Source organism: Muricoccus roseus (assembly GCF_900141905.1).
In the GTDB taxonomy this organism is placed as follows: Bacteria; Pseudomonadota; Alphaproteobacteria; order Acetobacterales; family Acetobacteraceae; genus Roseomonas; species Roseomonas rosea.
The window spans coordinates 1-56,936 of sequence record NZ_FQZF01000005.1 but is presented as its reverse complement, the minus strand read 5'-3'; the positions used below and the strand labels follow the sequence as shown (position 1 = coordinate 56,936).

Here is a 56,936-nt window from a genome sequence, read left to right as displayed (position 1 = left end):
CCAGGCATGGCGGTTGGGGGCATCGTTCACCCGCATCTCCGTCCAACTCGCGCCGAAATCGGCCGAGACATGGACGGCGCGCACGGTCAGGTCCCCGGCCCAGGCATGGCCGCGCAGGTCGAGCCGCCGGGTTCCGGCGGGCAGGCGGCTGCCATGGGCGAGGTTGGTCAGCAGCCCGCGCACGGGCATGGAGGCGATGTCCACGAAATCGGCGCCGTTGTTGCTGCTACCCGGGACGATCGGCTTCACCGGGACGCGGTAGGAGGTGCCGCCCATGCCCGGCCCGTCATGCGGCGTGGCGCGCAGCACGATCCGGGTGAGCCATTTCTGCGAAAGGCTGCCCGGCCAGCCCGGGGTGATCAGCCGCACGGGATAGCCGTGGAGGAGGGGAATGGGCTCGCCGTTCAGGCGCAGCGCGACGAGGGTGGTATCCTCCATCGCCTTGGCGATGGGCATGCCCCGGCTGATCGAGGGGCGGGACGGGTCGCCGGAGAGATGCGGGTCGGCGCCGTAATGCCCGGTGAAGCGGGCGCTGTCCTTCGGGGAGGCGGCGCGGATCACGTCCCGCAGGCGCACGCCCGTCCATTCGCCGTTGGAGATGGCGCCGTTGCCCCACTGGTTGCCGCGGGTCTCCGGCGTGAAGGCGGCGCGGCCATTGCCGCCGCACTCCATCTGTAGGCGCAGGGTGACGGTCTCGAAGCGGCTCTCCAGCTCGCCGAGGGTGAGGTCGAGCGGGGTGTTCACCTCGCCCTCGATCTTCACGCGCCAGGTCTTCGGGTCCCCGGCGAAGCGCTCGGGGATGCCGCCGTTGTTGCGGATGAAGAACTTGTCCGTGGGGGTCACATCGTCGTCCAGCATCGATTCCGGCGTCTCGGCCACCAGGGGGCGCTCGCCCAGGAGGATGAGCGGCGCCTTGCCGTCCATGCGGAGCGTGGGGGTGCCGCCGGCGGGCTGGGCCAGGGCGGCGGGAAGCAGGCCCTCGGGCATTCGGCCAGCGAAGGGAATCGTCGCGCCGAGCGCGGCGCCCATGGCGGCCAGCGCCGGGCCCTTCAGCGCGCCGCGCCGCCCGAAGGCGAGGGCGTCCGCACGCTCCGGGTCCTGGGCATAGAGTTCCTGCAAGGAGCGTTCGCGCGACATGGCCTGGTTTCCTCGATGCGGTCTTCGCCGCGGATTGGGGAGGGCGGGAGAAGGTTTGCTCCCAAATCCCGCAGGATGGGATCATATCCTTCTCTCATGCAGTGGAACCAGCCTCCTTCCAATTGGCCAGTCGAATTGCTGACCCCCGCGGCCATGGCCCGCGCCGATGCCGCTTCCTCCGTGCCCGTGGAGGTCCTGATGGCGGCGGCGGGGCGGGCGGTGGCCCGGGCGGCCATGGCGCGCTTCCGGCCCTGCCGCACCGTGGTTTTGGTGGGGCCAGGGAACAATGGCGGGGACGGCTATGTGGCGGCGCGGCTGCTGCATGAGGCCGGATGGCCCGTGGCGGTGGCCCCGCTGGCGCCGCCCCGGCCGGGCGGGCCAGCGGCCACGGCGGCGGCGCGGTGGTCCGGCCCCGTGGTGCCCTTCCGGCCGGAGGAGGCGGCCCGCGCCGGGCTGGTGGTCGATGCCCTGCTGGGCGCCGCGCCCACGCGCGCCTTGCCGGAGGAGGCGGTGGCGGTGCTGCGGGCAGCGGGCGGGCCGATCCTGGCCGTGGACGTGCCGAGCGGGCTGGATGGCGCGACGGGGCAGCCGCTGGGTGAGGTGACAGCCGCCGCCGTGACCGTGACCTTCGCCCGGCTGAAGCCGGGGCACCTGCTCCTGCCAGGTCGGGAGCTCTGCGGCGCGCTGCACCTGGCCGATATCGGTCTTCCCCAAGCCGCACTTGCCGCCGGGCTGGAGGGCGAGGCGGCGCGGAGCTTCCGGAATGCGCCGGGGCTCTGGCAGCTGCCCCAGGGCGACCCGGCCGGGCACAAATACGGGCGCGGGCATGTGGTGGTGGCCGGCGGGCCCATGCCGGGCGCCGCGCGGCTGGCGGCGGCCGCCGCCCGCCGGGCCGGGGCGGGGCTGGTGACGCTGGCGGCGCTTTCCGAGGATGCGGCTGCCGCGTTCCGGACCGGCGAGCCGGGCGCGATCGTGGCCGGGCCGCCGGCGGCGCCCCTGCTGGAGGATGCGCGGCGCGGCATCTGGGTCATCGGGCCGGGCCTGGCGCCGGATGAGGCGGCGAGGGCACTGCTGGCCGGGGCGGTCGGCGCCGGCCGGGCCGTGGTGGCCGATGCCGGGGCCCTGGGCGCCTTCGCCGGGCAGCCCGAGGGTTTGCGCGGCGTCGCGATCCTGACCCCCCATGCCGGTGAATTCGCCCGCCTGTTCGGTCCACCGGGGCCGGGCCGGCTCTCTGCCGCCCGCCAGGCGGCGGCGCGGGTGGGGGCGGTGGTGGTGCTCAAGGGCCCGGACACCGTGGTGGCGGCGCCGGACGGACGGGCCGCGATCAACCACAATGCGCCGCCGAGCCTTGCCACGGCCGGGACGGGGGACGTGCTGGCCGGCATCGCCGGAGCCCTGCTGGCCCAGGGATCGAAGCCTTTCGAGGCCGCCTGCGCGGCGGTCTGGCTGCAGGGAGAGGCCGCGCCGGAAGGGCCCGGCGTGGTGGCCGAGGATGTGGTGGCGGGCCTTCCGGCGGCCCTGGCGAGGGGCCTTCGCCTGGGCCATGGGGGCGGATCGGGCCGCCTCTGATTCGTCCGGCGCTTGGAAAGCCCGCGCCATTGCGCTAAGGCCGCCCCCTTCGGCGCCGCTGCGAGGCGGGCGTGGTGGAACTGGCAGACACGCTGGATTTAGGTTCCAGTGGCGCAAGCCGTGGGGGTTCAAATCCCTCCGCCCGCACCAAGAAGCCTGGCGCCGCCCTAGATTTGTCCTGGATGTGGAACTGAGCGAATGCAGGTGACGGAGCTCTCGGCCGAGGGGCTGAAGCGGTCCTTCTCGGTGGTGGTGCCGGCGGCGGAGATCGAGGCGACGCGCGACAAGCGGCTTGCCGCCCTGGGCCGCGACCTGCGGATCCCGGGCTTCCGGCCCGGCAAGGTGCCGGCGTCGGTGGTGAAGAAGCGCTACGGCACGGCCGTGACGGGCGAGGTGCTGGAGGAGCAGGTTCAGACCGCGACCCGCACCCTGCTGAACGACCGCGGCTTGCGCCCGGCGCTGCAGCCGAAGGTGGAGCTGGTCGGCGACTTCGCCGATGGCCAGGACCTGGCCTTCAACATCGAGATGGAGGTCCTGCCCGAGGTCCCGATGCCGGATTTCTCCGGGATCGAGGTCGAGCGCCCCCGCGCCGAGCCCTCCGAGGAGGAGGTGCAGAAGGCGCTGGACGGGCTCGCCACGCGCCAGGCCAAGCTGGAGGACGTGACCGAGGAGCGCCCGGCCGCCAAGGGTGACATCGTGATGGCCGATTTCATCGGCCGGCTGGTGACCGAGGGCGTCTCGGGCAACCTGATGGGCGCCCCCGGCAAGGACTGGGCGGTGGTCACCAACCCCCGCGGCGCCGCGAAGGTCGCCGGTTCGGGCGAGGAGGACGGTGCCCTCTACGCCGATATCGAGGCGCCGCCGGGTGAGGGCGACAAGGCTCTCAGCCGGATTAGCGTGACCCTGGGCAAGGTGGGCTTCCAGGCGCAGGCGGGCGAGACCTTCGCGCTGTCCCTGCGCTGGAAGGTGGCCGCGGGCGCGGCGCCCGCGATCGCCTCCGCCCGGCTCTCCCTCTCGGCGCTGGACGCCGAGGGCAAGTCGCTGGCCGATGAGGTGGCGAATGTGGCCGGCCCCACCGGTGAGGCGCAGGAGGTCTCCATCCGCTGGACCGTGCCGGCGCTGGAGGGGCTGTCCGCCGTGCAGGCCGCCCTTCGCATCACCCTGCAGGAGCCGGCGGCCGAGGGCTTCACCCTTCGCGTCGGCGCCGTGAGCCTGACCCGTGAGAGCGGTGAGGGCGCGGTGAGCGCGCCTTTCCCGGGCGGCACGGCGAATGACATGCCGATCGAGGTGGGCGGCGAGGGCTTCATCCCCGGCTTCACCGAGGGGCTGGAGGGCATCCGCCCGGGCGAGACGCGCAAGATCCGCGTGAGCTTCCCCGAGGGCTACGGCTCGGCCGAGCTGGCGGGCAAGCCGGCGGAGTTCGAGATCACCGCCAAGGCGCTGAAGACCCGCGCGGCGGCCCCGGCCAATGACGAGTTCGCCAAGTCGCTGGGCCTCGAGAGCGTCGAGAAGCTCCGCGAGGAGCTGAAGAAGTCGATCCAGAGCGAGTATGACGGGCTGACCCGCCTGCGGGTGAAGCGCGCCCTGCTCGACCAGCTGTCCGACCGGGCCGACTTCCCGGTGCCGGAGGGCATGGTGGAGGCCGAGTTCGGCCAGATCTGGTCGCGCGTGGAGCAGGACCGCCAGGCGGGCCGGCTCGATGCCGAGGATGCCGGCAAGGACGAGGAGACGCTGCGCGCCGAGTACCGGAAGATCGCCGAACGGCGCATCCGGCTGGGCCTGCTGCTCTCCGAGATCGGCCGGACGAACAACATCCAGGTGACGCAGGACGAGCTGTTCCAGTCCATGCGGAACGAGGCGTCCCGCTATCCCGGCCAGGAGAAGCAGGTTTTCGAGTTCTTCCAGAAGAACCCGCAGGCCCTGGAGAACCTCCGCGCCCCGATCTTCGAGGAGAAGGTCGTGGACTTCATGCTGGAACTGGCGAAGGTGACCGACACCACGGTGACCCCGGCGGACCTGCAGGCGGCCTGAGGCCTCTACAATCCGGCCCCGCCCCCCTTTCGCGGGGGGGCGGGTTGCCCCATCTTGGGGTGGAATATTGCCGGCGAAGGAGGCCGGACGGGCGCCGCGGCCTAGCCGGGCGGCCATCCGGGCGGTGCCATCGGGGACGCACTTCTCCGCCGGCGGGGAAGGATAAACGATGACCCGCTCCGTTTTCGTCGATCGCGATCCGGTTGATGTCTACAACAACTCCCTCGTCCCCATGGTGGTGGAGCAGACCGCCCGGGGCGAGCGCGCCTTCGACATCTATTCGCGCCTTCTGAAGGAGCGGATTATTTTCCTGACGGGCCAGGTCTATGATCAGGTCTCGTCCCTGATCTGCGCCCAGCTGCTGTTCCTCGAGAGCGAGAATCCCAACAAGGATATCGCCTTCTACATCAACAGCCCGGGCGGCGTGGTTTCGGCCGGGCTCGCGATGTACGACACCATGCAGTACATCCGCAGCCCGGTTTCGACCGTCTGCCTCGGCATGGCGGCCTCCATGGGCTCGCTGCTGCTCACGGCCGGGGAGAAGGGTAAGCGCTTCGCCCTTCCGAACAGTCGGATCATGGTGCACCAGCCCTCCGGCGGGGCCCAGGGCCAGGCGACCGATATCGAGATCCAGGCCCGCGAGATTCTCGACCTGCGCAAGCGGCTGAACCAGATCTATGTCCACCACACCGGCCAGCCGGTGGAGGAGATCGAGCGCAAGCTGGAGCGCGACACCTATATGTCGGCCGAGGAGGCGCAGGCCTTTGGGCTGATCGACCAGGTGGTGGCGAAGCTTCCCGCCGGCGCTGGGGTGGCTACCCCGGCCGTCGAAGGCCCGCGCAGCTGATGGGTGGGCGCCGCCCCGGCCTGTTCGTGCTATGTTCACGCAGGCCGGGGCATGTGCCCGTCACAATTTCGTCCCACGCTTCCCCCAAGGGGGGAGGGGGGTTATTCTGGCCATCTGACGCCCCCGACGCGCCGCCATCCGGCCCGGCCAGGGGCGAGGAGCGCGCATGAGCAAGTCCGGCGATTCCAAGAACACCCTCTACTGCTCGTTCTGCGGGAAATCGCAGCACGAGGTGCGCAAGCTCATCGCGGGCCCGACCGTGTTCATCTGCGACGAATGCGTCGAGCTGTGCATGGACATCATCCGCGAGGAGCACAAGACGCACCTCGTGAAGTCCCGCGATGGCGTGCCGACGCCGAAGGAGATCTGCAAGGTCCTCGATGACTATGTCATCGGGCAGGAGCACGCGAAGAAGGTGCTCTCGGTGGCCGTGCACAACCACTACAAGCGGCTGGCCCATGGCGCCAAGACCGGCGAGGTGGAGATCGCCAAGAGCAACATCATGCTCGTGGGCCCGACCGGCTCGGGCAAGACGCTGCTCGCGCAGACCCTGGCGCGCATCCTCGACGTGCCCTTCACCATGGCGGACGCGACGACGCTGACCGAGGCCGGCTATGTGGGCGAGGATGTGGAGAACATCATCCTCAAGCTGCTTCAGGCCGCGGACTACAACGTGGAGCGGGCGCAGCGCGGCATCGTCTATATCGACGAGGTCGATAAGATCTCCCGCAAGTCGGACAATCCCTCGATCACGCGCGACGTGTCGGGCGAGGGTGTCCAGCAGGCGCTGCTGAAGATCATGGAGGGCACCGTGGCCTCCGTTCCGCCTCAGGGCGGCCGGAAGCATCCCCAGCAGGAGTTCCTGCAGGTGGATACGTCCAACATCCTCTTCATCGTGGGCGGCGCCTTCGCTGGCCTCGAGAAGATCATCGCCGCCAAGGGCAAGGGTTCGGGGATCGGCTTCGGCGCCGATGTCCGCGGCCCGGATGAGCGCCGCCAGGGCGCGATCCTGCGCGAGGTGGAGCCCGAGGACCTGCTGAAGTTCGGCCTCATCCCCGAGTTCATCGGCCGCCTGCCGGTGATCGCGACGCTGGAGGACCTGGACGAGAAGGCGCTGATCGAGATCCTCACCAAGCCGAAGAATGCGCTGCTGAAGCAGTATCAGCGCCTCTTCGAGATGGAGGGGACGAAGCTCACCTTCACGGAGGATGCGCTGAAGTCGGTCGCCACCCGCGCCATTCAGCGCAAGACCGGCGCGCGCGGCCTGCGTTCGATCATGGAGGGCATCCTCCTCTCGACCATGTTCGACCTGCCCGGCCTCGATGAGGTCGAGGAGGTGGTGGTGAACAAGGAGGTGGCCGAGAACCGGGCGCAGCCGCTGTTCATCTACGGTGAACGCCCGGCGGAGCAGACTAGCGCCTGAGCCGGGCAAGCCCCCCCGTGGCGACATGGGTGGGCCTCTTTATTGCATGGCCTTGAGAGCCGGGGCGGCCTTCCCGCCGTTGTGGGAGGGGCGCCCCGGCACCACATTAGGGCCCTACCCGTGGTGACGGGGACGTGCCCGATCGGGGCGTTCCCGCGCCGACTGTCCAAGCGAGGTCCCCATGGCGGATTCCGAAGCGGCACTGGTTCGGGGCGAGGCTCTGCCCGTCCTTCCCCTCCGCGATATCGTCGTTTTTCCACATATGATCGTCCCGCTCTTCGTCGGGCGAGAGAAGTCCGTGCGCGCGCTGGAATCGGTGATGCGCGAGGACAAGCAGATCCTCCTCCTGGCGCAGCACAACGCCGCCCAGGATGATCCCGGCGCCGAGGACCTGTTCGAGGTCGGCACCGTCTCCACCGTGCTCCAGCTCCTGAAGCTGCCGGACGGCACCGTGAAGGTGCTGGTCGAGGGCGGCCGCCGCGCGCGCGTGGTGGGCTGGAAGGAGACCGGCAGCCATTTCGAGGCCTTCGCCGAGACCATCGAGGAGACCAACCCCGACCCGCGTGAGGTTGAGGCGCTGAGCCGCTCGGTCGTCGGCCAGTTCGAGGGCTACATCAAGCTCAACAAGAAGATCGCGCCGGAGGTGCTGGTCTCGATCAACCAGATCGAGGAGCCGGCCAAGCTTGCCGACACGGTGGCGGCGCATCTGAACCTCAAGATCGCCGAGAAACAGGAGCTGCTGGAGACGGTGGGCGTGCCCGCGCGGCTCGAGCGTGTCTTCGCGCATATGGAAAGCGAGATCGGGGTTCTTCAGGTCGAGAAGCGCATCCGGAACCGCGTGAAGCGGCAGATGGAGAAGACCCAGCGCGAGTACTACCTGAATGAGCAGATGAAGGCCATTCAGAAGGAGCTTGGCGAGGGCGAGGAAGGCAAGGACGAGATTGCCGAGCTCGAGGCCAAGATCAAGAAGGCTGGGCTTTCCGCCGAGGCGCGTGAGAAGGCGCAGGGCGAGCTGAAGAAGCTGCGCGGCATGTCGCCCATGTCCGCCGAGGCGACCGTGGTCCGGAACTACCTGGACTGGATGGTGAGCATCCCCTGGAAGAAGCGCACCAAGGTGCGGATCGACCTTGAGGAGGCGCAGCGCGTCCTGGATGCCGATCATTATGGCCTGGACAAGGTGAAGGAGCGGATCATTGAGTATCTGGCGGTCCAGAGCCGCTCGAAGAAGATCCGTGGCCCGATCCTCTGCCTTGTCGGCCCTCCGGGCGTCGGCAAGACCTCGCTCGGCAAGTCCATCGCCAAGGCGGTGAACCGCAACTTCGTGCGCATGTCGCTGGGCGGCGTGCGGGACGAGGCGGAGGTGCGCGGCCACCGGCGGACCTATATCGGCTCCATGCCCGGCAAGGTCATCCAGGGCATGAAGAAGGCGAAAACGTCCAACCCGCTCTTCCTGCTGGACGAGATCGACAAGCTCGGCGCCGATTGGCGCGGGGACCCGTCCTCGGCCCTGCTGGAGGTGCTGGACCCCGAGCAGAACGCCACCTTCAACGACCACTATCTCGAGGTGGATTACGACCTTTCGGACGTGATGTTCATCACGACCGCCAACTCGCTGAAGATGCCGCAGCCGCTGCTGGATCGCATGGAGATCATCCGCATCCCCGGCTACACCGAGGATGAGAAGATCGGCATTTCCCGCCGCCACCTGATCCGCAAGGTGACCGAGGCGAACGGGCTGAAGCCGGACGAGTGGAGCGTGTCGGACGACGCGATCCGCGATCTCGTGCGCTACTACACGCGCGAGGCCGGCGTGCGGAACCTGGAGCGCGAGATCGGCGGCCTGGCCCGCAAGGCGGTCCGGGAGATCGTCTCGGGCAAGGCGACGAAGGTCGAGATCACCGCCGAGAACCTGGGCAAGTATGCCGGCGTGCGGAAGTTCCGCTACGGCGAGGCCGAGGCCGAGGACATGGTGGGTGCCGTCACCGGCCTCGCCTGGACCGAGGTGGGTGGCGAGATCCTGACGATCGAATCCGTGCTGCTGCCCGGCAAGGGCGCCGTGAAGCACACGGGCAAGCTCGGCGACGTGATGCAGGAGAGCGTCTCCGCCGCGGTCTCCTATGTCCGCAGTCGCTCCACGGCCTTCGGCATCAAGCCGACCATCTTCGAGAAGCGGGACATCCATGTCCACGTGCCCGAGGGTGCGACGCCGAAGGACGGGCCCTCCGCAGGCATCGCCATGGCGACGAGCATCGTCTCCATCCTGACGGGCATTCCCGTGCGGAAGGACGTGGCGATGACGGGCGAGATCACGCTGCGCGGCCGCGTGCTTCCGATCGGCGGGCTGAAGGAGAAGCTCCTCGCGGCGCTGCGCGCCGGGGTGGGCACGGTCTTCATCCCGAAGGAGAACGAGAAGGACCTGGCCGACATCCCGGAGAGCGTGACCCAGGCGCTCAAGGTCATCCCCGTCTCGCATGTGGACGAGGTGATCTCCCAGGCTCTGGTGCGCCGTCCGGAGCCGATCGACTGGATCGAGCCGGAGGAGGTCACGCCGGCCAAGCCGGCGGTGGGTGATCCGGCCGCGGCCAGCCTGCCGCACTGAGGGGCAGGGCTTTCTGATCCGAGGCGGGGCGTCGGCGGTGAGCCGGCGCCCCGTTTCCGTTTGGGCCGGGCACCGTTGACGCGGTGGAGGAGGGCTGAATACTGTCCGGCCGGCCGGCGCCCGTTCGCGGCCGTGCCTTTGGGCGCTTAGCTCAGCGGTAGAGCGCCTCGTTTACACCGAGGATGCCGGGGGTTCGAATCCCTCAGCGCCCATACGCAACATTCCCGCCCTTGTTACGCAATATTGCTTCGTTAAGCCGCGACCCGGTAAGGTTTTTACCTCGCCGGAGAATCAGCCCGGCGATCAGCGAGGCGAATCATTCATGTTGTTCCGCAATGGCCTTCTGGCGGCGGTGGCCGCTATCGCGCTCGGGGGCTGCCTTCAGCAGGGCACGGCGAGCGGCCCGGTGACTGGCGCGGCCGCGGGCGGGACGAGCGTGGGCGGCAGCATCATCCGCTGCCCGGAGACGCTGGGTACCATCGCCATCGACGACGGCCGCGAGCAGGCCTGGTTCGGCCCCTTCACCCAGCGCACGCAGATCACGACCATCGAGCCGATGGTGCGGCTGATCGTCCAGCAGTCGAACTGCTTCGTCATCACCGCCATGGGCAACAGCCGGCTCGAAGGCCGGATGCGCGGCATGATCGGCGACATGCGCAACAGCGGCGAGTTCCGCGCGGGCTCCAACATGCAGCGCGGGCAGCGGGTCGCGGCCGACTACTTCATGGAGCCGGCGATTCTCTTCTCCAACCAGGACCTGAGCGGGATGGGCGCCGGAATCGGCGGCTGGGGCGGGCTGGCCGCCGGGCTGGCTGGGTCGGCGATGTCCACCTCCGCCACCCAGGTCACGCTGTCGGTCTTCAGCATCCGGGCGGGGACGCAGATCGCGGCGTCCGAAGGCTCCTCCACCGCCACGAATTTCGGCGCGGTCATGGCCGGCTTCGGCGGCGGCGCGGCCGGTGCGCTGGGCGGCTACCAGCGGACGCCCGCGGGCCAGGCGACCGTCGCGGCCTTCGTGGACGCCTACAACAAGATGGTCGTTGCCCTGCAGAACTATCAGGCCCAGGACGTGCGCGGCGGGATGGGCACGGGCGGCCGGCTGCGGGTGAACTGAGGGCGCCATGAAGGCTCTTCGCCTGGCCGCGCTTGCGGCCGGAATCGGGCTGGCCGGCTGCGTGCAGCCCGGCGGCCCCCCGGGGGTGGTGGTCTGCCCGCCGGGGGCGCCTTGCCGGGTGCAGCCGGTTGGGATGGTCACCTCCGTGCTGGAGGAGGGCCCCGCCCGCCCCCGTGAGCCCGAGGTGGGCGATTCGCTGCGCGGCCTGGCCGCCGCGGCGGAGTCCGGCGTACCTGACGCGCAGTACCGACTCGCCACGCTGCTGTTCCGTGGCACGCCTGACACGCCCCGCCAGTCCTATGCCGCGCTGCAATGGATGCGGCGGGCCGGGGAGGGCGGCGACGTGCGCGCCCAGCGTGCCGTCGGGCGTCTCTACATGACGGGGCTGGAGGAGATGGGCCAGGACCTGCAGGAGGCGCGGCGTTGGCTGGGCATGGCGGCGGGGCAGGGGGACCGGCAGGCACGCCGGGACCTGGCCGAGATCGACCGGGCCGAGCGGCAGGAGCGTGACTTCCAGCGGGCGCTGGCGCTGAAGCAGGCCGAGACCCGTTCGCTGTGGATCGTCGTCGTTCCGGTTGCGGTCTATCGGTGACGGGCGGTTGACAGGGGGGGCGCCAAGCCATAAACGGCCCCCACGCAGCACGCGGGTGTAGCTCAGTTGGTTAGAGCGCCGGCCTGTCACGCCGGAGGTCGCGGGTTCGAGCCCCGTCACTCGCGCCACGCGATGCGTTCAAACGCCGCCCCTCGGGGCGGCGTTTTGCGTTCCGGCCTGCTGCTTCCGTGCTTGCAGGATGGATTTGCGAATGGCTCGCAGGTGTTGATTAAGCTGCATCCATTGTGCGAGGCTGGGGCGGCGCCCCTATGGCGGAAGCTTCGTCCTGCCTATATGTATCCCGCATTGCGCTGCGGCATCGCCGCGGCGCCAATGGGTGCATCCGGGAGTCTTCCGTGGCCTCGGCTGTTCCGAAGCTCTGAGGGGCATGATGACCCAGCCGCTGCTGGCCAATTACTTTCCGATCCTGGTGTTCCTGGGCATCGCCGCGGTGATCAGCATCGCCATGGTGGGCGGCTCCGTGCTCGTCGCCCGGCAAAAGCCGGATGCGGAGAAGCTCTCGACCTACGAGTGCGGCTTCGAGCCTTTCGAGGATACGCGCCATCGGTTCGACGTGCGGTTCTACCTCGTTGCGATCCTCTTCATCATCTTCGACCTAGAGGTGGCCTTCCTCTTTCCCTGGGCGGTTTCGCTCGGTGGGATCGGCTGGGTGGGCTTCCTCTCGATGATGGGCTTCCTGGGGCTGCTGACGGTCGGCTTCGTGTATGAGTGGCGCAAGGGCGCGCTGGACTGGGAATGAGCCGCGCCATGGGCTGCGGCATGAGCCGCGCCGGGTGGTGTGGCGAGACGGGCCCCGGGGCCCGCAGGATGATGACGCGCGGTGACGCGCGGAGGACGATGCGATGAGCGGCGTCAGCACGGAACAGGTGGCCTGGAACGGCCAGGCTCTTCCCCCGGGGCCTGAGCAGGATGCGGTCCTGAAGGGCGTGACGGGTGAGATGGAGGAGAAGGGCTTCGTCGTCGCCAACCTGGACAAGGTGGTGAACTGGGCCCGCACGGGCAGCCTCTGGCCGATGACCTTCGGCTTGGCCTGCTGCGCCGTGCCGATGATCCACGCCTATATGGCGCGCTACGACCTGGACCGCTTCGGCGTGATCCCCCGTGGGTCGCCGCGCCAGTCGGACGTGATGATCGTGGCGGGCACGCTGACCAACAAGATGGCCCCCGCGCTGCGGCGCGTGTACGACCAGATGAGCGAGCCGCGCTGGGTCATCTCCATGGGCAGCTGCGCGAACGGCGGCGGCTACTATCACTGGAGCTACAGCGTGGTGCGCGGCTGCGACCGGATTGTGCCGGTGGACGTCTATGTCCCGGGGTGCCCGCCGACGGCGGAGGCGCTGGTCTATGGCATCCTCCAGCTGCAGAAGAAGATCCGCCGGACCGGGACGATTCTCCGTGGCTGACCTGACCCTTCTCGGCGAGCAGGTTGCCGCCACCCTGCCGCCTGGCTCCGTGCTGGAGGCCTTTGTGGCCCGCAGCGCCGAGCTGACCATCCGCATCCGCCGCGATTCGGTCCGGACCGTGATGGCGATCCTGCGCGCCGATCCGCGTTTCGCCTTCGAGCAATGCATGGACATTTGCGGCGTGGACTGGCCGGAGCGCGCGGAGCGCTTCGACGTGGTGTGGAATCTGCTCTCGCTGACGCACAACCACCGCATCCGGGTGGTGACCACGACGGATGCGGATAACCCGGTGCCGAGCGTAACCGCGATCTGGCCGACGGCCGGCTGGTTCGAGCGCGAGGCCTGGGACATGTACGGCATCGCCTTCGAGGGCAATGTGGACCTGCGCCGCATCCTCACGGATTACGGCTTCCAGGGTCATCCGCTCCGCAAGGACTTCCCGCTGACCGGGCATGTCGAGGTCCGCTACGACCCCGAGCGGCGCGAGGTGATCTACGAGCCGGTGAAGCTGCAGCAGGACTTCCGCAACTTCGACTTCCTCTCCCCCTGGGAGGGGATGACCACCCTTCCGGGCGACGAGAAGGTTCACCTGAACCGGATCGCCCCGCCGCCCGCATCGCTTCTGGAGAAGCCGGAAGCGGAGAAGCTGCCATGAGCCTGACCGCCGGCGCCCTGAACGCCGCTGACGCCCCCGCCACCGGCACCGAGGCTTCCGAGCCCGGGCTGCGGCGGATCGAGGTGGACAGCCATACCCTCAACTTCGGTCCCCAGCACCCCGCCGCCCATGGCGTGCTGCGCCTCATCCTGGAGATGAAGGGCGAGGTGATCGAGCGTGCCGATCCGCATATCGGGCTGCTGCACCGCGGCTCCGAGAAGCTGATCGAGTACAAGACCTACATCCAGTCGATGCCGTATTTCGACCGGCTCGACTATGTCTCGCCCATGTGCATGGAGCATGTGTATGCCCTGGCACAGGAGCGGCTGCTCGGCATCGAAGCGCCGATCCGCGCGCAGTACATCCGGGTGCTGTTCGCCGAGATCACGCGCATCCTGAACCACCTGCTCAATATTACAACCTATGCGCTGGACTGCGGCGCTATCACTCCGCCGCTCTGGGGCTTCGAGCAGCGCGAGATCCTGCTGGAATTCTACGAGCGGGTTTCGGGCAGCCATTACCATGCGAACTACTTCCGGCCGGGCGGCGTCAACCGCGACATGCCGGCGGGGCTGGCGGAGGATATCCGCCGCTGGGCCGAGGGCTTCCCGAAGTTCATCGACGACCTCGACGGGCTGCTGACGCACAACCGCATCTTCAAGCAGCGCACGGTGGATATCGGCGTGATGACGGCCGAGCAGGCGATGGAATGGGGATTTTCCGGCCCCTGCCTCCGCGCCTCGGGCATGGCCTGGGACCTCCGGCGCCAGCAGCCCTATGACGTCTATGACCGGATGGAGTTCGAGATCCCGGTCGGCCGCCATGGCGACTGCTACGACCGCTATCTCGTCCGCATGGCCGAGATGCGGGAGAGCCTGAAGATCATCCACCAGTGCCTGAACGAGATGCCGGAAGGCCCGGTGCGCGTGCAGGACAACAAGATCACACCGCCGAAGCGGGGCGAGATGAAGCGGTCCATGGAATCGCTCATCCACCACTTCAAGCTCTATACGGAAGGCTTTCACGTGCCCGCCGGCGAGACCTACACCGCGGTGGAGGCGCCGAAGGGCGAGTTCGGGGTTTATCTCGTGGCCGACGGAACCAACCGCCCCTATCGCTGCAAGATCCGGGCGCCCGGCTTCGCGCATCTCCAGGCGATGGAGGTACTCTCCAAGGGCCATATGCTGGCGGACGCCGTGGCGGTGATCGGCAGCCTGGACATCGTCTTCGGGGAGATCGACCGGTGACCGAAGCGGCCGTTGATCATCTCGACCCGAACTGGCGGAACAGCCGGGCGGAGCCGGAGAGCTTCGCGTTCGACGCGGAGAGCGAGGCGCAGATCACCAAGATCCTCGCGCGCTACCCGGAGGCGAAGAAGGCCTCCGCCGTCATCCCGCTGCTCTATGTCGCGCAGAAGCAGATGGGCCGGCAGACCGGCAGCGCCTGGGTGCCGCGCATCGCGATGGAGAAGGTGGGGGAGCGCCTGGACATGGCGCCGATCCGCGTCTTCGAGGTCGCATCCTTCTACTTCATGTTCAACACGAAGCCGATCGGGCGGTTCCACCTCCAGGTCTGCGGCACCACGCCCTGCATGCTGCGCGGCTCGGATGACGTGCTGCGCGCCTGCAAGGATGCCGGCCATCTCAAGGGCTATGGCGACACCAGCGAGGACGGGCTCTTCACGCTGACCGAGGTGGAATGCCTCGGCGCCTGCGTGAACGCGCCGATCCTGCAGGTGGACGACGATTATTACGAAGACTTGGATTACGACCGCACGGTCCAACTGATCGAAGCTCTCAAGCGTGGCGAGCGGCCGGCGCCGGGCAGCACCATCGGGCGCCAGACCAGCGCGCCGGAGGGTGGCCCGCTGACGCTGCTCGACGTGCCCATGCTCGAAGAGCGGGGAGGGAACTGACATGGCCCTTCAGGACAAGGACCGCATCTTCACCAACCTGTACGGCGTGCAGCACTGGGGGCTGCAGGCCGCGCAGAAGCGTGGGAACTGGGACGGCACGGCCGGGCTGATCGCCAAGGGCCGGGATTGGATCATCGAGGAGGTGAAGCAGTCGGGCCTTCGTGGCCGCGGCGGCGCCGGCTTCCCGACGGGGCTGAAGTGGTCCTTCATGCCCAAGTCCAATCCGGACGGGCGCCCCTCCTACCTCGTCGTCAATTCCGACGAATCGGAGCCGGGCACCTGCAAGGATCGCGACATCCTGCGCCACGATCCGCATACGCTGATCGAGGGCTGCCTGATCGCGGCCGTCGCGATGAACGCGAGCGCGGGCTACATCTATGTGCGCGGCGAGTACTACAACGAGCACCTGATTCTGCAGGCCGCGATCGACGAGGCCTATGCGGCGGGGCTGCTCGGCAAGAACGCGGCGGGCTCGGGCTATGACTTCGACCTCTACGTCCATCGCGGCGCGGGCGCCTATATCTGCGGCGAGGAGACGGCGCTCATCGAGTCCCTTGAGGGTAAGAAGGGAATGCCGCGGCTGAAGCCGCCTTTCCCCGCCGCGGTCGGCCTCTATGGCTGCCCGACGACGGTGAACAATGTCGAGACGATCGCCGTGGTTCCGACGATCCTGCGTCGTGGCGCGGGCTGGTTCGCGGGCTTCGGGCGGCCGAAGAACGCGGGCACCAAGATCTTCTGCATCCAGGGCCATGTGAACAAGCCCTGCAACGTCGAGGAGGAGATGAGCATCCCGCTGCGGGAGCTCATCGAGCGCCATGCCGGCGGCGTGCGCGGCGGCTGGGACAACCTGCTCTGCGTCATCCCCGGCGGCTCCTCCACGCCGCTGCTGCCCAAGCACATCTGCGACGACGTGCTGATGGACTTCGACGCGCTGCGCGAGCACAAGTCTGGCCTCGGCACGGCGGGGGTGATCGTGATGGACAAGTCCACGGACCTGATCCGCGCCATCGCCCGGCTGTCGAAGTTCTACAAGCATGAGAGCTGCGGCCAGTGCACGCCCTGCCGCGAAGGCATGGGCTGGGTCAGCCGCATGATGGACCGCATGGTCGAGGGCCGCGCCGAGATCGACGAGATCGACGTGCTGGAGGATGTCACCAGGCGCATCGAGGGGCACACGATCTGCGCGCTCGCCGATGGTGGCGTCTGGCCGGTGCAGGGCCTCATCCGCCACTTCCGCCCGATGATGGAAGAGCGGATCGCCGAATATAAGAGGAACCATGCCGCCCGGGTCTTCCCGATGGCGGCGGAGTGAAGCCATGAGCGATGTGAAGCTCATCAAGGTCACGGTGGATGACAAGGAGGTCGAGGTGCCGCTGGGCGCCACGGCCCTTCAGGCGGCGGAGCTGGCGGGGGCCGAAATCCCCCGCTTCTGCTATCATGAGCGCCTGTCCATCGCCGGCAACTGCCGTATGTGCCTCGTCGAGGTCGAGAAGGCGCCGAAGCCCGTCGCTTCCTGCGCCTTCCCGGTGATGGATGGCATGAAGATCATCACGGACAGCCCGGTGGTGCGGAACGCGCGCCGGGGCGTGATGGAGTTCCTGCTCATCAACCACCCGCTGGACTGCCCGATCTGCGACCAGGGCGGCGAGTGCGACCTGCAGGACCAGGCAGTGGCCTATGGCGGCGACATCAGCCGCTACCGCGAGCACAAGCGGTCGGTCACCGACAAGTATTTCGGCCCGCTGATCAAGCCGATCATGACCCGCTGCATCCAGTGCACGCGCTGCGTCCGGTTCGCCACCGAGGTGGCGGGCGTGCCGGAGCTGGGGGCGGTCGGCCGTGGCGAGGCGATGGAGATCACCAACTATGTGGAGAAGGCGATCTCCACCGAGTTGTCGGGCAACCTGATCGACATCTGCCCCGTGGGCGCGCTGACCAGCCGGCCCTACGCCTTCATGGCGCGGCCCTGGGAGCTCGCGAAGGTCGACAGCGTGGACGTGCTGGATGCCACTGGCACCAATATCCGCGTGGACAGCCGCGGGCCGGATATCCTGCGCATCCTTCCCCGGGTGCATGAGGACGTGAACGAGGAGTGGATGGCCGATCGTGGCCGCTTCTCCTTCGATGCGGTGAAGCACCGGCGCCTCGATCGCCCCTGGGTGAAGCGCGACGGCAAGCTGCGCCCTGCCACCTGGCCGGAGGCGCTGGAGGCGATCGCGGCGCGGCTCAAGGGGCTGCCGGGCGACCGGATCGGCGCCGTGGTCGGCGGCCTGGCCGATGCCGAGAGCATCGTCGCGCTGAAGGACCTGATGGCCGGGCTGGGTTCGCGGAACCTGGACTGCCGCGAGGATGGTGCGGCGCTGGATGGCTCCAACCGGGCCTTCTACCTGTTCAACAGTACCATCGCCGGGATCGACCAGGCGGATGCGGTGCTGGTCATCGGCAGCAATCCCCGCGTCGAGGCGCCGGTGATCAACGCCCGGATCCGCAAGCGGGCGATGAGCCGCGTGCCGGTGGGGCTGATCGGGCCGGAGGTGAACCTCACCTATCCGGCGAAGCATCTGGGGAATGGCCCGGACGCCCTGCGCGGTGTGCTCGACGGCGCCTTCGGCGAGATCCTGCGCAATGCGAAGCGGCCGCTGATCCTTCTGGGCCGCGGCGCGCTGGCGCGCCCGGACGGGGCGGCCGTGCTGGCCGCCGCCTGGGCGCTGGCGCAGTCGCTCAACGCCGTCACGGCGGAGTGGAACGGCTTCAACATGCTCCACACGGCCGGCGGCCAGGTGGCGGCGCTCGATCTCGGCTTCCTGCCGGCGCAGGGGGGCAAGGACATCGGCGCCATGCTGGGCGGCGGGGTGGACGCGCTGTGGCTGCTGGGGGCCGACGAGCTGGACCCCGCGCTGATCGCGCCGGAGACCTTCGTGATCTATCAGGGTCATCACGGCGACCGCGGCGCGGCCCGGGCCGACGTGATCCTTCCCGGCTCCTCCTACCTGGAGAAGGACGGCACCTATGTGAGCACGGAGGGGCGCGTTCAGCGCGGCCGCCGGGCGGTCTTCCCGCCGGGCGAGGCACGCGAGGACTGGCGCATCCTGCGGGCCGCGAGCGAGCTGCTCGGCGGGGCGTTGCCCTATGACGACCTCTTCGCGATCCGTGCGCGGCTGGCTGCCGTGAACCCGGTCTTCGCCCGTGCGGATGAGGCCGCGCAGCCGGCGGTCGTCTCGGCTTCCCCGGCTGGGGATGCGGGCGCGGTCGGCACCGCCCCCTTTGCCCAGGCGATCACCAACTACTATCAGACGGATGCCTTCAGCCGGGCGAGCGACGTGATGGCGGAATGCGCACGCACCTATGTGCACACCCCGGCGATGGCGGCTGAGTGATGGACAGTTTCCTCAACTCCCCCATCGGGGTCCTGTCGCTCACCGTCGCGCAGGCGCTGGCGCTGCTGGTGCCGCTGCTGATCGGCGTGGCCTACATGACCTGGGCCGAGCGCAAGATCATGGCGGCGATGCAGCTGCGGAAGGGGCCGAACGTGGTCGGGCCCTTCGGCCTGCTGCAGCCTTTCGCGGATGCGGGCAAGATGCTGATGAAGGAGACCATCGTGCCCACGGGCGCGAGCCGGGTCCTCTTCATCATGGCGCCGATGCTCACCTTCGTCCTGGCGATGATCGCCTGGGCGGTGATCCCGGTGAACGAGGGCTGGGCGATCGCCGACATCAATGTCGGCATCCTCTATCTCTTCGCCATCTCCTCGCTTGGCGTTTACGGCATCATCATCGCGGGCTGGGCGTCGAACTCGAAATACGCCTTCCTCGGCGCGCTCCGCTCGGCGGCGCAGATGGTGTCCTACGAGGTCTCGATGGGCTTCGTGATCGTCACCGTGCTGCTCTGCGTGGGGTCGCTGAACCTGACGGACATCGTGCTGGCGCAGAAGGGCCTGTGGTTCTTCATCCCGCTCTTCCCGATGTTCATCATCTTCTTCATCTCCACTCTGGCGGAGACGAACCGGGCTCCCTTCGACCTGCCCGAAGGTGAGTCGGAGCTGGTGGCGGGGTTCTTCGTGGAATATTCCGCGATGACCTTCGCCCTCTTCTTTCTTGGTGAGTACGCGAACATGATCCTCATGTCCTCGCTCACCACCATCCTCTTCCTCGGAGGCTGGTTGCCGCCCTTCGACGTGGCGCCCCTGAACTGGGTGCCGGGACCGATCTGGTTCATCCTGAAGGTCTGCTTCTGCCTCTTCGTCTTCGTCTGGGTCCGCGCCACCTTCCCGCGCTACCGCTACGACCAGCTGATGCGGCTGGGCTGGAAGGTGTTCCTGCCCATCAGCCTCGTCTGGCTGGTGCTGACCGCGGCGGCGCTGAAGATCTTCGGGTGGCTGCCGGCATGACCCGCCCCAACACTGCAAGCGGAAAGGTCCGCCCGTCATGGCGACGCTAGACCGAGTGGCGCGCAGCCTCCTGCTGTCGGAGCTTGTCTCCGGCATGTGGCTGACGCTGAGGGCCTTCTTCTCCAAGAAGGCCACGATCTCCTACCCGTATGAGCGCTCTCCGCTCAGTCCGCGTTTCCGGGGCGAGCACGCGCTGCGGCGCTACCCGAACGGGGAAGAGCGCTGCATCGCCTGCAAGCTCTGCGAGGCGGTCTGCCCGGCCGTGTGCATCACCATCGAGTCCGAGCCGCGCGAGGACGCCTCGCGGCGCACGACGCGCTACGACCTCGACATGACCAAGTGCATCTATTGCGGCCTTTGCGAGGAGGCCTGCCCGGTGGATGCCATCGTTCTTGGGCCGAACCTGGAATTCGCGACCGAGACGCGCGAGGAGCTCTTCTACGACAAGCAGAAGCTGCTCGATAACGGCGATCGCTGGGAGCCCATGCTCGCCTCGCGCCTGAAGGCGGATGCGCCCTACCGATGATCGCTGGTCTCGCCTTCTACGCCTTCTCGGCGGTGCTGATCGCCAGCGCCGTGATGGTGGTCACCAGCCGGAACCCGGTACACAGCGTGCTGTACCTGATTCTCGCCTTCTTCAACGCCGCCGCGCTCTTCCTGATCGCCGGCGCCGAGTTCCTGGCGATGATCCTGGTCATCGTCTATGTCGGCGCGGTCGCGGTGCTGTTCCTCTTCGTGGTGATGATGCTGGATATCGACTTCGCGCGGCTGCGCGAGGGGTTCCAGCGCTACGCCCCGATCGGGGCGGTGATCGGCGGGATCCTGTTCCTGGAGCTGGTCTTCGTCCTCGGCGCCTGGCAGTCGAGCGGGCAGGCGGGGTCGCTGCGGCTCAACCCCGTGCCCACGGACGTGCACAACACGGCCGCGATCGGGCGGGTGCTCTATACGGAGTATGTCTTCCTCTTCCAGGCCGCGGGGCTGATCCTCCTGGTCGCCATGATCGGTGCCATTGTGCTCACCCATCGCGACCGGGCGCGGAGCAGGCGGCAGGATATCGACGTGCAGGTGGCCCGGCGGACGCAGCTCGACATGGCCTCGGTGCCGGTCGGCGCCTCCATCGGGGAGCTGGGCATCCTTCGCCCGCTTCCGCCCGAGGAGGCAAAGCCGAAGGCCGTCACCCATGGGCATGGCCACGGGCATGACGACCACGGGCATGGGGGGCACCACTGATGCTTGAGATCGGCCTGGGCCACTACCTCACGGTGGGCGCGATCCTGTTCGTGCTCGGTATTTTCGGCATCTTCCTGAACCGGAAGAACATCATCGTCATCCTGATGTCCGTGGAGCTGATCCTGCTCTCGGTGAACCTCAACCTGGTCGCCTTCTCGGCCAGCCTGGGGGACCTAACCGGGCAGATCTTCGCCATGTTCATCCTGACCGTCGCGGCCGCCGAGGCGGCGATCGGTCTGGCGATCGTCGTCATCTATTTCCGCAACCGCGGCAGCATCGAGGTGGAAGACGTGTCCACCCTGAAGGGTTAGGGCGCCATGTTCGTCGGTGCCGTCTTCTTTCCCCTCCTGGGCGCCTGCCTCGCGGGCTTCTTCGGCCGCTGGCTGGGCGACCGCCTGTCCATGTGGGTTTCGGTCGGCTGCATGGTGCTGGCCGCCATCTGCGGCGTCTCGGCCTTCGTCGAGGTGGGGCTGCACTCCGCGCCCCGCACCATTACCCTGGGTGAATGGATCGATGTCGGCGGGCTGACCGTCGACTGGGCGCTCCGCTACGATACGCTGAGCGCCATGATGGTGGGGATGGTGACCTTCATCTCCACCTTCATCCATCTCTACAGCGTCGGCTACATGTCGCATGACGCGACGCCGCCGCGCTTCTTCGCCTATCTCGGCCTCTTCACCTTCGCCATGCTGATGCTGGTGACCGCGGACAACCTGGTCCAGCTCTTCTTCGGCTGGGAGGGCGTCGGCCTCGCGAGCTACCTGCTCATCGGCTACTGGTACGAGCGGGAGAGCGCCAACCGCGCCTCGATGAAGGCCTTCATCGTGAACCGGGTCGGCGACCTGTTCTTCATGCTGGGCATGGCGCTGACCTTCTGGACCTTCGGCGCGTTGACCTTCGGCGACATCTTCACCCGCGTGGAGGAGATGCGCGGTGCCACCTTCGCCGGCCTTCCGGCGCTGGAGGTGATCTCGGTCCTCCTCTTCCTCGGTGCCTGCGGCAAGTCCGCCCAGCTCGGCCTGCACACCTGGCTGCCGGATGCGATGGAGGGGCCGACGCCGGTTTCCGCCCTCATCCATGCGGCCACCATGGTGACGGCGGGGGTGTTCCTGCTGGCGCGCATGTCGCCTATCTTCGAATACGCGCCGAACGCCCTGACGCTGGTGACGATCGTCGGGGCCTCGACCGCCTTCTTCGCGGCAACGATCGGCTGCGTGCAGAACGACATCAAGCGCATCATCGCCTATTCGACCTGCTCGCAGCTCGGCTACATGTTCTTCGCCATCGGCGTCGGCGCCTACCAGGCGGCGGTGTTCCACCTCTTCACCCACGCCTTCTTCAAGGCGCTGCTCTTCCTCTCGGCCGGTTCCGTCATCCACGCCATGTCGGACGAGCAGGACATCCGGAAGATGGGCGGGATCTGGACCAAGATCCCGATCACCTATGCGGTGATGTGGATCGGCAGCCTGGCGCTGGCCGGCATCCCCTTCTTCGCCGGCTACTATTCCAAGGACATGATCCTGGAGAGCGCCTTCGCCGCCCATACCGGGGCGGGGATGTACGCCTTCATCATGGGCCTCATCGCGGCCTTCCTCACGGCCTTCTACTCCTGGCGCCTGCTGATCCTGACCTTCCACGGCAAGCCGCGGGCGGATCACCACACCATGGAGCATGTGCATGAGAGCCCGGCGGTGATGCTGATCCCGCTGCTGGTGCTCGCAGTCGGCGCGCTCTTCACCGGCGCGGTGTTCTACGACCTGTTCGTCGGCCACCACCAAGGCGAGTTCTGGAACGGCGCGATCTTCACGGCGGAGCACAACCACGTGCTGCATGCGGCGCATGAGGTGCCGGAATGGGTGCCGCTGGCCCCCACCGTCATCGCCATCGCCGGCATCGCCCTGGCCTATGTCTTCTACATGTTCGCTCCGGCCATCCCGGCGCGGCTGGCGCAGACCTTCCCGGGGCTGCACCGCTTCCTGCTGAACAAGTGGTATTTCGACGAGCTGTATGACGCGATCTTCGTCCGGCCCTTCCGGCGCCTCTCGCAGGTGTTCTGGAAGACCGGGGACGCGACCATCATCGATGGCGTGCCGAACGGCGTCGCCGCGATCGCCGTCGATGCCGCACGTGGCGTGGCGCGCTTCCAGACCGGACGCGTGGCGAACTACGCCTTCACCATGATCGCGGGCCTCGTGGTCTTCGTCTCCGTCATCTTCCTGGGCTTCACCCGATGAACGCGGCCGGCTTCCCGCTGCTCTCCCTCCTCACCTTCCTGCCCCTGGCAGGGGTGGTGGCGATCCTTTGCGTCCGGGGGGATGAGGCGACCGTCGCTTCCAACGCCCGCTGGACCGCGCTCTGGACCAGCCTCATCGTCTTCGTGCTGTCGCTGATCCTGTGGTTCCGCTTCGACCCGCGGGTGGCCGATGCGCAGTTCGTCGAGCAGGCGGCCTGGCTGCCGGAATTCGGCGTCAACTACCACATGGGCGTGGACGGCATCTCGATGCTGTTCGTCCTGCTCTCCACACTCCTGACGCCCATCTGCATCCTCGCCTCCTGGGAGGCGGTGCAGAACCGGGTGCGGGAGTACATGATCGCCTTCCTCGTCCTTGAGACGATGATGGTGGGCATGTTCTGCGCGCTCGACCTCATCATCTTCTACGTCTTCTTCGAGGGCGTGCTGATCCCGATGTTCCTCATCATCGGGGTGTGGGGCGGGCAGCGCCGGGTCTACGCTGCCTTCAAGTTCTTCCTCTACACGCTGCTCGGCTCGGTGCTGATGCTGCTGGCCATCCTGGCGCTGTGGTACCGCGCGGGCACCACGGACATCGCTGGGCTGATGGACAGCCCGGTGCCGGCCAGCTGGCAGTACTGGATGTTCCTCGCCTTCTTCGCCTCCTTCGCGGTAAAGGTGCCGATGTGGCCGGTGCATACCTGGCTGCCGGACGCGCATGTCGAGGCGCCGACCGCCGGCTCCGTCATCCTGGCCGGCGTGCTGCTGAAGATGGGCGGCTATGGCTTCCTGCGCTTCTCCATCCCGCTCTTCCCCGAAGCCTCGGCCTATTTCGCGCCGATGGTCTTCGCGTTGAGCGTGGTCGCGGTGATCTACACCAGCATGATCGCCTTCGTGCAGACCGACATGAAGAAGCTCATCGCCTATTCCTCGGTCGCGCATATGGGCATCGTCACCATCGGGCTGTTCACCTTCAACCAGCAGGGCATCTCGGGCGCGCTCTTCACCATGCTCGCCCATGGCGTCGTGTCCGGCGCGCTCTTCCTCTGCGTCGGCGTGCTGTATGACCGCGTGCATTCGCGCGAGATCGCGCGCTATGGCGGGGTCGCGAAGGTGATGCCGGCCTATGCGATGGTCTTCATGCTTTTCACCATGGCGAGCGTCGCCCTGCCGGGCACGGCGAACTTCCCGGGCGAGTTCCTGGTCATCACCGGGGCCTGGCGCTCCAGCGCCTGGGTGGCGCTGGGCGCCGGCACGGGCATGATCCTGGGCGCGGCCTATATGCTGTGGCTCTACCGCCGGGTGATCTTCTCGAAGGTCACGCGCGACGAGGTGCGGCACCTGCTCGACCTCTCCCCGCGGGAGATGGCGATCTTCGTGCCGCTGATCGTCCTGACCCTCTGGATGGGGATCTATCCCTCCTCCTTCACCCGTGTCTGGGAAGCCTCGGTTGCCGCGCTGGTGGAGCGGCATGAGGCCGCCCTGGCGGCGCCGCGCGTGGCAGGCCTGTGAGCGAGACGATGAACTGGACCCTCGCCCTTCCTGAAATCCTGCTCGCGGCCGCCGGCCTCGTGCTGCTGCTGGCCGGCGTGATCCCGAAGCGGGACACGACCTTCCCCGTCACCATGGGGGCGCTCGGCGCGCTGCTCGTGGCGGCGGTGATGGTCATGGCCGCCCCGGATGGCATGGCCTTCGCCAATCAGTTCGTCTCGGACGGCTTTTCGCGCTTCGCCAAGGTGCTGATCCTGCTCGGCGCGGCCTCGGGGCTGATGCTGGCGCTGGACTGGAACGAGAAGCAGGGTATCGCCCGCTTCGAGTTCCCGATCCTCGTGCTGTTCAGCACGATCGGCATGCTGGTGATGGTCTCGGCCGCCGATCTCATCACCCTCTATATGGGCCTCGAGCTTCTCTCGCTGTCCCTCTACGTCATCGCGGCGTTCGACCGGGACAATGCGCGTTCCGCGGAGGCCGGGCTCAAGTACTTCGTACTCGGCGCCCTGGCCTCGGGCCTGTACCTCTATGGCGCGAGCCTGACCTACGGCTTCTCCGGCTCCACCAACTTCGCCGCTATCGGCACCGCCGTCTCCTCGGAAGGGGGCGCCTCGATGGGCGTCATGGTGGGCATGACCTTCGTGGTCGCCGCGCTCGCCTTCAAGATCTCGGCCGTGCCCTTCCATATGTGGACGCCCGACGTCTATGAGGGGGCTCCCACGCCCGTGACGGCCTTCTTCGCCTCGGCGCCAAAGGTGGCGGCCGTGGCGCTGCTGGTCCGGGTTCTGGCGGACCCCTTCGCCGAGCTCGCGGCCCATTGGCAGGGCGTGATCTGGCTGGCCTCGCTCGGCTCCATGCTGCTCGGCTCCTTTGCCGCGCTCCGTCAGAACAACATCAAGCGCCTGATGGCCTATTCCTCCATCGGCCATGTCGGCTACGCGCTGATGGGCCTGGCGGTCGCGACCGATACCGGCCTGCGCGGCGTGATGCTCTACATGACGATCTACCTCGTCATGAATGCCGGCGTCTTCGCGGTGCTGGTCTCCATGCGGCGCCAGGGGCGTTCGCTGGAGCGGGTGGAGGATCTGGCTGGGCTGGGCCGCACGGATCCGGCCATGGCCATCGCCATGGTGGTCTTCATGTTCTCCATGGCGGGCATTCCGCCGCTCGCGGGCTTCTTCTCGAAGCTCTATGTCTTCCTGGCCGCCGTGCAGGAGGGCTTCTGGGTGCTCGCGACGGTGGGCGTGCTCACCAGCGTGGTCGGCGCTTATTACTACCTGCGCATCATCAAGGTGATGTATTTCGACACCCCGGCCGGCGCGCTCGACCCGCGCCCGGCCGCGGTCTCGATGGTGCTGGCCGCTTCCGGGCTGTTCAACGTGCTCTTCTTCCTCTTTCCCGCCCCGATCGTCGCGGCCGCCACCGCGGCTGTCGCGGCCCTGGCGGGGTGAGCACGCCACCGGCGGGCTGGCGGCTGCAGGTCCATGACCAGCTGCCCAGCACCGCCGACCTGATCCGCGAGGCCGCCGAGGCGGGCGAGGCGGAGCGCCTCGCCATCCTCGCCCGTCGGCAGACCGCCGGGCGGGGTACCCATGGGCGTTCCTGGGAATCCCCGCCGGGCAATCTCTACCTCTCCGTGCTGTTGCGGCCCGAGGCGCCCGCCCGGGAGGTGCCGCAATGGAGCCTCCTCGTGGCCGTTGCGGTCCATTCGGCGCTCCTTCCCCATGCCGGGCCGGGGCTTTCGCTGAAATGGCCGAACGACCTCCTGCTGGGCGGCGCCAAATGCGCCGGCATCCTCTCCGAGGCAGGGCTCGACCCCCAGGGCCGGCTGGACTGGCTGGCCTTTGGCATCGGCGTGAACCTGGCGCATGCCCCACCGGTCCCGGGCCGGCTGACCGCCGCGCTGCCGGCTCCCGCCCTGGTGCCGGAGGCGGCGGCCTCCGCGATCATGGCATCGCTCGACCGCTGGTGGGCCATCCTCGGCGCGGAGGGCTTCGGCGCCATCCGGCGGGCCTGGCTCGAGAGGGGCCACGCCCCCGGCGCGCCGCTCACCGTCCTCTCGCCGAGCGGGAGCCATTCCGGGGTGTTCGACGGGCTGGACGACAGCGGTGCATTGCGTCTTCGCACTGCAACCGGCATGGAAACCGTCATGGCCGGGGAGGTGAGTCCCTAACGGCCAAGGGGAACGCGCCACATGCTCCTGGCCATCGATGCGGGCAATACGAACGTCGTCTTCGCGGTGCATGACGGGGAGGAGTGGCGAGGCCGCTGGAGGATCGCCACCCGGGCTGACCGGACCAGCGACGAATATGCCGTCTTCCTCGTCACCCTCCTGGCCCAGCACGGGCTGAGGCCCAGCGACATCACGGGCTGCGCCATTGGCACGGTGGTCCCGGCGGCCCTCTACAACCTTCGCCGGCTGGCGCGCGAATGGTTCGGCTGCGAGCCGCTCGTCGCACGGGCCGGCAGCGTCGAATGGGGCTTCGAGATCCTGGTCGACCGCCCGAAGGAAGTGGGGGCGGACCGGCTGCTGAATGCCCTCGCTGCCCATCATCACTACACCGCGCCGCTCATCGTGATCGATTTTGGAACCGCGACGACCTTCGATGTGGTGGGGGAGGGCGGCGCCTATGTCGGCGGAATCATCGCCCCAGGCATCAACCTGTCCATTGAAGCGCTGCATCGCGCGGCCGCCCGGCTGCCCCGCATCGGCATCGGTCGTCCCCAGTCCGTGATCGGGCGTGACACCGTCCCGGCCATGCAATCCGGCATTTTCTGGGGATATGTCGGGTTGGTGGAAGGGCTGGTCGCCCGGATACGCGCCGAGCATGGCGGTCCCCTGAAGGTGATCGCGACAGGGGGGCTGGCCCCCTTGTTCGCGGAGGGCACCACCGTCATTCAACATACCGATCCCGATATCACGCTTGAGGGCCTGCGCCTGTTGGCGGCCCGCAACCCGCCCCCCATCTTCCACAAGACAACGCTTCCAGACTCTCTCAAGAACGAGAACGAATGACCTTCGAAACGACCGACGACCTCGCCTTCCTCCCCCTTGGGGGGACGGGGGAGATCGGCATGAACCTCAATGTCTATCGCCTGGATGGTCAGCTCCTGGCGGTGGATTGCGGGATTGGCTTCGGCGGCGCCGAGGCGCCCGAGGCGGAGATCCTTGTCCCGGACCCGGCCTGGCTCTCCGAGCGACGGGACCGGCTGGTCGGGCTGGTGATCACCCATGCCCATGAGGACCATCTGGGTGCCGTCGCCTCCCTTTGGCCGCTGCTCCGCTGCCCGATCTATGCCAGCCCCTTCGCCAGCGCCGTGCTGCGCCGGAAGCTGGGCGAGGCGGGCTTCCTGCACGAGGTGACGCTGCACACCGTGCCGCTCTCCTCCCGCGTGAAGATCGGAAATTTCGACCTGCAGTTCCTGCGCGTCGCGCATTCAGTGCCCGAGGCACAGGCCCTGGCCATCCGCACGCGCCACGGCATCGTCCTCCATACCGGCGACTGGAAGCTGGACCCCAACCCCCTGATCGGCGAGCCGACCGACGAGGAGGCCTTCGCCGCGCTCGGGCGGGAGGGGGTGCTGGCGATGGTATGCGACAGCACCAACGCCCTGGTAGACGGCCACTCCGGCAGCGAAGCGGATGCGCGCGACGCGCTGTTCGAGCTGATCGGCAGCCTCAAGGGCCGCGTGGCCGTGGCCTGCTTCGCCACCAACATCGCCCGCGTCGATTCCATCACCCGCGCCGCCATGGCGGCCGGGCGGCGGGTCGCGCTCTTCGGGCGCTCGCTCCGGAATGCCGATGCCGCGGCACGCGAGACCGGTTATTTCAAGGACCTGCCCCCCTTCATCGAAGAGGATGAGGCGGGCTACCTGCCGGATGACGAGCTGCTCATCATCTGCACGGGCAGCCAGGGCGAGCCCCGCTCCGCTCTCGCCAAGATCGCCGCCGACACCCACCCCCAGATCTCGCTGGGCGAGGGGGACACGGTCATCTTCTCCTCCCGCATGATCCCTGGGAACGAGAAGGCGATCATGAATGTCGAGGCGGCGTTGTACCGCGCGGGCTGCCGCGTCATCACGCCGGATTCGGAGCATCCCGTGCATGTCTCCGGCCATCCGGCGAAGGACGAGCTGCGCCGCCTCTACGACCTGGTGAAGCCGCGCCATGCCGTGCCGGTCCATGGCGAGTGGCGGCATCTGCAGGAGCACGCGGCGCTCGCGCGCGAGTTCGGTTCCATCCCCCATCTGATCGAGGACGGCGACGTGCTGCGGCTGGGGCCGGAGCCGGCGGAGGTGTGCGAGACCGTGCCCAGCGGCAAGCTGGCGGTGGACGGCCCGCGCCTGCTGCCGCTCGAGGGCGGGGTTCTCGGGGCGCGGCGCCGGATGCTGTTCAACGGCGTCGTCGTCGGCTCGCTTGCCGTGGACGACAATGGACGCGTCCGCGGCACGCCGCAGGTCTCGGCCCCGGGCCTGTTCGAGCAGGGGGAGGAGGCACCCGCACAGATCGCGGCCGATCTCGCCCGGATGGTGAACGACCTCCCGGCGCCCTTGCGCCGCGAGGATTCGGCCCTGCGGGAGGCTGCGCGCTCCGCGCTGCGGAAGGCGATTGGCCGGCGGCTCAAGAAGCGGCCGCTGGTCGAGCTCCATCTGCTCCGGGTGTGAGGCCGCTCAGCGCAGGTTGAACTGCAGGGTCACGCCGGGCTGCGGGGGCGCCGCATAGGCGACCGGCGGCCCGGCATGGTAATGATGCCGGCGCTCGTATTCGCGGCGCCGGGCCTCCCGCCAGCGCTCGCGGCGCCACCGCTCCTCGCGGATGGCCTCGCGGCGCTCGTGCCGCTCCCACCGGTGATGGTCGCGCTCCCAGGGCGGCCTGGCATCGGCCGCGGCGGGCAGGAGCGGAAGCACCGCGGCGGCGAGGCCGGCCAAGAGAGTCATGCGTCGCATCTCGGTCTCCTCTCGAGCATTCGTGGGACCACAACGCGCCGGGGCGCGATGAGATTACGGCAGGGTTAGGGCGGGAGAGAGTCGATGGGCCTGATCGCGGGGACGGTTGTCTTCTTCCTGGTGTGGTGGACGGTCCTGTTCGCTGTCCTGCCTCTCGGTATCAATCCGGACCCCGAGGCCGCCGAGGCGGGCGGGTGGAGGGGAGCGCCGCGGCAGGTGCGGGTGCTCCGGGTGCTGCTGCTCACGACCTTCGTCAGCCTGGTGGTCTGGGCCGGTATCAACTGGCTCGTGGGCTCCGAATGGATGTCCTTCCGGAGCGGCTTTTTCGCGATGCCTACGGAATAGGCGACTGCACTATTTTCGGCGGTTAATGCATAACAGTCGTGCATTCATTGCGGCGGTAGCCCATTTTTTCATCTTTTGGCGTGAAGAAACGCTTCCCTGGCCGCGTGCAGCGCAGCATCATCGGGACATGGAAGAGGGCTTTTCCTCTTCCGCCGTGTGACTGGCGTTTCCTCCCTAAACTCGGGCCGTCCCTTCGGGGCGGCCCTTCTTTTTTGCCGCCATCCCATCGCGGATTGCGCCCCCCGCATCTTGCTCTAGGTTGCGCCCCGAACCCCACCCGGAGCCTTCCACCTTGCGCCTCTCCCGCGCCTTCCTGCCCACGCTCAAGGAAACGCCCGCCGAGGCGCAGATCGTCTCGCACCGCCTGATGCTGCGGGCCGGCCTCATCCGCCAGACCAGCGCCGGCATCTATGCCTGGCTGCCACTCGGGCTGCGCGTGCTGCGCAAGGTCTCCGAAATCGTGCGGCAGGAGCAGGACCTCGCCGGCGCGCAGGAAATCCTGATGCCGACGATCCAGCCCGCCGAGCTCTGGAAGGAGAGCGGCCGGTATGACGACTACGGCAAGGAGATGCTCCGCATCACCGACCGGCATGACCGGGAGATGCTCTTCGGCCCGACCAACGAGGAAATGGTCACCGACATCTTCAAGACCTATGCGAAGTCCTACCGGGACCTGCCGCGCAACCTCTACCACATCCAGTGGAAGTTCCGGGACGAGATCCGCCCCCGCTTCGGCGTGATGCGCGGCCGCGAGTTCCTGATGAAGGACGCCTATTCCTTCGATATCGACGCGGAAGGGGCGCGGGAATCCTATCGCCGCATGTTCCGCGCCTACCTCCGCACCTTCGCGCGAATGGGGTTGAAGGCCATCCCGATGCAGGCCGATACGGGCCCGATCGGCGGCAACCTCTCCCACGAGTTCATCATCCTGGCGGAGACGGGCGAGAGCGTCGTCTATCTCCACAAGGACCTGCTGGATTTCGACGTGCTGGCGCAGGACCCCACGGGCACGGGCGATCCCTCGCCGGTGGTGGATTTCTGGACCAGCCGCTACGCCGCCACCGACGAGAAGCATGACGTGGCGGCCTGGGACGCCATTCCCGCCGAATCCCAGGTGACGGAGCGCGGCATCGAGGTCGGCCATATCTTCTATTTCGGGACCAAGTACTCGAAGCCCATGGGGCTGACGGTCTCGGGGCCGGATGGCACGCCCGTGGTGCCGGAGATGGGCTCCTACGGCATCGGCGTCTCCCGCTTGCTGGCCGCGATCATCGAGGCCGGGCATGACGAGAACGGCATCATCTGGCCGGATGCGGTGGCGCCCTTCGCCTGCGCCATCCTGAACCTCAAGCCCGGCGACGCGGCCGCCGACGCGCTCTGCGAGCAGCTCTACGCCGCCCTGCCCGGCGAGGCGGTGTATGACGACCGCGGCGAGCGCGCCGGCGCGAAGTTCGCCGATGCGGATCTGATCGGCTATCCCTGGCAGGCCATCATCGGGCCGCGCGGAGCGGCCAAGGGCATCGTGGAGCTGAAGCGCCGCGCGACCGGCGAGCGGCTGGAGCTGCCGCTCGAGGAGGCGGTGGCGAAGATCAAGGCCAGCATCGCCTGATGTTCTCGCCCTTCGAGCGCGCCGTCGCCTTCCGGTATCTGCGCGCCCGCAAGGGCGAGCGCTTCGTCTCGGTCATCGCCATCTTCTCGCTGGTGGGCATCGCCCTCGGCGTGGCGACGCTCATCATCGTCATGTCCGTGATGAACGGCTTCCGGCAGGAGCTGCTGGGCCGCATCCTCGGACTGAACGGGCATCTCGGCGTCTATGCCGCCGATAACGGCGGGCTGCGCGACTTCGACGACATCGCCGCCCGCATCCGCCAGCTTCCGGGTATCACCTCCGCCACGCCGATCGTGGAGGGGCAGGTCCTCTTCACCAGCGAGGGTGGGGGCGCCACGGGCGGCTTGGCGCGCGGCATCCGCCCGGAGGACCTGCGGGCGCGCCCGCTGATCGCGAACAACATCCGGGCCGGCGACCTTTCCGAATTCGGGAAGGAGGACAGCATCGTCATCGGCACGCGGCTCGCGCGCCGCCTGGGGCTGCGGGTCGGGGACAAGATCACCCTTGTCTCCCCCCAGGGCCGGGCGACGGTGGTGGGCACCGTGCCGCGGCTGAAGGCCTATGAGGTCGTCGCGATGTTCGAGGCCGGGATGCAGGAATATGATTCCGGCTATGTCTTCCTGCCCTTCGAGGCGGCGCAGCTTTATTTCCAGCACCGCGACACGGCGACGCAGGTGGAGGTCTTCGTCCAGAGCCCGGACCGCGTGAACCTGGCGACGCGTGAGATCTTCCAGGCCATGCGCGGCCGCCCCGTGCGGGTGCTGGACTGGCAGGCCTCCAACTCCTCCTTCTTCGCCGCCGTGCAGGTGGAGAGGAACGTCATGTTCCTCATCCTGACCCTCATCATCATCGTCGCCGCCTTCAACATCATCTCGTCCCTCATCATGCTGGTGAAGGACAAGGGGCGGGACATCGCGGTGCTGCGCACGGTGGGCGCCACGCGCGGGGCCATCCTGCGGATCTTCCTGCTGGCCGGCGCCTCGATCGGGGTGGCGGGCACGCTGATCGGCTTCGCGATCGGCCTCGTTTTCTGCCTGAACATCGAGAACATCCGGCAGTTCCTCCAGTCCCTGACCGGGACGGAGCTGTTCAACGCGGAGATCTACTTCCTCACCAAGCTGCCGGCGGTGGTGGACCCGATGGAGGTGGCGCAGGTGGTCGGGATGGGGCTCGGCCTCTCGCTGCTGGCGACCATCTATCCGTCCTGGCGCGCCGCGCGGCTGGACCCGGTGGAGGGGCTTCGCAATGCCTGAGCCGTCGCTCGCCCTGCGGGGCGTGGAACGCCGCTACCGCTCCGAGGCCGGGGAGCTGCCTGTGCTGCGCGGCGCCGACCTGGACCTGCATGCGGGGGAGATCGTCGCCCTCGTCGCGCCTTCGGGCACCGGCAAGTCCACCCTGTTGCATGTGGCCGGCCTGCTGGAGAAGCCGGATGGCGGCCGGGTGCTGGTGGAGGGCCGCGATTCCGGCAACCTGAACGACGACGCCCGCACCGCCCTGCGGCGGGAGACCATCGGCTTCGTCTACCAGTTCCACCACCTGCTGCCGGAATTCACGGCGGAGGAGAATGTGCTTCTCCCCCAGCTCGCGGCTTCCCGCCCCCGGCGGGATGCCGAGACGCGGGCGCGCGAGCTGCTGGGCGCCTTCGGCCTGGACCATCGGCGGGACCACCGGCCCAGCCGGCTCTCGGGTGGCGAGCAGCAGCGCGTGGCCATCGCGCGCGCCCTGGCGAACGCGCCCAAGGTGCTGCTGGCCGACGAGCCCACGGGCAATCTCGATACGGGCACGGCGGACCGCGTGTTCACCGAGTTGCTGGCGGCGGTGCGGGGCAGGGGCCTGGCGGCCCTCATCGCCACGCACAATCCGGAGCTGGCAGCGCGGATGGACCGGACCGTGACCCTGCGCGACGGGCTAATCGTCCCCGCCTAGCCACAGCCCCGGCGCTTCGGCCGCCGCAGGGCGAATCCCCTGCGGCGGCGGGGCAAGGTGCCTATATAAGCAGGGCATGTCCGGCAGCTTCGTCCATCTCCACGTTCACTCCGCCTATTCCCTCGCCGAAGGGGCTGTGAAGGCCGACAAGCTTCCCGGCCTGGCGAAGAAGGCCGGTATGCCGGCCCTGGCGCTGACCGACACCGCCGTCATGTTCGGCGCGCTGGAGTTCAGCCAATACGCCACCAAGGAGGGCGTGCAGCCCATCATCGGCTGCCAGCTCTGGCTTGCCCGGGCGAAGGAGCCCGAGCGCCCCGAAGCCGCCCGCCTGCCGCCGGACCCGGTGGTGGCGCTGGCCATGGACAAGCCGGGGCTGGAGAACCTCCAGCGCCTGTCCTCCCTCGGCTGGCTGGGGGAGGACCCCTCGGGCAAGCCGGCCATCAACCTGGATCAGCTGCGCGCGCATGCATCCGGCATCTTCCTGCTCACGGGCGGAACGCTCGGCCCTCTCGGGCGGCTCCTGGCCGAGGGGCGCCGGCCCATGGCCGAGGGGCTGCTGGCCGCGCTGCGCGAGGCGTTCGGGGACAATCTGGCGGTCGAGCTGACCCGCCACGGGACCGAGCGCGACCGGGCCGTGGAGCCGGGCCTGCTGGCCCTGGCCGATGCCGCCGCCGTGCCTATCGTGGCCGCCAACGACGTCTACTTCGCCAAGCCCGAGGCCCATGAGGCGCATGACGCGCTGCTCTGCATCGCCGAAGGCCGCACGCTGGCCGAGCCCGACCGCCGCCGCCTAACGGCCGAGCACTGGTTCAAGCCGCCCGCCGCGATGCGGGAGCTGTTCAAGGATCTGCCGGAGGCCTGCGACAACACCCAGGCGATCGCGCGCAAATGCGCCGTCATGGCCGAGACGAAGAAGCCCGAGCTGCCGGTCAGCCGGAAGGTGGAGGCCGGCCTGACCGAGGCCGAGATCGTCCAGGACATGGCGCGCAAGGGGCTGGAGCAGCGGCTGGACGCCCAGGGCACGCCGGAGGAGGCCCGCCCCGCCTACCGCGAGCGGCTGGATTTCGAGCTGGGCATCATCGAGAAGATGGGCTTCTCCGGCTACTTCCTGATCGTGGCCGACTTCATCCAATGGGCCAAGGCGCACAGCATTCCCGTGGGGCCGGGCCGCGGTTCGGGCGCGGGCTCCGTCGCCGCCTGGGCGCTGACCATCACCGACCTCGACCCGATGCGCTTCGGCCTGCTCTTCGAGCGCTTCCTGAACCCCGAGCGCGTCTCGATGCCGGACTTCGACATCGACTTCTGCCAGGACCGGCGCGAGGAGGTGATCAACTACGTCCGCAACGAATATGGGCCGGACCGCGTGGGCCAGATCATCACCTTCGGCCGCCTGCAGGCCAAGGCGGTGGTGCGCGACGTCGGGCGCGTGATGGGCATGCCCTTCGGCCAGGTGAACAAGATCGCCGAGCTGATCCCGTTCAACGCCGCCAAGCCGCCCACGCTCCAGGAAGCGCTCGACGGCGAGCCGCGCCTGCGCGAGATGCGCGAGACGGACGAGAATGTCGACCGCCTGATGCAGACGGCGCTCCAGCTGGAAGGCCTGTACCGCAACGCCTCCACCCATGCCGCGGGCGTGGTGATCGGGCGGAAGCCGCTGATCGAGATCGTGCCGCTCTATCGCGATCCGCGCAGCGACATGCTCGTGACGCAATACTCGATGAAGTATGTCGAGAGCGCGTCGCTGGTGAAGTTCGACTTCCTCGGGCTGAAGACGCTGACGGTGATCCAGCGCGCGCTGGACATCCTCGCCGGCCAGGGCGTGCAGATCGACATCACGACGATCCCGCTGGACGACGCGCCCACCTACCAGATGCTCGCGAAGGGCGACGCGGCCGGCGTGTTCCAGTTCGAAAGCCAGGGCATGCGGGACGTTCTCCGCATGATGCGGCCGGACCGTTTCGAGGACCTGATCGCGGCGGTGTCGCTTTACCGGCCGGGCCCGATGGCGAACATCCCGGCCTATTGCGCCCGCAAGCACGGCCAGGCCTGGGAGCCCGTGCACCCCGCGATGCGGAGCCTGGTGGAGGAGACCTACGGGATCCTCGTCTATCAGGAGCAGGTGATGCAGATCAGCCAGGAGCTGGCGGGCTACTCGCTCGGCGGCGCCGACCTGCTGCGCCGCGCCATGGGCAAGAAGATCCGCTCGGAGATGGAGGCGCAGCGCAAGATCTTCACCGAAGGGGCGGTGAAGAACGACATTCCCGAGGACAAGGCGGGTGAGATCTTCGACCTGATGGAGCGCTTCGCGGAATACGGCTTCAACAAGTCGCATGCCGCCGCCTATGCGCTCGTCTCCTACCAGACGGCCTGGCTCAAGGCGAACCATCCGGTGGAATTCCTGGCGGCCATCATGTCGCTGGATATGACGAACACCGACAAGCTGGCCTCCCACCTGTCGGAAGCGTCGCGGCTGGGCATCAAGGTCCTGCCGCCGGATGTGAACCGGAGCGAGGCCGAGTTCGCGGTGGAGGTGCAGGAGGACGGGAAGAAGGCCATCCGCTTCGCCCTTGCCGCGGTGAAGCGCGTGGGGCTGGGGGCCATGCAGGACCTCGTGCGCGCGCGGAAGGAGGGCGGACCCTTCAAGTCCCTCACCGATTTCGCGGACCGCGTGGACCCCAAGCTGCTGAATAAGATGCAGCTGGAAAACCTGGCCCGCGCCGGCGCCTTCGAATCCCTCGACAAGAACCGGGCGCGCGTGACCGAGGGCGCGGAGCAAATCCTGCGCCGCGCCCAGGCAGCGGCGGAGGACCGGAGCAGCGCGCAGATCGGCCTGTTCGGCATGCCCGGCGCGGCGACGGATACGCCGCCCTTGCGCCTGCGCGACATGCCGGACTGGCCGCAGCTCGACCGTCTGTCGCAGGAAGCGGAGGCGATCGGGTTCCACCTCTCGGCCCATCCGCTCGATGCCTATCGCGAGGTGCTGGCCAAGCTCGGCGTCTGCCCGATCGCGAAGATGACCGAACGCGCCCAGGGCGGCGCCGGGCGGTTGAAGCTGGCGGGCACGGTGATCGGGACCAAGGAGCGCACCACCAAGACCGGCAGCCGCATGGCCTGGGTCCGGATCTCGGATGCCAGTGGCAGCACGGAGGTAACCTGCTTCTCGGAAATCCTGGGCAAGTGCCGGGAGATGCTGGCCGAGGGCAATGCGGTGATGTTCACCTCGGAGGTGCGCGTCGATGGCGAGGCGGTGCGCCTCACCGCGCTGGATTGCGAGCCGCTGGAGAGGGCCGCGCAATCCGTCGGCCAGGGGCTGCGCATCGAGATCGCGGCGATGGAGGCGCTGGAGCCGCTGCGGAACCTGCTCCAGCGCGAGGGCAGGGGGAAGGGAGAGGTCATCATCATCCCCCGCACCGGCCCGGGGCAGGAGGTGGAGCTGACCCTGCCCGGCCGCTGGAACGTCTCGCCCCGCCTGGCCCAGGCGCTGAAGGTCATTCCGGGAGTGGAGGCGGTGGAGGCGGCCTGAACGGAGGCCGCCTGCGTCGCCCCGTTATTTCAGCCCGAAACCCAGCGCCCGCAGGGTGGCCTTCATGGTGTCGCGCCCATGCAGCGCGGCCGCATCGGCCACCCGCTTGAGCATGCGGCCGGACCAGTCGGTGCGGCCCATGCCCTGCGCGGCGGAAAAATCAGCCAGGCGCTCGTCATAGTGGGCGATCTCCGACTCCTCGTCGCGCAGAGCATAGGTCTCGCGGTGCAGGACTAGGGATTGCGGAAGGCGGGGCTTCACCGCGTTGGGCACGGCCGGGTCCGGCCAGCCCACGGCCAGGCCGAAGGCGGCGAAGGCGTTGGGCGGCAGGTTCAGTTCCTCCGCGACCTCGCGTGGGCGGTTCCGCAAGGCGCCCACATAGACGGTGCCGAGGCCGAGCGATTCGGCAGCCACCAGCGCGTTCTGCGCAGCGATGGCGGCATCCACCAGCGCGACCATGAAGGCTTCGAGATAAGTGAGCCCCTCCAGGGGTTGGCCACGGGCCTGGCCGAGGCGCTCGAGCCGCGACAGATCCGCGATCCAGCAGAGAAAGAGTGGCGCGCGCCGGACGAAGCCCTGGTTCCCCGCCAGCACGGAGAGGCGTGCCCGGCGCTCGGGGGCCTCCACCGCCACGACGCTCCAGGCCTGGAGGTTGGAGGAGGTGGGGGCGGAGGAGGCGGCGGCGACCAGCCTTTCCAGCGTGCCGGGGTCGAGCGGCCGGTCGAGGAAGGCCCGGACCGAGCGATGCGTGAGCAGGCTCTCCAGCACCGGGCTGCTCGGGCCGGGCGGAAGCGGCACGCCGTAGCGCGCCGCGGCAGGGGAGGGCGGGTTTGTCATCTCGGATCGGCTGCTCTTGGCGGGAAGGGTGCGGAGACTGCCATCCTTCCCCCCACCCGCCCAGGTGCGCTCGTTCAGGCACCCTCGTTGGCGGCAAGCCGGTGCCGCGCCATCTTTGCTTCCGGGGCCGAATCGGGCCCCCGACGCTGTCAGGGAGAGACGCGATGAGCAGGGACTTCCTCGATGAACGCCGGCGCGCCCTGGAGGAGGCCTTCTTCGCGCGCCACAATGACGAGCTGATCCGCCGCCTGCACGCGGCCGACCGGGACCGGCCGGAGAAGGAGAAGCTGGCCGAGGCGTCCGGCCTGCATGACGAGGCGCTGCTGGACCGGCTCGTCGCGCTGGGGATCGGAAGCGGCACCCTGGCCGCCCTCTCAATCGTGCCGCTGGTCGTGGTCGCCTGGGCGGATGGCGTGATGGGGGAGAAGGAGCGGGCGGCCATCCTGTCGGCCGCCGCCGATGCGGGGCTGGGCCACGACGGTCCGGGCGCGCAACTCCTCTCGCGCTGGCTGGGCAGCGCGCCTCCGCCGGGGCTGTTGGCGGCATGGGCGGCCTATGTCCACGCTCTCGACCCGGAGGCACGCGCTGCCTTGCACCCGAGGGTGATGAGCCGCGCCCGCCAGGTGGCCGAGGCGGCGGGCGGCCTGCTCGGCCTGTTGCGCGGGACCTCGGAGGCGGAGGCGGGGGCGTTGGCCAAGCTGGAGGCCGCCTTCGCCTAGGCGGGGAGGGTAGCCGGGGAGGCGTCGGGAGCGGCGCACCCTTGCCCGCGGCGGCGGGGCATGCCATATCGCGCGCGCCGGACGCGGGGCTTTCCCGCGCCCGGCAAATCCGCACGCGGCGCGCCCTTCCGAGATAAGCGGCAGGGTCCGGTCGCCCAACGGCATTTCCCTTGGGGAAGGCCGGGGGCGTTCAGCACCGCGGAGGCCCAACCGGATCAATCGGAAGAGAGGACCCGCCACCATGGCGATGCCCGACGTTACCCTGCGCGGCCTGCTCGAGGCCGGCGTTCACTTCGGCCACCACACGCGCCGTTGGAACCCGAAGATGGCGCCGTATATCTTCGGCGTGCGCAACCAGGTGCACATCCTGGACCTGCAGCAGACTGTGCCCCTGATGGACCGCGCGCTGCGCGCCGTCCGTGACATCGTGGCCGGCGGCGGCCGCGTGCTCTTCGTGGGCACCAAGAAGGCGGCGGCGGACTACGTGGCCGAGGCCGCGACCCGTTGCGGCCAGTACTACGTCAACCACCGCTGGCTCGGCGGCATGCTGACTAACTGGAAGACCATCACCGGCTCCATCAAGCGCCTGAAGCAGATGGACGAGCAGCTCGCCGGCAACACCCAGGGCCTCACCAAGAAGGAAGTCCTGATGCTGACGCGCGAGAAGGAGAAGCTCGACCGCGCCCTCGGCGGCATCCGCGAGATGGGCGGCCTGCCGGACATCATCTTCGTGATCGACACGATCAAGGAGAAGCTGGCGATCGAGGAGGCCAACAAGCTCGGCATCCCCGTCGTCGCCGTCTGCGACTCCAACGCCGATCCCTCGGGCGTCGCCTTCCCGATCCCGGGCAATGACGACGCGATCCGCGCGATCAACCTGTATTGCGACATGATGGCCGCGGCCGTGTTCGACGGCATCTCCGCCGAGCTCTCCGCCTCCGGCATGGATGTCGGCGCGCAGGCCGATCTCCCGGTGGACGCCCTGCCGGAGGAGGACGTCCTCCCCGGTGCCGGCGCGATCCCGGAGACGCTCGGCGGCGCCGAGGTGGCCGATGGCCCGGTGCTCGAGGGTGCCCAGTCCAGCCCGACCGCGGGCGTGGACACGGAGAGCCTCGAGGCGATGGTCCAGAACAACCGCGACGACGGCAACCGCGCGGGCTGATCGCCTGCGGGCGGCGGCCGGGTCCTGACCCGGTCGCGCTCGCAATGACCTGAACGCGCCGGGGTGGCATCGCTGCCCCGGCGTGTCGCATACAGCGGCGGCAGGACTCGCGGGGGCTCCCTCGCGGGTTGCGCCGCGCCAGAAGACGGGAAGACAGAGATGGCCGAGATCACGGCAGCCATGGTCCGCGACCTGCGCGAGAAGACCGGCGCGGGCATGATGGACGTCAAGAAGGCCCTGGTGGAGAGCAATGGCGACGCGGAGGCCGCGATCGACTGGCTGCGCAAGAAGGGCCTGTCCGCCGCCGCCAAGAAGTCCGGCCGCGTGGCCGCCGAGGGTCTGATCGGCGTCGCCTCCGCCGGCACCAAGGCCTCGATGGTCGAGATCAACGCCGAGACCGATTTCGTCGCCCGCAACGAGCAGTTCCAGGGCTTCGTGGAGACGGTCGCAAAGATCGCCCTCGAGGCCGGCGAGAGCGTGGAGACCATCAAGGCCGCCCAGTACCCCGGCGCCGGCCACACGGTCGCCGAGGAGCTGACGCGCCTGATCGCCACGATCGGCGAGAACATGACGATCCGCCGCGCCCGGGTGCTCTCCGTCGGGTCGGGCGCCGTCGCCACCTATGTCCACTCGGCCGTGAAGCCGGGCCTGGGCAAGATCGGCGTGCTGGCCGCCCTCGAGGCCGCCGATGGCGGCGACGCCATCCTGACGCTCGGCCGCCAGATCGGCATGCATGTGGCCGCCGCCCGCCCGGAGGCGCTGGACGTCTCCGCCGTGGACAACTCCGCCCTGGAGCGTGAGCGCGCGGTGCTGACCGAGCAGGCCCAGGCCTCCGGCAAGCCCCCTGCGGTCATCGAGAAGATGGTCGAGGGCCGCATCCGCAAGTACTACGAGGAAGTGGTGCTGCTGGAGCAGGTCTGGGTGCATGACGGCGAGAGCCGCGTGAAGGCCGTGGTCCAGAAGTCCGGCGCCACGCTGACGGGCTTCGCCCGCTTCCAGCTCGGCGAGGGCATCGAGAAGGAGACCTCCGACTTCGCCGCCGAGGTGGCCGCCGCCGCCGGCACTGCCGGCTGAGTCGCGCGCCGGCACCGCCGGCTGCGCCGCGGGGCGGGCCGCTGGCCCGCCCGCTGCCTGGCCCGCCCCTTCCCTGGGCAGGCCCCCGCCGCCGGACGTTCTGCGCCCGGCGGCTTCCACTGCCATCCTTGCCGCGTCAGCCCGGCTTCGGCGTCTTGCCGGGGCGGGCGGGCGCGATTACCCTCGCCAGCCCCCGGGACCGCCTGAAAGAATGACCAGCCTCCGCTACAAGCGCGTCCTTCTGAAGGTGTCCGGGGAGGCCCTGATGGGCGGCAGCTCCTATGGGCTGGACGGCACCACGGTGAACGCCATCGCCGAGGACATCGCGGCCGTGACCCGCCTCGGCATCCAGGTCAGCCTGGTGATCGGCGGAGGCAACATCTTCCGCGGGGTCTCCGGCGCCGCGGCCGGGATGGACCGTGCCCAGGCCGACGGCATGGGCATGCTGGCCACCGTCATCAACGCCCTGGCCATGCAGAACGCGCTGGAAAAGGCGGGCGTGCCGGTGCGCGTGCAATCCGCCATCCCCATGGCCAGCCTCTGCGAGCCCTTCATCCGCCGCCGCGCCGAGCGGCATATGGAGAAGGGCCGGGTGGTGATCTTCGCCGCCGGCACGGGCAACCCCTTCTTTACCACCGACACCGCCGCGGCCCTGCGCGCCGCCGAGATGGGCTGCGATGCGTTGCTCAAGGGCACGCAGGTCGATGGCGTCTACACCGCCGACCCGCGCAAGGACCCGGATGCCGAGCGCTACGAGGTGCTGACCTATCACGACATGCTCGCCCGCGACCTGGCCGTGATGGACGCCGCCGCCATCTCGCTGGCGCGCGAGAACAAGCTGCCGATCATCGTCTTCGACATCCACGAGCCGGGTGCCTTCACCGCCGTCATGAAGGGCGAGGGCAAGTTCACCACGGTTCACGAGCGCTGAGGGACACGCCATGGCCGCCCCCCCGAACTTTCCTGATCTCCGCAAGGACCTCGTGCGCCGCATGGACGGCGCGCTGGAGACGCTGCGCAAGGAATTCTCCGGCCTCCGCACCGGCCGAGCCAGCCCTGCGCTGCTGGAGCCGATCCGGGTCGAGGCCTATGGCACCAACCAGCCGCTGAACCAGGTGGCGAACATCTCCGTCGCCGGGCCCGGGCTGCTCTCCGTGCAGGTCTTCGACCGGACCATCACCAAGCAGGTGGAGGTCGCCATCCGGGACGCCAATCTCGGCCTGAACCCGCAGGCCGAGGGCCAGGTCATCCGCGTGCCGCTGCCGCCGCTGACCCAGGAGCGCCGCAACGACCTGGCCAAGCAGGCCGCCAAGTATTCCGAGGCGACGAAGGTCGCCGTGCGCGGCGTGCGCCGGGACGGGATGGAGACGATCAAGGGCTGGGAGACCAAGTCCGAGATCTCGAAGGACGACGCCAAGCGCTGGTCGGACGACGTGCAGAAGCTGACCGACGAATACGTCAAGAAGGTCGATGTCGCGCTCGCCGAGAAGGAAAAGGACATCAAGGCCGTCTGAGGCCTTCCACCGCCATGAGTGCCGCCACCCAGCCTGTCCCGCAGACGGGGGGTATCATCCCCCCCGCCCCCGTCCATGTCGGGATCATCATGGATGGAAACGGACGCTGGGCCGCGGCCCGCGGCGTGCCGCGCGCGCTCGGCCACAAGGCTGGGGCGGAGGCGACGCGCCGGGCCGTGCAGGCGGCGGGCGAGCAGGGCGTGTCCTGGCTCACCCTTTTCGCCTTCAGCAGCGAGAACTGGCGGCGCCCGGCCGATGAGGTGCGCGACCTCACCGGGCTCATGCGCCACTACCTCCGCCACGAGGTCGGGCAGCTGGTCGAGAAGGGGGTGCGGCTCCGCGTGATCGGCGACCGGGCCGCCTTCGGGCCGGGCATGCTGGCCGAGATCGAGCGCGCCGAGGCCGAGACCGCGGGTAATACCCGGCTGAACCTCAATGTCGCCCTTTCCTATGGCGGCCGGGCCGAGATCGCGAAGGCGGCACGGGAGCTTGCCCGGCGCGCCGCTTCCGGGGAGATCAGCCCGGACGCCATCGACGAGGCGGCCCTCTCCGCCGGGCTCGACACGGCCGGGATGCCCGATCCCGACCTGATCATCCGCACCTCCGGCGAGCAGCGGCTCTCCAACTTCCTGCTCTGGCAGTCCGCCTATGCGGAGTTCGTCTTCCAGCCCGTGCTCTGGCCGGATTACGGCGCCGAGCATCTGCGCGAGGCCATCGCCGAGTTCCACCGCCGCGACCGCCGCTTCGGCGCGCGGACCGGCTGATGGCCGACGCGGCGGCCGCCCCCGCACCGAAGCCCGGCAAGAACTGGCGGGACCTGCGCAAGCGGGCGCTCTCCGCCCTGGTGCTCGGTCCGGCCGCGCTGCTCTGCGTCTGGCTGGGGGCGAATGCCTATACGCTGCTGCTGGCGCTGGGCGCCGGGATCCTCACCTGGGAATGGGTGCATCTCTGCGGGCTCCGCACGGCACGGCTGCCGGGGGCGGGGGTGCCTGTCGCGGTCTTCCTCGCGGGGGCTCTGGCCGTCGCGGAGTTCCCTGTCGCGGCCTGGCTGTTCCTGATCGGCGGCTTCCTGCTCACCTGGGCCTGGGCGGAACGCCTGCGCGGGCGGGACCGGCCGCAGCAGCCGGCGCTCCGTCTCGCGCTCGGGGTCCTTTATATCGGCATCGGCTTCCTCTGCCTCATCGAGCTGCGGCATGAGAACGAGGCCGGGCGCGCCAATCTCCTCTTCCTGCTGCTCGTCGTCTGGGCCAGCGACATCGGCGCCTATATCGCCGGCCGCGCACTAGGGGGGCCGCTGCTCTGGCCGCAGGTCTCGCCGGCCAAGACCTGGTCCGGCGCGCTGGGCGGGCTGCTGCTTGCCATGGGCGTGGGGAGCTTCGCCGCGCTGCAGCTCGCCCCCGGCAACCCCTGGCGCGCCGCCGCCGCCGCGGCTGTGCTGGCGGTCGCGACCCAGGCGGGCGACCTGCTGGAATCCGCCATCAAGCGGCACTTCAAGGTGAAGGACACCTCCAGCCTCATCCCCGGCCATGGTGGGCTGCTGGACCGGCTGGACGGGCTTCTAGCCGCGGCGCCGGCCGCGATGATCCTGGCGCTGCTCATTGGCTATGGCGGCGCCCTGTGGCGCTGACCCACTGGTGCCCCTGACATGACCCGAAGCATTTCCATCCTTGGCGCCACCGGTTCGGTCGGCCGCAGCACGATCGCCTTGCTGGAGGCGGCGGCCGAGGGCGAGTTCGCCGTGGAGGCGCTGGTCGCCGGGCGTGATGCCGCGGGGCTCGCCGATGCCGCCCGCCGCACGCGCGCGCGGATCGCCGTGCTGGCGGACCCTGCCGGCCTGCCCGCCCTGCGGGAGGCGCTGGCCGGGAGCGGGATCGAGGCCGCGGCCGGAGAGGCGGCGGTGCTGGAAGCCGCGGCCCGCCCGGCGGACTGGACCATGGCCGCCATCGTCGGCGCCGCGGGGCTGGGGCCCACCCTGGCGGCGCTCCGCCGTGGCGGCACCCTCGCCCTGGCGAACAAGGAATCCCTGGTCTGCGCGGGCGAGATCGTGCTGCGGGAGGCCCGGGCCGCCGGGGCCACGCTGCTGCCCGTCGATTCCGAGCACAACGCCATCTTCCAGGCCCTCGATGCGCGTGACCCCGCCATGGTGGAGCGCATCATCATCACCGCCTCGGGCGGTCCCTTCCGCACCGCGAGCGAAGCCGAGATGCGCGCCGCGACGCCGGAGCAGGCGGTGCGCCATCCCGTTTGGTCCATGGGCGCGAAGATCAGCATCGACAGCGCCACCATGTTCAACAAGGGGCTGGAGCTGATCGAGGCCGCCCGGCTCTTCCCGGTGCCGGAGGAGCGGCTGGAGGTCCTGGTCCACCCGCAATCTGCCGTGCATGGCCTGGTGCAATATGCCGACGGCTCGCTGCTGGCCCAGCTCGGCACCCCCGACATGCGGACCCCGATCGCCCATGCCCTGGCCTGGCCACGGCGCATGCATGCCGAGGTGCCGCGGCTGGACCTGGCGGCGCTGGGCCGGCTCGACTTCTCGGCGCCCGATCCGGTGCGCTTCCCCGCCCTGCGCCTGGCGCGGGAGGCCTTGCGGGCGGGGCAGGGGGCCACCACCATCCTCAATGCGGCGAATGAGGTGGCAGTGGAGCGGTTCCTGGCCCGGCGTCTTGGCTTCCTGGACATCGCCCGGGTGGTTGAGGGCACGATGGACCGGCTGGGCAATCCGCCCGTGCCATCGCTCGACGCCGTTCTCCGTCTCGATTCCGAGGCGCGGGCCGAGGCCGGGCGGATCGCCGGCCAGATCGGCCTCGCGGCCTGAACCGCGCCGCCCCGTACCAGAGAGAACCAGGTGGACTTCCTCCCCGACCCCTTCCGCACCATCCTCGCCTTCGTCGTCGTGCTCGGCGTGCTCGTCTTTTTCCATGAGCTCGGCCATTACGGCGCGGCCCGCTGGCGCGGCATCTTCGTCGAGAAGTTCTCCATCGGCTTCGGCCGCCCGATCGCGGCCTGGCGGGACAAGCGCGGCACGGACTGGCAGATCGGCTGGCTGCCGCTGGGCGGCTATGTGAAGCTCTACGGGCAGGAAGGCCCGGGCGACGTGACCGATTCGGTCGATGCGCCCCCCGGCCACGACCCCCGTGGCCCGCGCTTCCACGACAAGCCCGTGGGAGACCGCGCCATCGTGGTGGCGGCGGGCCCGATCGCCAATTTCATCCTGGCGGCGGTGCTGTTCTCCGCCCTGTTCATCGCCGTCGGACGCCCGGTCGGCAACACCACGGTCGCCTCGGTGGTCGAGGGTGGCGCGGCGCAGGTGGCCGGCATCCTGCCTGGGGACCGGATCGTGGCGCTGGACGACACGCCGGTGAGCCGCTTCGAGCAGGTGCAGGCCTATATCCAGCCGCGCGCCAGCCAACCGATCCGAATCCGCCTGCAGCGCGAGGGGCAGGAGCTGACCGTCAACGCCACCCCGGCCGCCCGGCCGGGGCGGGGCGAGGGCGCCGCGCCGGTCGGCATGCTCGGTGTCGGCGGCGGGGCCGCCACCTATGAGCGGACCGACCCGATCTCGGCTGTCTGGGGCGGCATCTCCTACACGGCCGATGTGACGGTCCAGACCCTATCCGGCATCTGGCAGATGATCACCGGGCAGCGCGGGGCCGAGGAGATCGGCGGCCCGCTGCGGATCGCCCAGCTTTCCGGACAGGTCGCGAGTCTCGGCCTGGCCAATCTCGTCACCTTCATGGCCGTGCTCTCTGTGAACCTGGCCCTGATCAACCTCTTCCCCATCCCCGTGCTGGATGGCGGGCACCTCGTCTTCTACGCGTTGGAGGCCCTGCGGGGGCGCCCCCTTCCGCCGCGCGCGGTGGAATACGGGTTCCGGGCCGGACTCGCGGTGCTGGCCACGCTTTTCGTCTTCGCGACCTGGAACGACCTCTCCAGCTTCGGCCTGTTTCGCTGGATGCACGGGCTTTTCGGCTGAGCCGTGGCCGTTTTCCCCCTTCTTCCGGCACTTTGGGCGTGAAACCTTCGCGGGGGTGGCAACACACGGTGCTTGCCGCTAGGTTGCGCCCCCGCGAACCGGAACCGCCGGCACAGGATCACGCCTTGCACGCCTCGCCTTTCTCCCGGGCCCTTCTGCTGGCCGCCACCTGCCTCGTGCCCGTCGTGGCCGCCCCGGTCGCGGAGGCGCAGCCCCAGCCGCGCCGGCCCGCTGCCCAGCGGCCCGCCCCGGCACGCCCCGCCGCCGGCACCGTCCAGGGCATCGACATCCAGGGCAACCAGCGCATCGAGGCGGAGACCATCCGCTCCTACATGCTGCTGCAGCCCGGCGATGCCTTCGAGGAGGACCGGCTGGACCGGTCCCTTCGCACCCTCTTCGCCACCGGGCTGTTCAAGGATGTCCGCGTCGGCCGCCAGGGCGACCGGATCCTCGTCCAGGTGGAGGAGAACCCGATCGTCAACCGGGTTGCCTTCGAGGGGAACAGCAAGCTCAGCGACGACGTGCTGCGCAACGAGGTGCAGCTGCGCTCGCGCTCGGTCTTCACCAGCCAGGCCGCACAGGCCGACCGGGCCCGGCTCCTCGAGATCTATGCCCGCCGTGGCCGCCTCTCGGCGACGGTCGAACCGAAGATCATCCAGCTCGACCAGAACCGCGTGGATGTCGTCTACGAGGTCACGGAGGGCGATGTCGCGCTGGTCAGCCGGATCAACTTCGTCGGCAACCGCGCCTTCTCGGACAGCCGGCTGAAGGAGATCGTGGCGACCCGCGAGGCCGCCTGGTACCGACCCTTCAGCAGCAGCGACACCTATGAGCCGGAGCGGCTGAACTTCGACCGCGAGCTGCTGCGCCGCTACTACCTCCGCCAGGGCTATGCGGATGTGAACATCACGAGCAGCACGGCCGAGCTCACCCCGGACCGCTCGGGCTTCTTCGTGACCTACACGATCAACGAGGGCCGGCGTTACCGCCTGGGCAAGATCGAGACGATCTCGGCGCTGCGCAACGTCACCGCCGACCAGCTGCGCCCGAGCGTCGATATCTCCTCCGGCGAATGGTATGACGGCGAGGCCGTTGAGCGCGTCTCCGAGACCATGTCGGACCGCGCCAACCAGCTCGGCGCGCCCTTCGTCGAGGTGACGCCGCGCATCGTCCGCAACACCGAGGCGGGCACGGTCGACATCACCTTCGAGGTGAAGGAGGGCAACCGGCTCTATGTCGAGCGCATCGACATCACCGGCAATGTCCGCACCCAGGACCGGGTGATCCGCCGCGAGTTCCGCATCGCCGAAGGCGACGCCTTCAACGCGGCGCTGGTGCGGCGCTCCCGCCAGCGCATCCGCGACCTCGGCTACTTCAACGACGCCAACATCACCACCACCCCGGGCTCGGCGCCCGACCGCGTCGTCCTCGGCGCCAATGTCAGCGAGCGCGCGACGGGCGAGGTTTCGATCGGCGGCGGCTATTCCACCGATGCCGGCGCGCTCGCGGATCTGGGCCTGCGCGAGCGCAACCTCCTCGGTACCGGCATCGACGCGCGCATCAACGGCGTGATCGCGCAGCGCCGCAGCCAGCTCGACCTCTCCGTCACCGACCCGTCCTTCATGGACCGCAACCTCGCGGTGGGCGCGGACATCTTCTACATCAACCGCGACCTGCTGGATTACTCGGGCTATCGCGAGCGCCGCTACGGCTTCTCGCTGCGGGCGGGCTACGAGTTCAACGAGTATCTGCGGCAGTCCTGGGCCTACACGCTCTCGAACCGCAACATCTTCGATGTGGACCCCAACGCCTCCCGCTACATCCAGGAGCAGCGCGGGGAGACGCTGCTGTCGCAGATCGGCCAGACCCTCACCTATGACCGCCGCGACAGCCGCCTCGATCCGCGCACCGGCTACCTGATCCGCCTCGGCACCGATTTCGCCGGCCTCGGCGGTGACGTGCAGTATGTCCGCACCCGCGTGGACGGTGCCTACTACATCCCCTTCGAGCGGATGCTGGGCGACCCGAACTACGTCCTCGCGATCACCGGCTCGGTCGGCTACCTCGAGCCCTTCGGCGGCAAGGACGAGCGCATCGTCGACCGCTTCTTCCTCGGCGGCGAGAACCTGCGCGGCTTCGAGACCGCCGGCGCAGGCCCCCGCGATCTCACGCCCGGGCAGGGCCGGGACAGCCTGGGTGGCCGGTTCCTCTACACCCAGACCACCGAGTTCCGCTTCCCGCTGCCGATCCCTGACGAGATCGGCCTCACCGGCCGCGCCTTCGTCGATGTCGGCGGGCTGAGCGGGTCTTCCTCCGGTCCGGGCGTGGTGGACGACTCCTCCCCGCGGGTGGGCGCCGGTGTCGGCGTGTCCTGGCGCAGCCCCTTCGGGCTGATCAACCTCGACTTCGCGCAGGCGGTGGTGAAGAAGTCCTACGACGAGACGCAGTTCTTCCGCTTCGGCTTCGGCACGCGGTTCTGAGAACGAAGAAGACTGGAGTTCGCATGATGACCGCGCGCCCCGCGCTTGCCGCCCTTGCGGCCCTTTTGATGCCGGTCGGTTCCGCCCTGGCCCAGTCCGACCCCGGCTTCTTCATCCCGCCGCAGCAGGGTGGCGGCCAGGCACGGCCTGCCCAGGCGCAGCCCCGCCCGGCCCAGCCGCAGCGCCCGCCGCAGCAGGCCCAGCGCCCGACTGGCCCGAACCCGGCGCCGCTGCCCCCGGGCCAGCCGCCGCCGGCCGCCGTGATTGGCATCGTGGACGTGCCGGAGCTGCAGCGGAACTCCACCGCCTTCAACGGCGTGCGCGAAGAGATCGAGAAGCGCCGGCAGAAGCTGAATGACGACCTCCAGCGCGAGCAGACCCGCTGGCGCGAGGAGCAGCAGGCGCTCGCCAACCAGCGCGCGACGATGAACCCGGAGCAGCTCCGCCAGAAGGAGCGGGAGCTGCAGGAGCGCATCACGGACAGCCAGCGCGTCTTCCGCGACCGCTCCCGCGCCATCGAGCAGGTGGCCCAGGGCGCGCTGCAGGAGATCGAGCAGGCGATGGCGGTGGTGATCCGCCAGGTGGCGGCCAGCCGCAACGTGAACCTCGTCCTGCCCCGGCCGCTGGTCATCTTCAACGATGCGCCCTTCGACCTGACGGATGAGATCAGCGCCCAGATCAACCGCGTGCTGCGGAGCGTGACCCTGCCGCCGGAGGGCCAGGCGCCGGCCCAGCCGGCCGCCCAGGGCCAGGGGGGCAACCAGCCGGCCGCCCAGCGGCCCGCGCAGGCTCCGGCGCAGCAGCAACGCCGCTAGGCCCGTGGCGGCGGATCCCCGCTTCCACGCCACCGCAGGCCCCTTGCCGCTCGCGCAGCTCGCGCAGGCGGCGGGGATCGAGGTACCCGAGGGCCTGGGCGACCGCCGCTTCAGCGGCGTCGCCACCCTTCACGCGGCTGGCCCGGACGACATCTCCTTCCTCGATGCCCGCCGCTGGCTGCCCGGCCTGCGCGAAACCCGCGCGGGCGCCGTGGTGCTCGCGGCGGAGAACGCCCATGCGGTGCCGCAGGGGACCATCGCCCTCATCTCCCCGGCGCCGGTGCTGGCCTTCGCGCGCATGGCCACGCTGCTGCACCCGCCCGAGGCGGCCAATGGCGCGCGCCACCCGACCGCCGTGGTGGGGGAGGGCGCTCAGATCGGCGAGGGCTGCGAGATCGGCCCTTATGCGGTGATTGAGGCGGGCGCCGTGCTTGGTGCGCGCTGCATCGTCGGGCCGCACGCCCATATCGGCCGCAACTGCGTCTTCGGCGCGGAATGCCGCATCTTCTCGCATGTGACGGTAACCCACTGCATCGCCGGGGACCGTGTGACGTTGAATCCCGGCTGCCGCATCGGCAGCGAGGGCTTCGGCTTCGCCACCACGAGCCGCGGGGAACATGTGACGGTGCCGCAGCTCGGCCGGGTGATCCTGGGTGACGGGGTGGAGGTGGGGGCGAATGCCTGCATCGACCGTGGCTCGGGCAACGATACGGTGGTGGGTCCCGGCACGCGGCTGGATAACCTGGCCATGCTCGGGCACAATGTGCAGACGGGGCGTGGCTGTATCATCGTTGCCCAGGCCGGCATCGCCGGCTCCACCACGCTGGGCAACTATGTGGTCATGGCGGCCCAGGCCGGCATGAGCGGACATCTGAAGATCGGGGACGGCGCGCGGATCGGGGCCCAGGCCGGGGTGATGGCGGATGTGCCGCCCGGCATGGATGTGCTGGGCAGCCCGGCCATCCCGGTGCGGGAGGCGATGCGCTCCTTCGCGGCGATACGGAAGCTGGGACAGTCCAAGGCCGCCAACCGGGCGGCCGAAGAGAAAACGAGCGATTGAGAATGGCGGATCACGACGGCAAGGCACCGGAAGGCGCAACGGGCGCGGGCGAGACCCGCGGCACGCTCGATATCGCGCGCATCATGGAGGCGATTCCGCACCGCTTCCCCTTCCTGCTGGTGGACCGGGTGGTTGATCTCATCCCGGGCGAGAGCGCGGTGGGTATCAAGAACATCTCGATCAACGAGCATGTCTTCCAGGGCCACTTCCCGCGCCACCCGGTCTTCCCGGGCGTGATGATCATCGAGAGCATGGCCCAGACCGCCGGAGTGCTGGTGGTGGAAACCCTCGGGCCCGAGGCACGGGGCAAACTTGTCTATTTCATGTCCGTCGACAGCGCGAAGTTCCGCAAGCCCGTGATCCCCGGCGACCAGATGCGGGTGCATGTGAAGCAGGAGCGCCGGCGCGGGAACGTCTGGAAGTTCTCCGCCGAGGCGAAGGTGGATGGCGCGGTCGTCGCCGAAGCCAGCTATGCCGCGATGATCCTGGACAGCTGAGCGTGACCAACATCCACCCCACCGCGATCGTGGCGGAGGGCGCGTCCATCGCGGCCTCGGCCACCATCGGCCCCTATGCGATGGTCGGCCCGCAGGTCGTGATCGGCGAGGGCGTGCAGATCGGCGCCCATGCCGTGATCGACGGCATCACCGATCTCGCCGAGGGCGTCCAGGTGCTGCCCTTCGCCTCGGTCGGGCTGCCGCCGCAGGACCTGAAGTACAAGGGCGAGCCCACCCGCGTGATCGTCGGCGCGCGCAGCATCATCCGCGAACACGCGACGGTGCATCGCGGCAGCGTGGGCGGTGAGGGCGTGACGCGGGTCGGGGCGGACTGCCTCATCATGTGCGTCGCCCATGTCGGGCATGACTGCCAGCTCGAGGATCGCGTGATCCTCGCCAATAACGTCATGCTCGGCGGGCATGTGCATATCGGCGACAACGTCTTCGTCGGCGGCGGCACGGCGATCCACCAATCCGTCCGCATCGGCCGTCAGGCCGTGATCGGCGGCATGAGCGGGGTGGAGCGGGACGTGATCCCATTCGGCTCCTGCATGGGCAACCGCGCCCGGCTGATCGGGCTGAACCTCATCGGCCTCAAGCGCCGGGGCTTCGGGCGGGAGGCGATCAACGCCCTTCGCGCGGCCTATCGCGGCCTGTTCCTCGGCCGCGGCACCTTCGATGCCCGCATGGCGCTGGTGGCGCAGGACCAGGGCAGCCAGCCCCAGGTGGCCGAGATCCTCGCCTTCATCGAGGCATCGAGCCGGCGCGGGCTGATGCGCGCGGGCCGCCAGACCGACGAGGCCGCCGAGGCCGAAGCGGCCTGACTTCCTGCGCCCCCGACCCTGAGCCGATGACCCCCAGCCGATGAACCAGGCACCCGTCGCCATCGTCGCCGGTGGCGGCGCCATGCCGTTGCGCGTGGCCGCCGCCTGCCGCGCCATGGGCCGCCCCTTCGTGGCCGTGCTGCTGGAGGGCTTCGCGAAGCCGGCGGAATGGGCCGGGGAGCGCACCCTCACCATCCGCTTGGGCGCCGCGGGCCAGGCGCTGGACTGGCTGCGGGCCAGCGGCGCGCGGCAGATCGTCCTCGTCGGTGATGTCCGGCGCCCCTCCTTCCTCTCGCTGCGCCCCGATGCCGGGGCGGCGAAGCTCATCGCCCGCATCGGCATGCGGGCCTTCGGCGGGGATGACAGCCTGCTGAGCGCCATCCGCCAGGCGCTGCAGGATGAGGGCTTCGAGCCGATCGGCCCCGCGCGCTTCCTGAACCAGGCGCAGTCCCCGCCGGGGCTGCTGACGCGGGCCGCGCCGGACGCCACGGCGCTCACCGATATCCGGCGGGGCATCCTGGTCGTGCGCGCCCTGGGCGCGGCCGATGTCGGGCAGGGGGCCGTGGTGCAGCAGGGGCTGGTGCTCGCCGTGGAGGCGATCGAGGGCACGGATGCCATGCTCGCCCGCGCGCGGGAGCTGCGGCGCGAGGGGCCCGGCGGCGTGCTGGTGAAGCTGGTCAAGCCCGGCCAGGACCGCGAGCTGGACCTGCCGGCGCTCGGCCCGCGCACCGTCGCGGGCGCCATCGCCGCCGGGCTGGCCGGCATCGCCTTCGAAGCCGAGGGCGCGCTGCTGGTCGATCGTGAAAGGATGGTGGAGCAGGCGGATTCCGCCGGGCTCTTCCTTCTCGCCATCCGCCCGGATGACCATGTGCGGGCGGCAAGCACAGGAGCCGCGACATGAGCGACACCCCGAAGGGCAAGTTCCTCCACACCATGATCCGGGTCGGGGACCTGGAGCGCAGCATCGCCTTCTACACGAAGATGTTCGGCATGAAGGAGCTGCGGCGGAACGACGTGCCCGCGGGCCAGTACACCCTTGCCTTCCTCGGCTATGGCGGCAACGCGGCCGGCGAGGCCGAGATCGAGCTGACCTACAACTACGGCGTCGAGAAGTACGAGATGGGCGGGGCCTTCGGGCATCTCGCCATCGGCGTGCCCGATGTGGCCGCCGCCTGCGAGCGCATCCGGGCCGAGGGCGGCAAGGTGGTGCGCGAGGCCGGGCCGGTGAAGCACGGCACGACCATCATCGCCTTCGTCGAGGACCCGGACGGCTACAAGATCGAGCTGATCCAGCGCGCCTGACCGCGTGCTGCCCGACCCCATCCGCCTGATCACCGACGCCGCCTCCCGCACGGGGGAGGCGGCGCTCGGCCTTGCGGGGAAGGAGCGCCTGCGGCTCGCCGTCACGGGGCTCTCGCGGGCGGGCAAGACGGTGTTCCTCACCTCCCTCGTCGCCAATCTCGTGGCGGCAGGGCAGGGGAGGCGCACCCTGCCCGCCCTGGAGGCGACCTCCGGCCGGCTGCGGGGCGCGCGTGCCATCCCGCCCGGGGTGGAGGCAACGCCGCGTTTCGATGCCGAGGCGCATCTGGCCGCGCTGGCGGCGGACCCGCCCCAATGGCCGGCCCGGACCGAGGACCTCTCCACCCTCTCCCTGTCGCTGACGCTCCGCCGCCGGGGGGTCTATGGCCAGCTCCTGCCGGATCGCGAGGTGACGCTCGACCTGCTCGACTATCCCGGCGAATGGCTGCTCGACCTGCCCATGTTCGCGCAGGATTTTTCCGAGTGGTCGGAGGCGACCCTGGCCCGGATTTCCACAGGCGTGCGGGCGGACCCGGCAGCCGAGTTCCTGGCCTTCGCCCGGTCGCTGCCCGCAACGGCGCCCGCCGAGGATTCCCTGGCCCGCCGGGGCCATCAGCTCTACCGCCGCTTCCTGCTCACCGCCCGCGACGAGCTGGGGCTGCGCTTCCTCCAGCCCGGCCGTTTCCTCAACCCCGGCCCTTCGGGCGACGCACCGCTGCTCTGGTTCTTCCCCCTGCCGGCTGCGGCGCGGAACTCGCCGTTGGGCGAGCTGCTGGCCCGGCGGCACGAGGCCTATCTGCGGGACCAGCGGGACCGCTTCCTCGATCCCGTCTTCCGCCGCTTCGACCGCCAGGTGGTGCTGGTGGACGTGCTGGGCGCCCTCCATGCCGGGCGGGAGGCCTTCGAGGATACGGCCGAGGCACTGGCCGCCATCTCGGCCACGCTGCGCTACGGGCGGGGCTGGCTGGACCTGCTGACGGGGGCCGGAATCGCCCGGGTGGCCTTCGCTGCCGCCAAGGCGGACCACGTGCCCGAGGTGAGCCGCGACAGCCTCGCCTCGCTCCTCTCCGACCTGGTGGACGCGCCACGCCGGCGCGCCGAGATCGCGGGCGCCGCCGTGTCCGTCCATGCCGTGGCCGCGATCCGCTGCACCCAGGAGGCGACGGCGCTGCATGGCGGCCGTCCCGCACCGGCGGTGCGCGGTATCCTGCTGGAGAATGGCCGTTGGGCCACGGTGGATCCCGGGCTCGTCCCCGTCCGCCGCCCGCCGGAGAGCTTCTGGAGCGCCCCCTATTTCCAGATGCCGGTCTTCCGCCCGCCCGGGCTGGACCCCGATGGCCGCGGGGGCGTTCCGCATCTCGGGCTGGACGCGCTGCTCTCCACCCTGCTCGGCGATGCGCTGTAATCCGGCATCGCCCGGGCCATATCCCTTCCCGCCATGAGCGAGACCGCCCCCCGCCCGCCCCGAATCCACCTGGAGGAGGAGGCCGGCCCCGCCCGCATCGACCTAGCCTGGGAGGCCGGGACCGATCCCGTGGCCCTGCCTTCGGCGGGGCTTTCGACGCTGTCTCTGCTGGCGATCGGCGTGGCGGCGCTGATCCTCGGCTTCTCCGGCCTCGCGGCCGGGAATTACGTGGCCGAGCAGTTCCTGCGCGCCGCCTGGCTGGGCTGGCTCACCCTCGCCGTGGCGCTGGGCGGCTTCGGCGCGATCCTCTGGGCCGTGATCCGGGAGTTCCGCGCGCTGTTCATGCTGCGGGAGGTGGATGCAGCCCGCCTCGCCTTCGCGCGCGGGGATTTCGCGGCGGCCAAGTTGCATGTGCTGGCCTGGGCCGCGCCCATCCCGCTCGCCGCCCCCATCCTGCCCGCCCTGCGGGAGGCGCCGGATCTCGCGGCGCTGCGCGGATTGCTCGAAACCGGCCCGCTGGCCGCGCTAGATGCCGAATCGCGCGCGCTGGGCCGGCTGGCCGCCATGCAAGGCTTCGCGGCCACCGCCATCAGCCCCTCTCCGGCGCTGGACGCGCTGGTGGTGGGCTGGCGCGGATTGCGGCTGGTGCGGCAGGTCGCCGCGCTGCACGGCATGCGGCCGGGGATCGCCGCCACCGCATCGCTGCTGCGCCGCGCGGCCTTCGATGCGGCCACCGTCGCCGCCACCGAGGTGGCAACGGACGCGGCGGTGCGCGCCATCGTCACCAACCCGCTGGTCGGCCATGTAGTGGGCGAGGCAGCGACCGGGGCGGTTGCCGCGCGGCGCCTGATCACCCTGGCCCGCGCCACGGCCGCGGCCTGCCGAATCCTGCCGCGGGGCTAAAACCGGCGCTTCGGCGCCCCGTGTTTACGGCGGCCTAACCCGAACGAAGGATGATCCGCGCGCATTCGGAGGAGTGGCGATGCGCATCCGGACCCTTTTGCTCGCGGGTATCACCGCCGTGGCCTTGCCCGGCCTCGCCGGGCTCGGCTGGAACTCCTGGCTGGCCTGGAGCAACTGGGAGCGCGCGGAGCGCGCGACCTATGCCACGCGTGTGCTGAACGGGACGATGCGTGGCATGACGGCCATCGCGGTCGAGAGCGGTCAGCTCAGCGCCGCCGCACGCACCGGCGCGGCTGATCCGGCGGAGTTGCAGGCGAGCCGCCGTGCCAGCGACGCCCTGCTGGAAGCCGCGCGGCGGGATGTGGTGGCGGAAGGGCTGGATCCGCGCCCGATCGACGAATCCACGCGCAAGTTCAATCTCCTGCGCAGCCGCGTCTCCGATCTTCTCGCCCGCAACGGGCGCGAGGGGGACCCGCGCCTCGTCTCCGACCTGATCGCGGGCCGGGCGGAGGTGCTCGACGGGCTCGAAGGCGTGGCGCGCAGCGCCGAGCAGCGGATCGGCCTCGCGGCCCCGGCGGTGGCGCTGCTGACCGAGATCGCGCGTGGGGCGATGACGCTGCGCAACGAGCTCGGCGTGCGAAGCCTGGTCATCAACGCCTGGATGGGCGGGCAGCCCGTCACCGTGGCGAGCATCGCCAACGCCCTTCGCCTGAACGGCCGGATCGAGATGGCGCTGGAGACGGCACGCCGCCTGACCGGGGCGCAGGACGATCCGGAGCTGACGGCCGTGCTTGCGAGGATGGAGGCCGATTATGTCCGCGGGAGCGAGCCGCGCTACCGCGCCTTTGTCGACGCGGCCCTCGCCTCCCTCGGGCAGCCCGGAGCGCCCTCCTGGCCGAGCAGCGCCCAGGACTACGCGCGCTGGACCGTTCCCGCGCTGACCCAGGTGCTGCCGCTGCGGGACGCCGCGCTGGACGCGGCCATGGAGAAGGGCGATGCCGCCGCGGCGGCTGCGCGCACGCGCCTGCTGGGCAGCCTCGCGCTGGCCGGTCTGGCGCTTCTGCTGGCCGCGGCCGGCGTCATGCTGCTGCTTCACCGGCTGGTCAGCCCGGTGCGGGAGCTGACCGGCGAGGTGGGCCGGATCGCTGCCGGCGATCTCGAGATCGACCTGCCCCATCGCGGTCGCCAGGATGAGGTCGGGGAGATGGCGGGCGCCATTGAGGTGCTGCGCGTGAATTCCGTGGCGCAGCGGCGGCTGGAGGCCGAGGCGGAGGCCTCCCGCGCTTCGCGTGAGGCGCGGGCGGCGCAGATGGAGGGCCTGGTGCGCGGCTTCCAGGAGCGCGCGGGGGAGATGGTGCGGACGCTGTCCTCGGCCTCGAC

General features: G+C 69.5%; 49 protein-coding genes, 3 tRNA genes and 3 pseudogenes (1 of these 55 running past the window's edge). 52 read left to right on the top strand and 3 right to left on the bottom strand.

All coding sequences use genetic code 11. The features are described from left to right. Positions 1-1,137: the 5' portion of a sulfite oxidase gene (locus BUB97_RS05270; RefSeq protein ID WP_073132346.1), read on the bottom strand. It extends 165 nt beyond the left edge of the window; only the first 1,137 of its 1,302 coding nucleotides appear in the window; it begins with the start codon at positions 1,135-1,137; its stop codon lies beyond the left edge, outside the window. 135 nt (positions 1,138-1,272) lie between these two features. Here BUB97_RS05270 and BUB97_RS05265 point away from each other — a divergent pair, with 135 nt between their 5' ends. The 28 genes and pseudogenes from BUB97_RS05265 (at position 1,273) to BUB97_RS05130 (ending at position 29,309) form a co-directional block, all read left to right on the top strand. Then, a complete protein-coding gene (locus BUB97_RS05265; protein ID WP_338141770.1) occupies positions 1,273-2,706 on the top strand; it encodes an NAD(P)H-hydrate dehydratase in 1,434 nt (477 codons plus the stop codon). A 65-nt stretch (positions 2,707-2,771) separates the two neighbouring features. Further along, positions 2,772-2,856, top strand: a tRNA-Leu gene (locus tag BUB97_RS05260). A gap of 48 nt (positions 2,857-2,904) precedes the next feature. Further along, positions 2,905-3,273: pseudogene (locus tag BUB97_RS05255) on the top strand (trigger factor family protein); the annotation flags it as partial. Positions 3,274-3,957: 684 nt separating this feature from the next. Next, a pseudogene (gene tig / locus BUB97_RS26740) lies at positions 3,958-4,737 on the top strand (trigger factor); the annotation flags it as partial. A 169-nt stretch (positions 4,738-4,906) separates the two neighbouring features. Next, positions 4,907-5,584 (top strand): ATP-dependent Clp endopeptidase proteolytic subunit ClpP, encoded by a 678-nt coding sequence (gene clpP / locus BUB97_RS05245; RefSeq protein ID WP_073132345.1) that lies wholly within the window; start codon positions 4,907-4,909, stop codon positions 5,582-5,584. A 166-nt stretch (positions 5,585-5,750) separates the two neighbouring features. Beyond that, positions 5,751-7,007 carry an ATP-dependent Clp protease ATP-binding subunit ClpX gene (clpX, locus tag BUB97_RS05240; RefSeq protein WP_073132343.1) on the top strand — a complete coding sequence of 419 codons (1,257 nt, stop codon included), beginning with the start codon at positions 5,751-5,753 and terminating at the stop codon, positions 7,005-7,007. A gap of 181 nt (positions 7,008-7,188) precedes the next feature. Continuing rightward, positions 7,189-9,606: an endopeptidase La gene (gene lon / locus BUB97_RS05235; protein WP_073132342.1), complete on the top strand. Its 2,418-nt coding sequence runs from the start codon at positions 7,189-7,191 to the stop codon at positions 9,604-9,606. Between the two features lie 140 nt (positions 9,607-9,746). After that, positions 9,747-9,818 (top strand) — tRNA-Val (locus BUB97_RS05230). Positions 9,819-9,928: 110 nt separating this feature from the next. After that, positions 9,929-10,720, top strand: coding sequence for a CsgG/HfaB family protein (locus BUB97_RS05225; RefSeq protein WP_073132340.1), 792 nt, complete (start codon positions 9,929-9,931; stop codon positions 10,718-10,720). 7 nt (positions 10,721-10,727) lie between these two features. Beyond that, on the top strand, positions 10,728-11,312 hold the full coding sequence (locus tag BUB97_RS05220) for a tetratricopeptide repeat protein (RefSeq protein ID WP_073132338.1): 585 nt from the start codon (positions 10,728-10,730) through the stop codon (positions 11,310-11,312). 51 nt (positions 11,313-11,363) lie between these two features. Further along, a tRNA-Asp gene (locus BUB97_RS05215) sits at positions 11,364-11,440 on the top strand. A 263-nt stretch (positions 11,441-11,703) separates the two neighbouring features. Beyond that, on the top strand, positions 11,704-12,072 hold the full coding sequence (locus BUB97_RS05210; RefSeq protein ID WP_073132336.1) for an NADH-quinone oxidoreductase subunit A: 369 nt from the start codon (positions 11,704-11,706) through the stop codon (positions 12,070-12,072). 103 nt (positions 12,073-12,175) lie between these two features. Then, complete coding sequence (locus BUB97_RS05205) at positions 12,176-12,736, top strand: NuoB/complex I 20 kDa subunit family protein (RefSeq protein WP_073132334.1); 561 nt, start codon at positions 12,176-12,178, stop codon at positions 12,734-12,736. After that, the gene (locus tag BUB97_RS05200) at positions 12,678-13,391 is read left to right on the top strand and encodes an NADH-quinone oxidoreductase subunit C (protein WP_073132333.1); all 714 of its coding nucleotides are present in this window, start codon (positions 12,678-12,680) and stop codon (positions 13,389-13,391) included. Before BUB97_RS05205 ends, BUB97_RS05200 begins: the two co-directional genes overlap by 59 nt. Further along, positions 13,388-14,638 carry an NADH-quinone oxidoreductase subunit D gene (locus BUB97_RS05195; RefSeq protein ID WP_073132331.1) on the top strand — a complete coding sequence of 417 codons (1,251 nt, stop codon included), beginning with the start codon at positions 13,388-13,390 and terminating at the stop codon, positions 14,636-14,638. The genes BUB97_RS05200 and BUB97_RS05195 overlap by 4 nt, the downstream gene beginning before the upstream one ends. Further along, a complete protein-coding gene (nuoE, locus tag BUB97_RS05190) occupies positions 14,635-15,306 on the top strand; it encodes an NADH-quinone oxidoreductase subunit NuoE (protein ID WP_073132329.1) in 672 nt (223 codons plus the stop codon). Before BUB97_RS05195 ends, nuoE begins: the two co-directional genes overlap by 4 nt. 1 nt (position 15,307) lies before the next feature. Continuing rightward, on the top strand, positions 15,308-16,618 hold the full coding sequence (nuoF, locus tag BUB97_RS05185; protein ID WP_073132327.1) for an NADH-quinone oxidoreductase subunit NuoF: 1,311 nt from the start codon (positions 15,308-15,310) through the stop codon (positions 16,616-16,618). 4 nt (positions 16,619-16,622) lie between these two features. Beyond that, positions 16,623-18,683 carry an NADH-quinone oxidoreductase subunit NuoG gene (nuoG, locus tag BUB97_RS05180; protein WP_073132325.1) on the top strand — a complete coding sequence of 687 codons (2,061 nt, stop codon included), beginning with the start codon at positions 16,623-16,625 and terminating at the stop codon, positions 18,681-18,683. Next, positions 18,683-19,693 (top strand): NADH-quinone oxidoreductase subunit NuoH, encoded by a 1,011-nt coding sequence (nuoH, locus tag BUB97_RS05175; RefSeq protein WP_073132322.1) that lies wholly within the window; start codon positions 18,683-18,685, stop codon positions 19,691-19,693. Before nuoG ends, nuoH begins: the two co-directional genes overlap by 1 nt. A 37-nt stretch (positions 19,694-19,730) precedes the next feature. After that, on the top strand, positions 19,731-20,219 hold the full coding sequence (gene nuoI, locus BUB97_RS05170; protein ID WP_073132321.1) for an NADH-quinone oxidoreductase subunit NuoI: 489 nt from the start codon (positions 19,731-19,733) through the stop codon (positions 20,217-20,219). Beyond that, positions 20,216-20,923 (top strand): NADH-quinone oxidoreductase subunit J, encoded by a 708-nt coding sequence (locus BUB97_RS05165; protein WP_073132319.1) that lies wholly within the window; start codon positions 20,216-20,218, stop codon positions 20,921-20,923. The genes nuoI and BUB97_RS05165 overlap by 4 nt, the downstream gene beginning before the upstream one ends. After that, positions 20,923-21,234, top strand: coding sequence for an NADH-quinone oxidoreductase subunit NuoK (gene nuoK / locus BUB97_RS05160; protein WP_073132317.1), 312 nt, complete (start codon positions 20,923-20,925; stop codon positions 21,232-21,234). The genes BUB97_RS05165 and nuoK overlap by 1 nt, the downstream gene beginning before the upstream one ends. Positions 21,235-21,240: 6 nt before the next feature. After that, positions 21,241-23,157, top strand: a complete 1,917-nt coding sequence (gene nuoL / locus BUB97_RS05155) for an NADH-quinone oxidoreductase subunit L (RefSeq protein ID WP_073132316.1) — start codon at positions 21,241-21,243, stop codon at positions 23,155-23,157. Next, positions 23,154-24,665 (top strand): NADH-quinone oxidoreductase subunit M, encoded by a 1,512-nt coding sequence (locus BUB97_RS05150; RefSeq protein WP_073132314.1) that lies wholly within the window; start codon positions 23,154-23,156, stop codon positions 24,663-24,665. Before nuoL ends, BUB97_RS05150 begins: the two co-directional genes overlap by 4 nt. A gap of 8 nt (positions 24,666-24,673) precedes the next feature. Then, positions 24,674-26,095, top strand: a complete 1,422-nt coding sequence (gene nuoN / locus BUB97_RS05145) for an NADH-quinone oxidoreductase subunit NuoN (RefSeq protein ID WP_073132635.1) — start codon at positions 24,674-24,676, stop codon at positions 26,093-26,095. Then, complete coding sequence (locus tag BUB97_RS05140; RefSeq protein ID WP_073132312.1) at positions 26,092-26,817, top strand: biotin--[acetyl-CoA-carboxylase] ligase; 726 nt, start codon at positions 26,092-26,094, stop codon at positions 26,815-26,817. Before nuoN ends, BUB97_RS05140 begins: the two co-directional genes overlap by 4 nt. Before the next feature lie 21 nt (positions 26,818-26,838). Next, positions 26,839-27,660 (top strand): type III pantothenate kinase, encoded by an 822-nt coding sequence (locus tag BUB97_RS05135; RefSeq protein ID WP_073132310.1) that lies wholly within the window; start codon positions 26,839-26,841, stop codon positions 27,658-27,660. Next, entirely contained in the window at positions 27,657-29,309 is a 1,653-nt protein-coding gene (locus tag BUB97_RS05130) for a ribonuclease J (RefSeq protein ID WP_073132308.1), read from the top strand. The genes BUB97_RS05135 and BUB97_RS05130 overlap by 4 nt, the downstream gene beginning before the upstream one ends. Positions 29,310-29,315: 6 nt before the next feature. Here BUB97_RS05130 and BUB97_RS05125 read toward each other — a convergent pair whose 3' ends face one another. Next, the gene (locus BUB97_RS05125; RefSeq protein WP_139281298.1) at positions 29,316-29,591 is read right to left on the bottom strand and encodes a hypothetical protein; all 276 of its coding nucleotides are present in this window, start codon (positions 29,589-29,591) and stop codon (positions 29,316-29,318) included. An 84-nt stretch (positions 29,592-29,675) separates the two neighbouring features. On the opposite strand from BUB97_RS05125, the gene BUB97_RS05120 reads away from it, so the two are divergent. The 5 genes from BUB97_RS05120 to dnaE all read left to right on the top strand — a co-directional run bounded on the left by BUB97_RS05120 (position 29,676) and on the right by dnaE (position 36,994). Beyond that, a complete protein-coding gene (locus BUB97_RS05120; protein ID WP_073132305.1) occupies positions 29,676-29,936 on the top strand; it encodes a DUF1467 family protein in 261 nt (86 codons plus the stop codon). Between the two features lie 292 nt (positions 29,937-30,228). Next, positions 30,229-31,545: a proline--tRNA ligase gene (proS, locus tag BUB97_RS05115; protein WP_073132304.1), complete on the top strand. Its 1,317-nt coding sequence runs from the start codon at positions 30,229-30,231 to the stop codon at positions 31,543-31,545. Continuing rightward, positions 31,545-32,798: a lipoprotein-releasing ABC transporter permease subunit gene (locus BUB97_RS05110; protein WP_073132303.1), complete on the top strand. Its 1,254-nt coding sequence runs from the start codon at positions 31,545-31,547 to the stop codon at positions 32,796-32,798. The genes proS and BUB97_RS05110 overlap by 1 nt, the downstream gene beginning before the upstream one ends. Next, positions 32,791-33,471 carry an ABC transporter ATP-binding protein gene (locus tag BUB97_RS05105; RefSeq protein ID WP_073132301.1) on the top strand — a complete coding sequence of 227 codons (681 nt, stop codon included), beginning with the start codon at positions 32,791-32,793 and terminating at the stop codon, positions 33,469-33,471. The genes BUB97_RS05110 and BUB97_RS05105 overlap by 8 nt, the downstream gene beginning before the upstream one ends. Positions 33,472-33,547: 76 nt before the next feature. Continuing rightward, positions 33,548-36,994 carry a DNA polymerase III subunit alpha gene (gene dnaE, locus BUB97_RS05100; protein ID WP_073132298.1) on the top strand — a complete coding sequence of 1,149 codons (3,447 nt, stop codon included), beginning with the start codon at positions 33,548-33,550 and terminating at the stop codon, positions 36,992-36,994. Between the two features lie 24 nt (positions 36,995-37,018). On the opposite strand, the gene BUB97_RS05095 is transcribed toward dnaE, so the two are convergent. Next, positions 37,019-37,831 carry an NADPH-dependent oxidoreductase gene (locus tag BUB97_RS05095; protein ID WP_073132296.1) on the bottom strand — a complete coding sequence of 271 codons (813 nt, stop codon included), beginning with the start codon at positions 37,829-37,831 and terminating at the stop codon, positions 37,019-37,021. 164 nt (positions 37,832-37,995) lie between these two features. On the opposite strand from BUB97_RS05095, the gene BUB97_RS05090 reads away from it, so the two are divergent. The 19 genes and pseudogenes from BUB97_RS05090 to BUB97_RS05000 form a co-directional block, all read left to right on the top strand. Continuing rightward, positions 37,996-38,550, top strand: a complete 555-nt coding sequence (locus tag BUB97_RS05090) for a hypothetical protein (protein ID WP_073132294.1) — start codon at positions 37,996-37,998, stop codon at positions 38,548-38,550. A gap of 241 nt (positions 38,551-38,791) precedes the next feature. Next, positions 38,792-39,568 (top strand): annotated as a pseudogene (rpsB, locus tag BUB97_RS05085) (30S ribosomal protein S2); the annotation flags it as partial. Between the two features lie 303 nt (positions 39,569-39,871). Beyond that, complete coding sequence (gene tsf, locus BUB97_RS05080) at positions 39,872-40,786, top strand: translation elongation factor Ts (RefSeq protein WP_073132290.1); 915 nt, start codon at positions 39,872-39,874, stop codon at positions 40,784-40,786. A 211-nt stretch (positions 40,787-40,997) separates the two neighbouring features. Then, positions 40,998-41,717, top strand: a complete 720-nt coding sequence (gene pyrH / locus BUB97_RS05075; protein ID WP_073132288.1) for a UMP kinase — start codon at positions 40,998-41,000, stop codon at positions 41,715-41,717. A gap of 10 nt (positions 41,718-41,727) precedes the next feature. Further along, positions 41,728-42,300 (top strand): ribosome recycling factor, encoded by a 573-nt coding sequence (frr, locus tag BUB97_RS05070; protein ID WP_073132286.1) that lies wholly within the window; start codon positions 41,728-41,730, stop codon positions 42,298-42,300. 14 nt (positions 42,301-42,314) lie between these two features. Then, positions 42,315-43,064, top strand: a complete 750-nt coding sequence (gene uppS / locus BUB97_RS05065) for a polyprenyl diphosphate synthase (RefSeq protein WP_073132284.1) — start codon at positions 42,315-42,317, stop codon at positions 43,062-43,064. Then, positions 43,064-43,927, top strand: coding sequence for a phosphatidate cytidylyltransferase (locus BUB97_RS05060; protein ID WP_073132281.1), 864 nt, complete (start codon positions 43,064-43,066; stop codon positions 43,925-43,927). Before uppS ends, BUB97_RS05060 begins: the two co-directional genes overlap by 1 nt. Positions 43,928-43,945: 18 nt before the next feature. Beyond that, positions 43,946-45,115, top strand: coding sequence for a 1-deoxy-D-xylulose-5-phosphate reductoisomerase (dxr, locus tag BUB97_RS05055; protein ID WP_073132278.1), 1,170 nt, complete (start codon positions 43,946-43,948; stop codon positions 45,113-45,115). 30 nt (positions 45,116-45,145) lie between these two features. Continuing rightward, positions 45,146-46,273 (top strand): RIP metalloprotease RseP, encoded by a 1,128-nt coding sequence (rseP, locus tag BUB97_RS05050; protein WP_073132276.1) that lies wholly within the window; start codon positions 45,146-45,148, stop codon positions 46,271-46,273. 125 nt (positions 46,274-46,398) lie between these two features. Then, positions 46,399-48,753: an outer membrane protein assembly factor BamA gene (gene bamA, locus BUB97_RS05045; RefSeq protein ID WP_073132273.1), complete on the top strand. Its 2,355-nt coding sequence runs from the start codon at positions 46,399-46,401 to the stop codon at positions 48,751-48,753. 23 nt (positions 48,754-48,776) lie between these two features. Beyond that, complete coding sequence (locus tag BUB97_RS05040; protein ID WP_073132270.1) at positions 48,777-49,568, top strand: OmpH/Skp family outer membrane protein; 792 nt, start codon at positions 48,777-48,779, stop codon at positions 49,566-49,568. Between the two features lie 4 nt (positions 49,569-49,572). Continuing rightward, entirely contained in the window at positions 49,573-50,628 is a 1,056-nt protein-coding gene (lpxD, locus tag BUB97_RS05035; protein WP_073132269.1) for a UDP-3-O-(3-hydroxymyristoyl)glucosamine N-acyltransferase, read from the top strand. 2 nt (positions 50,629-50,630) lie between these two features. Then, entirely contained in the window at positions 50,631-51,125 is a 495-nt protein-coding gene (gene fabZ / locus BUB97_RS05030; protein ID WP_073132267.1) for a 3-hydroxyacyl-ACP dehydratase FabZ, read from the top strand. Continuing rightward, a complete protein-coding gene (lpxA, locus tag BUB97_RS05025) occupies positions 51,122-51,949 on the top strand; it encodes an acyl-ACP--UDP-N-acetylglucosamine O-acyltransferase (RefSeq protein WP_073132265.1) in 828 nt (275 codons plus the stop codon). The genes fabZ and lpxA overlap by 4 nt, the downstream gene beginning before the upstream one ends. Before the next feature lie 40 nt (positions 51,950-51,989). Next, positions 51,990-52,850, top strand: coding sequence for an LpxI family protein (locus BUB97_RS05020; protein ID WP_073132263.1), 861 nt, complete (start codon positions 51,990-51,992; stop codon positions 52,848-52,850). Then, positions 52,847-53,251 (top strand): lactoylglutathione lyase, encoded by a 405-nt coding sequence (gene gloA, locus BUB97_RS05015; protein ID WP_073132261.1) that lies wholly within the window; start codon positions 52,847-52,849, stop codon positions 53,249-53,251. The genes BUB97_RS05020 and gloA overlap by 4 nt, the downstream gene beginning before the upstream one ends. Before the next feature lie 4 nt (positions 53,252-53,255). Then, positions 53,256-54,653: a YcjX family protein gene (locus tag BUB97_RS05010; RefSeq protein ID WP_073132259.1), complete on the top strand. Its 1,398-nt coding sequence runs from the start codon at positions 53,256-53,258 to the stop codon at positions 54,651-54,653. A 33-nt stretch (positions 54,654-54,686) separates the two neighbouring features. Next, positions 54,687-55,556, top strand: a complete 870-nt coding sequence (locus BUB97_RS05005; RefSeq protein WP_073132257.1) for a DUF697 domain-containing protein — start codon at positions 54,687-54,689, stop codon at positions 55,554-55,556. Positions 55,557-55,635: 79 nt separating this feature from the next. Further along, positions 55,636-56,936 (top strand): HAMP domain-containing protein (locus BUB97_RS05000; RefSeq protein ID WP_139281297.1); only part of this gene is annotated, 1,301 nt, incomplete at its 3' end.

Excerpts from the sequence above, each read along its gene's own strand:
- clpP (WP_073132345.1), top strand. The coding sequence starts at position 4,907 with ATGACCCGCTCCGTTTTCGTCGATCGCGATCCGGTTGATGTCTACAAC.
- clpX (WP_073132343.1), top strand. The coding sequence starts at position 5,751 with ATGAGCAAGTCCGGCGATTCCAAGAACACCCTCTACTGCTCGTTCTGC.
- lon (WP_073132342.1), top strand. The coding sequence starts at position 7,189 with ATGGCGGATTCCGAAGCGGCACTGGTTCGGGGCGAGGCTCTGCCCGTC.
- BUB97_RS05225 (WP_073132340.1), top strand. The coding sequence starts at position 9,929 with ATGTTGTTCCGCAATGGCCTTCTGGCGGCGGTGGCCGCTATCGCGCTC.
- BUB97_RS05220 (WP_073132338.1), top strand. The coding sequence starts at position 10,728 with ATGAAGGCTCTTCGCCTGGCCGCGCTTGCGGCCGGAATCGGGCTGGCC.
- BUB97_RS05210 (WP_073132336.1), top strand. The coding sequence starts at position 11,704 with ATGACCCAGCCGCTGCTGGCCAATTACTTTCCGATCCTGGTGTTCCTG.
- BUB97_RS05205 (WP_073132334.1), top strand. The coding sequence starts at position 12,176 with ATGAGCGGCGTCAGCACGGAACAGGTGGCCTGGAACGGCCAGGCTCTT.
- BUB97_RS05200 (WP_073132333.1), top strand. The coding sequence starts at position 12,678 with ATGGCATCCTCCAGCTGCAGAAGAAGATCCGCCGGACCGGGACGATTC.
- BUB97_RS05195 (WP_073132331.1), top strand. The coding sequence starts at position 13,388 with ATGAGCCTGACCGCCGGCGCCCTGAACGCCGCTGACGCCCCCGCCACC.
- nuoF (WP_073132327.1), top strand. The coding sequence starts at position 15,308 with ATGGCCCTTCAGGACAAGGACCGCATCTTCACCAACCTGTACGGCGTG.
- nuoG (WP_073132325.1), top strand. The coding sequence starts at position 16,623 with ATGAGCGATGTGAAGCTCATCAAGGTCACGGTGGATGACAAGGAGGTC.
- nuoH (WP_073132322.1), top strand. The coding sequence starts at position 18,683 with ATGGACAGTTTCCTCAACTCCCCCATCGGGGTCCTGTCGCTCACCGTC.
- nuoI (WP_073132321.1), top strand. The coding sequence starts at position 19,731 with ATGGCGACGCTAGACCGAGTGGCGCGCAGCCTCCTGCTGTCGGAGCTT.
- BUB97_RS05165 (WP_073132319.1), top strand. The coding sequence starts at position 20,216 with ATGATCGCTGGTCTCGCCTTCTACGCCTTCTCGGCGGTGCTGATCGCC.
- nuoK (WP_073132317.1), top strand. The coding sequence starts at position 20,923 with ATGCTTGAGATCGGCCTGGGCCACTACCTCACGGTGGGCGCGATCCTG.
- nuoL (WP_073132316.1), top strand. The coding sequence starts at position 21,241 with ATGTTCGTCGGTGCCGTCTTCTTTCCCCTCCTGGGCGCCTGCCTCGCG.
- BUB97_RS05150 (WP_073132314.1), top strand. The coding sequence starts at position 23,154 with ATGAACGCGGCCGGCTTCCCGCTGCTCTCCCTCCTCACCTTCCTGCCC.
- nuoN (WP_073132635.1), top strand. The coding sequence starts at position 24,674 with ATGAACTGGACCCTCGCCCTTCCTGAAATCCTGCTCGCGGCCGCCGGC.
- BUB97_RS05135 (WP_073132310.1), top strand. The coding sequence starts at position 26,839 with ATGCTCCTGGCCATCGATGCGGGCAATACGAACGTCGTCTTCGCGGTG.
- BUB97_RS05130 (WP_073132308.1), top strand. The coding sequence starts at position 27,657 with ATGACCTTCGAAACGACCGACGACCTCGCCTTCCTCCCCCTTGGGGGG.
- BUB97_RS05125 (WP_139281298.1), bottom strand. The coding sequence starts at position 29,591 with ATGCGACGCATGACTCTCTTGGCCGGCCTCGCCGCCGCGGTGCTTCCG.
- BUB97_RS05120 (WP_073132305.1), top strand. The coding sequence starts at position 29,676 with ATGGGCCTGATCGCGGGGACGGTTGTCTTCTTCCTGGTGTGGTGGACG.
- BUB97_RS05110 (WP_073132303.1), top strand. The coding sequence starts at position 31,545 with ATGTTCTCGCCCTTCGAGCGCGCCGTCGCCTTCCGGTATCTGCGCGCC.
- BUB97_RS05105 (WP_073132301.1), top strand. The coding sequence starts at position 32,791 with ATGCCTGAGCCGTCGCTCGCCCTGCGGGGCGTGGAACGCCGCTACCGC.
- dnaE (WP_073132298.1), top strand. The coding sequence starts at position 33,548 with ATGTCCGGCAGCTTCGTCCATCTCCACGTTCACTCCGCCTATTCCCTC.
- BUB97_RS05095 (WP_073132296.1), bottom strand. The coding sequence starts at position 37,831 with ATGACAAACCCGCCCTCCCCTGCCGCGGCGCGCTACGGCGTGCCGCTT.
- BUB97_RS05090 (WP_073132294.1), top strand. The coding sequence starts at position 37,996 with ATGAGCAGGGACTTCCTCGATGAACGCCGGCGCGCCCTGGAGGAGGCC.
- tsf (WP_073132290.1), top strand. The coding sequence starts at position 39,872 with ATGGCCGAGATCACGGCAGCCATGGTCCGCGACCTGCGCGAGAAGACC.
- pyrH (WP_073132288.1), top strand. The coding sequence starts at position 40,998 with ATGACCAGCCTCCGCTACAAGCGCGTCCTTCTGAAGGTGTCCGGGGAG.
- frr (WP_073132286.1), top strand. The coding sequence starts at position 41,728 with ATGGCCGCCCCCCCGAACTTTCCTGATCTCCGCAAGGACCTCGTGCGC.
- uppS (WP_073132284.1), top strand. The coding sequence starts at position 42,315 with ATGAGTGCCGCCACCCAGCCTGTCCCGCAGACGGGGGGTATCATCCCC.
- BUB97_RS05060 (WP_073132281.1), top strand. The coding sequence starts at position 43,064 with ATGGCCGACGCGGCGGCCGCCCCCGCACCGAAGCCCGGCAAGAACTGG.
- dxr (WP_073132278.1), top strand. The coding sequence starts at position 43,946 with ATGACCCGAAGCATTTCCATCCTTGGCGCCACCGGTTCGGTCGGCCGC.
- BUB97_RS05040 (WP_073132270.1), top strand. The coding sequence starts at position 48,777 with ATGATGACCGCGCGCCCCGCGCTTGCCGCCCTTGCGGCCCTTTTGATG.
- fabZ (WP_073132267.1), top strand. The coding sequence starts at position 50,631 with ATGGCGGATCACGACGGCAAGGCACCGGAAGGCGCAACGGGCGCGGGC.
- BUB97_RS05020 (WP_073132263.1), top strand. The coding sequence starts at position 51,990 with ATGAACCAGGCACCCGTCGCCATCGTCGCCGGTGGCGGCGCCATGCCG.
- gloA (WP_073132261.1), top strand. The coding sequence starts at position 52,847 with ATGAGCGACACCCCGAAGGGCAAGTTCCTCCACACCATGATCCGGGTC.
- BUB97_RS05005 (WP_073132257.1), top strand. The coding sequence starts at position 54,687 with ATGAGCGAGACCGCCCCCCGCCCGCCCCGAATCCACCTGGAGGAGGAG.